Source organism: Marinitoga lauensis, from assembly GCF_004135675.1.
GTDB lineage: Bacteria > Thermotogota > Thermotogae > Petrotogales > Petrotogaceae > Marinitoga > Marinitoga lauensis.
The window spans coordinates 1-57671 of record NZ_QHLX01000005.1 but is presented as its reverse complement, the minus strand read 5'-3'; the positions used below and the strand labels follow the sequence as shown (position 1 = coordinate 57671).

Genomic DNA, 57671 nt, shown 5'->3' with positions numbered 1-57671 from the left:
TTTAAACATTGAAGTATATATGGTAAAAACAAGTTTTGAACAGAAACCAATGAGAAAGCACCTTATAAATCTTTTTGGAGGAAAGGTTACACCAAGTCCCAGTTTAGAAACTAACTTTGGCAAAAAAATGTTAAATTTAGATAAAGAAAATCCTGGTAGCCTTGGAATAGCTATAAGTGAAGCTTTAGAAGTTGTGTTTAGTAAAAACAATGCCAAATACGCACTTGGAAGTGTTTTAAATCATGTATTATTACACCAGACTATAATTGGATTAGAGATAAAAAAACAATTTGAAAAAATAAATGAAAAACCAGATATTATAATTGGATGCCATGGAGGTGGCTCAAACCTTGGAGGAACAATTTTGCCTTTTATTCCAGAAAAATTATCAGGAAAAAATATAAAGTTTTTAGCCTGTGAACCAAAATCATGTCCAACATTAACAGAGGGAGAGTATAAATATGATAATGGGGATACTGCAGGATTAACTCCTTTAATGAAGATGTATACGCTTGGAAAAGACTTTATTCCACCAAAAATACATGCAGGAGGATTAAGATATCACGGTTCAGCACCAATTATTGCCAGATTAAAACGTGAAAATATGTTAAATGCTGTAGCCTTCACTCAAGAAGAAACATTTAAAGCTGCTAAACTTTTTGCTAAATTAGAAGGAATAATACCTGCTCCTGAATCATCGCATGCAATTGCTGGTGCAATTAAAGAAGCTCTTCTAGCAAGAGAAAATAAAGAAAAAAAGTTATAGTATTTACGCTATCCGGACACGGTTTGCTCGATTTAACAGCATATTCATAATAAAAAAGCGTCTACAAAAATTGTAGGCGCTTTTTTGTCATCAATTGAATATTTATGATATAATATAGTATAAATTATAGTGTTGAAGGGAGGATTCTAATGTACATTCTTAATTTAAGTGGCATTATTTTTGGTTTAATCGGTATTATATTCACAGTATTCCTTACTTTTAAAGTACTGGAAAACTCTCCAGGTAATGAAAAAATGCAAAAAATATCTGGAGCAATACAAATGGGAGCGAAGGCATTTTTAATATCAGAATATAAAATATTATATGTTATAGTTCTCATTATTTTCCTCCTACTTGGTTTAATTAATGGGTGGGAAATGGCTTTATCTTTTTTTCTTGGTGCAACATTATCTGTTTCAGCTGGTTTTTTTGGTATGAGTATTGCCACAAAAACAAATACACGAACTGCTCAAGGAGCCATCGAATCAATAAGTAAAGGATTAAAGATAGCTTTCAATGGAGGAGCTGTCATGGGAATGACTGTGGCTTCACTCGGACTATTTGGATTGGGACTGATTTTTTATTTAACCAATGGCGACACTATATCAATGAGTGGATATGCTATGGGAGCTTCTTTGGTAGCATTATTTGCAAGAGTTGGTGGAGGAATATTTACTAAAGCTGCAGATGTTGGTGCTGATCTGGTTGGAAAGACTGAAGCTGGTATTCCTGAAGATGACCCAAGAAATCCCGCTGTTATTGCCGACAATGTTGGTGATAATGTCGGTGATGTCGCTGGAATGGGAGCTGACTTATATGAATCCTTTGTCGGCTCAATATTTTCTGCTTCTGCTTTAGGTGTATTAGCCTATAACAAAGAAGGTGCTGTATTCCCATTTTTAGTTGTATCTATTGGAATTCTCTCTGCAATAATTGGTATTGTTTTTTTTAATTTGAGTTTAAAAAATAAAGACAATGTGGATCCTTCAAAAGCTTTGCATTTTGGAACGTATATCGCAAATGGTTTAACGTTAGTAGGAGTTTTATTTTTATCTTTAATAATATTAAAAACTATTAACCCATTTTTCGTCATTTTACTTGGTATGATTGTCGGTATGATTATCGGGAGTATTACAGAATACTATACTGCAAAAAAACCTGTGAAACATCTTGCTAATAGTGCTGTAAGTGGCGCAGCTCCATTATTAATTAACGGTATGGCAATAGGAATGGAATCAACAGCTATACCAGTTATTTTAATTTCTATTGCTACAATAATCTCATACAATTTGCTTGGATTATTCGGTATTGCATTAGCAGGAGTAGGTATGTTAGCCACATTAGGTATAACTCTTGCAATAGATGCTTATGGACCTATAGCCGATAATGCAGGTGGAATTGCACAAATGGCAGAACTTGAACCATATGTAAGGGAAAGAACAGATCAATTAGATGCTGTTGGAAATACTACAGCTGCAATAGGAAAAGGTTTTGCTATAGGTTCTGCGGCTTTAACTGCTTTAGCATTATTTGCTTCTTATACTAAAGTTACAGGTTTAAATATTATAGACCTTTCAAAATCACAGGTATTCATAGGTGCCTTAATTGGTGGAATGCTTCCTTTCTTATTTTCTTCAATGGCTATGAAAGCCGTTGGGGATGCAGCAGAAATAATGGTAAAAGAAGTCAGAAGGCAATTTAAGGAAATAGTCGGTTTAATGGAAGGAAAAGCAGATCCAGACTATTCTTCATGTGTTTCAATTGCCACAAAAGGAGCTTTAAGAAAAATGGTTTTTCCATCATTATTGGCGGTATTTATGCCTATTATCATGTTTTTTATACTTGGAAAAGAATCTGTAGCTGGAATGCTTGTGGGAACAACTGTTTCAGGAGTTATGCTTGCTATATTTATGGCCAATGCTGGCGGTGCCTGGGATAATGCAAAAAAATATATTGAAGAAGGTAATTTTGGTGGAAAAGGCGGATTTGCCCATAAAGCTTCTGTAATTGGAGACACCGTAGGAGATCCTTTTAAAGATACAGCTGGACCTGCAATAAATATATTAATAAAGCTTATGTCTATTGTTTCTATCGTTGTAATTCCTATATTAATGAAGATTTTTAAATAAAGGGGGCGAATTATGAAAAGAATTGCTGTTATGAATGTCGGTGGTGATTGTCCTGGTCTTAATAGCGCAATTAGAGCATTAGTCAGGAAGTCTGCCATTGAAGATATCGAAGTTTTAGGTGTTTATGATGGTTTTAAGGGTTTTTTAGAAGATAGAGTTTTTGTTATGACAAAAGAACATGTATCAGGAATTTTAGAACGTGGTGGAACTATTTTGGGTTCTTCAAAATTTGATCCAACAAAAAATCCTGATGATTTTATTAAATTAAAAGAAAATTTTGAAAAATATCAAATAACTGCATTTATAATAATGAGCGGTCATACAGGAACAGAAATTGCTCTAAAAATTTCTGATGAGGGAATGCCATCAATTGTAATTCCTGCAACAATAGATAATGATTTACCATGGACTGATTTTAGCATAGGATTTTTTACTGCATTAGAAACTGTAACAAAAACATTAGATGCATTACATTCAACTGCTAGTGCTGGTCATAGAGTTATCGTTGTAGAAGTTGGCGGAGACGAAGCAGGATGGTTGGCTACTCTTGGTGGATTAACTGGTGGTGCAGATTATATTTTAATTCCTGAAATAAAATTTAATCCTGATAAATTAATAGAAAATATCAAAAAAAGATATGATGAAGGAAAGAAATTTTCTATTGTTGTAGTTCAAGAAAAATGCCCTTTATCAGAACGGTTAAAGATCATTAAAGACAAAATTCCTGAAAGTACCCCTTCAGATGTTATTTCAAAATTTATTAAAGATAATATTGAAGGGGTGGAGTGTAGAAATGTTAATCTTGGTTATATGCAAAGAGGTGGAACTCCAGTATCTTTTGATAGATTAATTGCCACCATGTTTTCAACAAAGGCTATTGAATATATAAAAAAAGGAAAAGTTAATATAGCTCTTTCTTTAAAAGGTTTTGAAATTTTTGATGTACCATTTTCTAACGAACTTTTAAAAAATAAAGAAATTGATTCTAGAATTTATGAAATGGCAAAAATATTCTTTTAAAATAAGGGACTCATACATAATGAGTCCCTTATTTTTTATCAAAAATCCTTAAACTCTTCGCTTCGCGAAGGGTTTAGGAAAAATATTATAATAATAAAATTTTTTAAATCTTAGACCTTTCGCTACTCTTCACTTCGTGAAGGGTTTTAGGAAAAATATTTTTATTATAAAATAAAAAACAACCTTAAAACTTTCGCTCCGCGAAATGTTTAGGATTCGCTCATATTATTTTTTTTATTTTATTTTAACAACAGCCTGAGGGACTCATACATAATGAGTCCCTTATTTTTTATCAAAAAATTCTTAAATCTTCCACTTCGCGGAAGCTCTTCACTTCGTGAAGAAAATTGGTAATAATTTTTAATTATAAATATTTATTATCCTTAAACCTTCCGCAAAGCGGAAGATTTTGTTAATAAATTACGACAATTTTTAATATATTATGAAATATTTTTCATACTTGACAACTATATTAAAATATAGTAAAATATAAACAAGTTTTTACATTACTTAAAATTAGAATAGGGAGGGATTCTATGAAAAAGTTGTTTCTAGCAGTAGTTTTAATTCTTTCGTTGGTTTTATTCGCAAATATTAAAATTGGTGTTGTTTTACCAATGACTGGAGGTATTGCTGCTTTTGGTGAAATGTCATGGCAGGGAATTGAATTAGCTCATGAAATGTATCCAGAGGTATTGGGTGAAAAAATTGATTTAGTATTAGTAGACAATAGATCAGAAAAAACAGAAGCTGCTAATGCTGTAAGTAGAGTTATTGATAAGGAAAAAGTTGTTGCAATAATCGGAGAAGTTGCCAGTGCTCATTCATTAGCTGGTGGTGCTGTTGCAGAAAGAAAACATATTCCAATGTTAACTTCTTCATCAACAAATCCATTGGTTACAAACAGAAAAAAATACGTATCTCGTGTTTGTTTTATAGATCCTTATCAAGGTGCTGCTGCTGCTATATTTGCATATAAAAATTTAAATGCGAAAAAAGCTGCTGTATTTATCGATGTTGAGCAAGATTATAGTGTTGGTTTAGCCAATTTCTTTAAAAAGAAATTCCAAGAATTAGGAGGAAATTATTTCATCGAATTCTTTAAAACTGGTGACCAGGAATTTAGTGCTCAATTAACAGATGCTATTAATAAAAATCCTGATGTATTATATATTACAGGATACTATCCAGAAATTTCTTTATTCGCAAGACAGGCAAGAATGTTAGGATTTAAAGGTCCTATTTTAGCTGGAGATGGTGCAGAAGCTCCTGAATTAATTAAGATAGGCGGAGATGCAGTTGAGGGATTATATTATACAACACATTTCCATCCAAAAGGTGCTGCAACAGAGATGACAAAAGTATTTGTTGAAAAATTCAAGGAAAAATACGGTTCTGAACCTGGTGCTATGCACGCTTTAGGATTTGATGCATATTTAGTTTTAAGAAAAGCTATAGAAATAGCGGGGAAAGCTGATCCTAAAGCAATAGCAAAAGCAATTAGGCAGGTTAAAAACTTCCCAGGTGCTACTGGTATGATTACTATTAATAAGAATGGTGATGCAGAAAAATCTGTTGTTATTGATATGGTTAAAAATGGAGAATTCACATATGTAACAACAATTAACCAGCAGATTATTAATTTTATTAAAAATTCTTTCCCCGGTTCTTCCGGGGTTTTTTATTGAAAATGGAGGTGTCGGCATTGAGTGGAGCTACTTTTCTACAAAACTTATTCAACGGATTAATGTTTGGTGGATTGTATGCACTTCTAGCAGTAGGTTATACAATGGTGTATGGAATCTTGAGACTCATTAACTTTGCACACGGAGATATTATGATGATGGGTGTTTATTTTGCTTTCTATGCTTCTTTAGCAGGAGCACCATTATGGTTATCTGTTCTTATTGGAATTTTTGGTGCTGCTTTTCTGGGTTTCTTAATAGATAGAGTAGCTTATAAACCTTTAAGAAATGCTCCGAGGATTTCTGCTTTAATTACTGCCATTGGTATGAGTTTCTTTTTGGAAAGTATTGCCGTTGTTGTTTTTGGTGCAGTTCCAAAATCCTTTACTGCTGTTTTTAACGAAAATAACAAATGGTTATTGGATAAAACATGGAATATTGGTGGTGCAAGAATACCTGTATTAACCTTCATTGTATTCTTAATTACCGCTTTAATCTTTATGCTTTTGTTCTGGATTGTATACAGAACAAAAATCGGAATGGCCATGCGAGCTATTTCTTCCGATATTCCAACTACTTCATTAATGGGTATCAACGTTGACATGGTTATCGGTTTTACTTTTGCACTTGGTTCTGCAATGGCTGCAGCTGGAGGAATAATGTGGGCCATGAGATATCCAAATGTATTTCCATATATGGGATTTATGCCTGGTTTAAAAGCATTTATCGCTGCTGTTTTAGGAGGTATAGGTTCTATACCAGGAGCTGTAGTAGGAGGATTTTTATTAGGATTACTTGAAATATTCCTTGTTGCTTTAATGCCTAGTGCGGCTGGATATAGGGATGCATTTGCATTTATTATTCTTATAGTTATATTGTTAATAAAACCAGATGGATTATTGGGTAAAAAATCCGTAGTAAAGGTGTGAGAGCATGAAGAAAATAAATTGGACATTAAATTTAATAACAATCGTTTTATTTACCTTATTCCTTTCCTATGCACAGGGAAATTTTGATGATTATACACTAAGAATAATAACTTTAATACCTATTTATGCCATCATGGCTGTTAGTTTAAATTTGATTAACGGTATAACTGGTATATTTTCATTAGGACATGCTGGATTTGTTTTACTGGGTGCATATACATCTGCATTATTGACACTTGAACCATTTCAAAAAGAACTATCATATATTATAGTTCCTATCCAACCATGGTTATTAAACTTACATGCTAACTTTTTAATTGCAACTTTGGCTGGGGTGTAATTGCTGCTATTTTTGCATTTTTAATTGGTTGGCCTACGTTAAAATTATCTGGTGATTATTTAGCTATTGCCAGTTTGGGTTTTGCAGAAATTGCGAGAGTATTAGCAAATAATTTAATCAGTGTAACAAATGGTCCTTTAGGATTAAAAGGATTACCTAATTACACAAATGTTTATTGGGCATGGGGATGGCTTTTAGTAACATTAATTGCTATTATTAGCCTTGTAAAAAGTTCTTATGGACGTGCTCTTATCGCCATCAGAGAAGATTCGATAGCTGCAGAATCAATGGGAATAAACGTATTCAAACATGAACTAATGGCTTTTGTTTTTGGCGCATTTTTTGCGGGTATTGCCGGAGCATTATATGCACATTGGTTAACAACAATTGATCCAAGAATTACTACATTTGGTCCATTATTAACTTTCTATGTATTAATTATGGTTGTTCTTGGTGGTCTTGGAAGCATTACAGGATCTATTATAGGTGCTGGTGTTTTTGCTTTAATGTTTGAATATTTGAGATCTTTAGAAGAGCCTTTTGATATATTTGGAATCCATGTTCCTGGAATTCCAGGTATGAGAATGTTAGTTATTTCTGCAATATTTATTTTTATAATGATATTCTGGCAAAAAGGAATTATGGGTAGAGCAGAATTTTCATGGGAGAAATTATTAAAACTATTTGGAATAAAAATTAAAAAGCCATCATTAGTTGATATATACATGAAAAAAGAAGGTGAAAAATAATGAACAAAATACTAGAAATGAACCATATTACAATGCAATTTGGCGGATTAATCGCTGTTAACAATTTTCATAATCAGCTATATGAAGGAGAACTATTAGGGCTTATTGGTCCAAATGGTGCAGGAAAAACTACTGCTTTTAATGTTATCACCGGTATTTATATACCGACAAAAGGAAAAGTAATATTTGATGGTATAGATATTACACCTTTAAGGCCTCATGAAATAACTCATTTGGGTATATCAAGAACATTCCAGAATATCAGACTTTTCCAGGATATGACTGTTTTGGAAAATGTTATTGTTGCACAACATCATATGCTTGCAAACACTGATGTCGATAAAATATTAAAAAAACACGGCAAAAAAACAAAAGGAAGTTCTCCGTTATGGTTCTTTAAAGCTTTAACAAAACTCGGTTATTTAAATAAAGAAAAAGAAATGATAAAAGAAGGATTGCTCTTATTAGAAAAAGTTGGATTATTGGATCTTGCAGAAGAAAAAGCTTCTGCTTTACCATATGGATTACAAAGAAAATTGGAAATAGCCAGAGCTCTTGCAACACATCCAAAAGTTCTCTTATTAGATGAACCTGCCGCTGGTATGAATCCTCAAGAATCGGAAGAGTTAATGCATTTTATAAAACAAATTAGAGATGATTTTAATCTTTCTATTCTTTTAATAGAGCATGATATGAAAGTTGTTATGGGAGTATGTGAAAGAATACTGGTTTTAGATTACGGAGCTATTATTGCTGAAGGAAAACCGGAAGAAATACAGAAGAACCCAAGAGTTATAGAAGCATATCTTGGAGAGGAGTGGAAGAATGCAAAAGCAGAATGATATTGTTCTTGAAATTAAAAATTTAAATATTTTTTACGGAGCTATACATGCTGTAAAAGGAATTAGCATAAAAGTTCCAAAAGGAAAAATTGTAACTTTAATAGGAGCTAATGGTGCTGGTAAAACTTCCACTCTTTCCGCAATCGCTGGAATGGTTAAGCCAAAAGAAGGAGAAATTATCTATAAAAATAACAATATTGCTGGTAAATCTCCTCATGAAATAAATAGAATGGGTATAGCTTTAGTTCCAGAAGGAAGAAGAATTTTTCCAAATCTTACAGTTTATGAAAATTTAATGATGGGTGCATTTAATAGAAAAGATAAAGAAGAAATAGAAAGAGATTTAAATTGGGTTTATAATTTATTCCCAAGATTAAAAGAAAGATTAAAACAACTTGGAGGTACTTTATCAGGTGGGGAACAACAAATGCTTGCTATTAGCAGGGCATTAATGAGCAGGCCCGATGTAATTATGATGGATGAACCTTCTTTAGGTCTTGCACCTGTTTTGGTTTCTGAAGTATTTGATATTATTAAAGTTATAAATGAAAATGGTGGTACTATTCTTTTAGTAGAACAAAATGCTGCACAGGCATTAAAGATTTCTCATTATGGTTACGTTTTAGAAACAGGAAATATTATACTTGAAAATAATTCTGATTTACTATTAAAAGACGAAAATGTGCAAAAAGCCTACCTAGGTATGGCATAATACGCCGTCATACTCCATTGTATAACGCAACAGCTCCCAAAAATGGGAGCTGTTGTTATTTTTCTATTTTTTGAAAGATACCTCTTTTTTCCAATAAAATCATTAAAGGCAATCCTAAAGCATAACAGGCTATTGCTTCTCCAATACCAATCCATAACACAGTTGGCCAATATGGAACTTTTGCAAGAGGTGCTACATATGCTGAAACACCAAATGCATTAACTATCACTGGTGGAAGTGGAGCTAAATATTTATTGGGCATTTTATATGTCAAATATGCTGCCAATAATGTTAATGCACTACCTAAAAAAATGTCTATTGCTCCAAACCCTCCGAAAACATTGGCCAACATAGCACCTACATACAATGCAGGTATAAAAATAGGATTGAAAAATGGCAATACCGTTAATGCTTCTGAAATACGAACCTGCATAGGACCATAACTAATAGGTTGTAAAACAACAGTTAATGCTACATATAATGCTGCTACTACACCTGCCAATACCAAGTTTTTCGTTTTCACCAAAAAACACCTCCTTGTTTTGTTAAGGCGGGTGCCGCGACCGCCAAATCATATTATATATAAATTTTATTATTGCAGAAATAATTTTATGTTAAAATAACGAGGTTATTATAAAAAATATTATTCCAATTCCGAGAGAAATAAAAGCTCTTTTATCGCTTTTCTTTATTCTTTCTTCATCTTTCATATATCCTTTTCGAGTTTCCTTAACGGATGTATTGAACAAATAAATACTATTTATAGTAAAGATAACTCCTAAAAAGAAAAAAACATTAGCCCACATACTTACCCTCCTACCTTTGAATTTTTACATTAAAGTATTATAATTATACTATGAGTATTAAAAGGAGGTATTAAATTTGAATAAAGAATTGACACCACCCATAACATTGAAGCAGAAGAAGCTTTATTGGGTAGTATTTTTTTAGACCCGCAAATTTTGCCTGATATATTGGAAGAAATTAGATCAAATGATTTCTATAATCAACAACATCAAATAATTTTTAGAATTATCGAAGATTTATTCGATAGAGGATTACCTGTTGATGCTATTTCAGTTATGGAAAACTTAAGAAATGCAAATCTACTTGAAAAAGCGGGAGGAGAAGATAAACTTATATATTTAGCTGAAGTTGTTCCTACACCAGCTAATGCATTATATTACGCCAAAATAATTAAAGACAAATCTCTTTTAAGAAGTTTAGTTTCTGCAAGTACAGAAATCGTTGAAGCAACAAGAACAATAGGTGAAGCTGAAGAAATATTGGATTTTGCCGAAAAAAAGATTTTTGAAATTGCAGAGTCCCGTGCTACACGAACTTATGATTCTGTTCCCAACATTGTTCATGATGTATTTGAAAAATTAGATGAATTAAAAAAACGTGCTTCTATTGAACCAAATGCTCTTGTCACAGGTCTACCTACAGGGTTTATTTCTTTAGATAGATTAACTTCTGGATTTCATAAATCTGATTTGATTATTATAGCAGCCAGACCATCCATGGGAAAAACTGCATTTGCTCTTAATGTTGCAAGTAATTTAGCCATTAAATACAAAACACCTATTGCAATGTTTAACCTTGAAATGTCAAAAGAGCAATTAGTTCAAAGAATTTTATGTGCTGAAGCTCAGGTAGATTTACAAAAAGTTAGAACTGGTATGCTTAATAATGAAGATTGGAATAAGTTGGTTAATGCTGCTCATAAACTTTCGCAATCAAAAATAGTAGTTGACGATGAACCTGGGTTAGATCCAAGAACCTTAAGAGCAAAAGCCCGAAGAATGAAGAGAGAGTATGGAATAGAAGCTATTTTTATAGATTACTTGCAGCTTATGTCCTCAAAAAGCAGAGGATCAGAAAGTAGACAACAGGAAATTTCTGAAATTTCACGTTCATTAAAATTATTAGCCAGAGAATTAAATGTCGTCATTGTAGCCCTTTCACAATTATCAAGAGCTGTTGAGCAAAGAGAAGATAAAAGACCGAGATTAAGTGATTTAAGAGAATCTGGTGCTATTGAACAGGATGCTGATATGGTAATGTTTTTATACAGAGATGCATATTATAAAAGGAAAAAAGAAAGTGAAAACAAAGATAAAAATAATGAAAATCTTATTTTAAATCATCCACATGAATCAGAGCTAATAATCGGGAAACAAAGAAATGGTCCTGTTGGCACTATCAAACTTATGTTTGACCCAAAAGTAACGTTATTTTATGAAAAAGATAGCATACATAAAGAAGTATATTAGGAGGAGAAAGAATGAAGCAAAATACAAAAGAAAAAATATTAAAATTAATTGAAAAAAAACCATTATTACAGAAAGAAATATATGAAAACTAAAAGCTAAATCAAAAGATGAAAAACGAAAAATAAGAGATATATTAAAAGAATTACAGGAAAATGGTGAGGTATATAAAAATTCAAAAAATAAATTTTGCACATTAGGAAAAAACATGAAAATCGGAACTATAGAATTTACACGAAGGGGCAGTATGGCATTTGTTACTACCAAAGATGGAGAAGAAATTGCTGTCACGCTGGAAAATGTAAAAGATGCTATGCATAAAGATCTTGTGTTAATTGAAATAATTGGAACATGGCGCGACATTCCAAAAGGAAAAGTATTACGAGTATTAAGAAGAGGAATAACTAAGATTGTTGGAATTTTTGAACCAAAAAAATTATTTGGTTTTGTGTTACCTATAGATCAAAAAATAAATACTGATTTTTATGTTTCACCAGAAAATTTCAATAAAGCAAAACCCGGACAAATTGTTGAAGCAGAAATTATAAAATACACTCGCAAAAACCCAGAGGTAAAAATAACAAAAATAATAGGTAATGTAAATGACCCAAAAGTTGATTTACCAATAGTCATTATAAAACACGATCTACCAGAACCTGGAATATTCCCAGAAAAAGTTATGAAGGAAGCTTTAGCAATTCCGCAAACTGTTCAAAAAAAAGATTTAAAAGGAAGAAAAGATTTTAGAGACGAAATCATAGTTACTATAGATGGAGATAATGCTAAAGATTTTGACGATGCTGTACAGGTAAAAAAGTTAGAAAATGGAAATTATTTATTAGGTGTTCATATTGCAGATGTTTCACATTATGTAAAAGAAAATTCTAATTTAGACAAAGAAGCCTTTAAACGTGGAACAAGCGTTTATTTAATAGACACTGTAATTCCAATGCTTCCTCACGAATTATCGGATTGGATTTGTTCCCTTGTAGAGGGAGAAGATAGATTAACCATGTCCTTAATAATGGAAATTGATAAAAATGGTGATGTTGTAAATTTTGACGTATATAATGGAGTTATAAAAAGCAAAAAAAGACTTACTTATAACAAAGTAAACAAACTATTAAATAACGAAGCAGATGATGAATTAGAAAAAGAAATAGGTTGGTTACGACCAAACCTCGAATTGATGAAAGAACTCATGGAAGTTATAAGAGAAAATAGAAGAAGACGTGGTGCTATTTTAGATATTGAAGGTGGAGAAGTAAAATTCATATTTGACGAAAATGGAAACGTTGAAGATATCATACCTGTAGAACGCGGAATTTCAGAAGTCATTATAGAGGAGTTTATGATTAAAGCCAATGAAACTGTTGCATCTATCTTTGATTCTCAAGGATTACCATTTATTTATAGAATTCATGAAGAACCTGATCCGGATATGTTATTACAATTAAAAAATTACTTAGATATAATGGGATTAAGATATAAATTCCCTAAAAATATTCATCCAAAATTATTACAGGATATGTTAGAACATTTAAAAGACCATCCTTTAAGAAAAAGTATACAAAAATTGTTAGTACGTTCATTAAAGCGTGCCATTTATTCAGATTTAAATGTTGGACATTTCGGTTTAGCTTCTCAAAATTACACACATTTTACCTCACCAATAAGAAGATATCCTGATTTAATAGTTCATAGATTATTAAAGAAATACTTAAAAAATAAAGGAACCTTAAAAAATAATGAAATTGAAAAATACACAGAACTACTCCCAGAAATTGCCGCTCATAGTTCAAAAAGAGAAAGAGTTGCTAACGAAGCAGAATGGGATTTAACTGATATGAAGAAAGTTGAATATTTAATGGGACACATTGGTCGAACTTTTGATGTGTATATAACCAACATAACCAAATTTGGAATGTTTGTTGAAATTCCCGAAAAATTTATTCAGGGATTAATACATGTTTCAACAATGGATGATTATTATATATATAATGAAAAACAGAATGTTTTAATCGGAGAAAGAACAAAGAAAGTTTATAAATTAGGAGATAAATTAAAAGCTAAAGTTATAAATGCAAATAAATTAACAGCAGAAATAGATTTTGAAATTGTTAATAAAAACGATGATGAATTAGAAAAAGAATTAAAAAAGAATTATCCCAATGCTAAAATAAAAATTAAAAAGACCAAAAAAATAAACGAAAAAATAAATAAAAAAGAGCCGCACGGCACTCGTTACCGATGCGGCGGCCCTATACCCCCTAGGTATTTTTATCTTTCATTACATATTATACCATAAAAATACAAAAAAGTAACACTTCATACTACAAAATCAAAAATTTGTAACAAAAATAGCCCTGCATAGCAGAGCTATTATTTTTCCATCTTTTCAAGACATTCTTTACAATATCCTCTAATATATAATTGTTGATCAATAATTTTATTTTCTTTTTCAAGATTTGAATCAATTTTTATTTCTTTAATATCAAAATCAAAAATCTTTCCACAATTGATACATTTAAAATGACCATGAAGATGTGTATTAATATCAAATCTTGCTTCATTTTCCTCAATTGTTATAACAGAAATTAAACCCTTTGATTGAAATAGTTTCAAAGTATTATAAACTGTTGTTTTTGATAATGTTGGTATTCTTTTTACTAATTCTTTATAAATCATATCAACATTTGGGTGATTTTGATTATCCATTAAATATTTATAAATTTGAATCCTTTGTAAAGATGGAGAAATATTTTGTTCCTTTAATATTTCGCTGATATATTCTATTTTTTCCAGATCACTCATATAATCACATCCTTTCATTTCTAAATTGATTATAATTCTATTTTAATTTTATACCATTTTCATTCAAAAATCAAGTTTTGATACAATAATTTAATTTTTGTGATATAATTGTATTAATTAAATATTATTCTGGAGGGAAAATATGAAAAAAACATTCATCTTTATTTTACTATTTATCTTTATTTTTTCAATAGCCTATTCTCAATCTTTTACAGAACTTTATTCCAAATTTAAAGTAATAAACAGTTATCACAAAATTAATGAAATGAAAAGTTTATTATCTGAACTAGAAAAATATACTGATAATGCTTCTTTATTGGCTGTATACTGCAATGCGCTTACTGAATATGCCAATTGGGGTGTTCCTGAAGAAAAAAGAGAACAAATATACACTAAAGCTGTAGAAGTTGGCAAAAAAGCTGTTAAATTAGACGAAAAAAATGGGTATGCACATTATGCTTTAGGTGCAGCAATCGGAAGACTCGCACAATATAAAGGAATTGTCTCCAGCCTTTTTATGCTTGGTGATTTTGATGAGCATATTAAAAAAGCCATAGAATTAGATCCTTCATTATATACCGCCTTTATTGCAATGGGAATGAGGTATAGAGATGTTCCATGGCCTCTAAATAACTACAAAAAATCAGAACAATATCTGCTTAAAGCTGCTGAAATTGAACCAGGATATGTTAATGCTTATTACGAATTAGGAGTTCTTTATAAAGTCTGGAAAAAATATGATAAGTCAAAAGAGATGTTTAAGAAAGTAATAGATATGCCTTTACATCCAGATTGGATAGAGCAGGGAAAAGAAGCCAAAGAAGACTCAAAAAAAGCCCTTGAAGAACTAAAATAGGAAGGTTTAAAAACCTTCCTATTTTTTATTTCCACACCTCTGGTTCAACTTCTAAATCTTCATCATAATTTTCTTTAACTATCTTTTTTATATATTCTATTATACTCATTACATCAGAAAAGGTTGCATCACCTTTATTAATAATAAATCCTGCATGTTTTTGAGAAATTTCAGCATCTCCAATAGAAAAACCTTTTAACCCTAATTTTTCAATAGTTGTGCCAACATAAAAATCTGGTTTTGGCCTTTTAAAAATACTTCCTGCACTTGGGTATTCCAATGGTTGTTTTTCCCATCTTTTAATAGATAATTCCTTTATTCTTTTTTCTATATTACTTTTTTCATCCCTATATAATTTCAATTTAGCTTCTAAAGGATAAACCTTCTTTCTTGAAAAATGCTTTTTCTATAATCAAACTTAATATCTTCCTTTTTTAAAGTAATTATTTGCCTTTTTTCTATATCGTAAACTTCTACTTCTTTTACAATATTCTTCATCTCTCCTCCATAAGCACCTGCATTCATAAACAAAGCCCCACCAAGACTACCAGGAATTCCTGAAGCAAATTCTAAACCTGCTAAACCATTTTCCATAGCTAAATAAGACAACCTTGAAATGGGAATTCCAACTTCTGAACATATATATTCCTCTTTAAAAATAACATCTGTCAAATATTCTGTACTAACAACAACAAAATCTAAATTTTCATCTTTAATTATTAAATTGGCGCCACCGCCAATTATTTTAAATTTTATATTTTTTTCAATTAAATAATTTAGAGTTTTTACAAAGACATTTTTCGTTTTAGGAATAACAAAAAGTGGAACCTTTCCTCCTATTTTAAATGTAGTGTGTAATTTCAAAGGTTCATTTTTTAAAATATTACAACCTAACAAATATAACTCTTTAGCTATATCTATCACTTCAACATCCACTCCAACATCTCATATATTTCTTCCCCTGCAGGATGTTTTTTTACCTCTTCTAACAGTTTATTATCTTTAAAAGTCATTTTTTGTATAGAATCTAATATTAATGCCTTTTCCGATTTTGAAATATTTTCCAGATATTTGTTTAGCAAATAATTTATACCCTTTTTTGTAGGCATTTCTGCCATCGCCATTATGGCCAATTCCTGAATATCTCCTGTATCATCTAAAAATGTAGCTAAAATATCTATATATTTTTCATCCTTAGTAATTCTTAACAAGGCTTCCAAAATAATGGGAAATGCTCTTTCATCAGAATACAAATTCATCATTCTTTCAAGATAGGGTTTTAATTCTTGACATTCCATCTCTGAAAGAACATCTATTAAATACAGCATTACCACATCATCAAAAGAATTCTTCTCAAATCTTTTTAAAAATTCATCAAACAGATATTTTTTAGCTTCAGGCCCTAAAACGTCTATGATATCAGTAATAAGTGAATATGTCTCCGCATCACTTTCTTCCATCATATTTATTAAAACCGGTATAGCTTCTACACCCTTTTCTTCTATAACGCGTTGAATTACATCTTCTCTTTTCATTTTATTCCACCTCTTTAAATACTATTTCTCCATACATTTCCTTTATTTCTTTTATTCTCTCCTTTTCATCCAATTCCACTATTTTAGAATGCATCTCATTATTTTCTTCCACTTTAAATATTTTAAAATGTTTATCTGCAAAATTAGCAACCTGAGGCATATGAGTTATAACAATTAATTGCTTTAATTCTGAAAATTCCTTTAATTTCTTTCCGATAACATCTGCGATTCTTTGACCCACACCTGAATCTATTTCATCAAATAGCATAGTTTCCACCAAATGCAGTTCTCCCAAAGTTTTTTCTATAGACAAAATAATTCTCGATAACTCCCCTCCAGAAGCTACTTTTTCCAGAGGTAAAAAAGATGATTGAGGTGTAGTTTTAGCTAAAATACGAACATTATACGTACCATACCTACCAGGTTCATCAAGTTTTTTAAAATCAAATTTTATTTCTGCATGTTCCATATTTAAAGACATCAATTCTTCTTTTATCTTCTTCTCAAAGACTTGTAATATTTTCTCACCCTTTTTCTTTATCTTCTCTCCTAATTCAAATAATTCTTTTGTTTTTTTATCTATTAACGGATTTATCTCATTCATTATTTTTTCTAAGTCATTCAATTCTGACAATTCCATCTTAAATTTATCTAATTTTTCAAAAACATCATTAAGTGAAGGACCGTATTTTCTCTTTAAGTTCATAATTTCATTTAAGCGATTAGATACTTCTTCCAATCTTTGCGGATCTAAATCAAGTTCATATAACTTTGATTCAAGACTACCATATAATTCATTTAGCATATCCTGGATGGAAGAAGCTATTTCCAATTCACCATTAAAACCATAATCTGAAATATGTGATAAATCTTCCACTATTTCTCCTATTAAAATATCCACATTTTCATCATTATCTTTTAAAATAGCCATAGATTTTTCCAATTTAGTCTTTATTTCTTCAACATGACTGAGCATTTGATATTCAGTTCTTAATTCTTCATCTTCGTTTTCTTTTGGATTAATTCTTTCAATTTCTTCAATTTGAAAATTCAAAATATCAATTTTTCTATAAATCTCTGATGGGTCAGAAGGAATATTGCTCAATTTTCCCTTTAATTCTATATATTCATTATAACTTTTTTCATATTTATCTATTAATTCTCTAAAATTCTCCTCAAATATCCTGTAAGCCATTTGATTATGATACTTTGGATTCCTCAATAGAACCTGAGAATCCTGAGTATGGACTTCCATTATATATGAACCTATTTTTTCCAAAAATGCCCGAGGAATAATTGTACCATTAGCTCTAAAAACTGCTCTTTTCTCATTAAAATTAACATTTAAGACAATCTCATTACTATCTATAATCTCACCTAATTTTTCTCTTATATCATCATTAATGGTAATATAAGCAGAAATAGAACCATCTTTATTTCTCAAATTTTTCGGAATATTACCACTCAACAATGAAATCAAAGCCTTAATAAGCATGGATTTTCCAGCACCAGATTCTCCTGTAATAACGTTTATACCTTCAGAAAAATCAATATTAACTTCCTTAAACAATCCAAAATTCTTGATAGCCAATGAATGAATCATATGGCACCTCCAATTTTTTCTCTTTATATATATTTTACCTCATTTAAGTTAAAAATAAAAACTTCAAGGAACATTTTTTTGTTTGACCACATGTTAGATTTATGTTATAATATCTTTAACAAACAAATAAAGGAGATAAAAATGAAACACTATAAATTTGATTTAGATAAAAAAAATGAATATTTAATTTCACCATCAAGAGAAGTAAAAGCCTCTATTAATAACATATACAAATTCAACAATTCTTTCGGTATCGAAAGAAATTGGAAACATTTAGATAAACATAATTCAATAAAAAAGATAAAAAGGCTTATTATTCCAGAACATGTCATTATGCTTACATCTTTTCTTACAGAAACTAACTCTCACCTTAAAAATTACCTTATTTATATAGATTTTGGAAAATATTTAAAAAACGGTAATACAATTGAATTCGAAGATTTAGAATTAGATATTATTATAAAAAGAGATAGCTCCTTTGAAGTCGATGACATGGATGAATTAATTGATGAATTTGAAAAAAACCATATCGATAAAAGAGATTTCTATAGAATATTATTAGAAAGCATAAAAATAATAAATAATTTCGAAGAAATTGGTCCTGTAAAATATCTAAAAAAAGAGTTAGGAAAAGATGTTATTGATTGGCTCATAAATTTAGGATAACTATATACTTTCATAAAAACATATAACGAGAAATCTTTCAAGGTGAGAGAATGATAAAATATTTGGTAATTGGGAAAAAAGAAGAATTTGAAGAAATAACAACAGAAATAGAGAAAAAAACAAAAGGAAATATATCTTTTGGGACTTTTTAAATCCAAGTCCTGAAGTTTTTTTAGAAAAAATAAAATATCATGATAGGGTTTTAATTGCTGATCCAAATTTAGAATATTATGTAAAAGAAGAATTAGAAAACGTTAAAAAACAGGGAATCGTTATTGAGATATTACCTGATCTTGTAGAAAAACATCTTAAAAGAATTCCTTTAAGTGTTTTTAAAAATTCGAATACTACTATTCTGAATTCTTTTTAAATAAAGATGAAAATCGTTTTTTTGATATATTTTTGGCTTTAATCTCGTTAATATTAACTGCTCCTTTATTTTTAATAATATCTATATTAAATTATATTATCATAGGAAAACCTATTATCTTTAAACAAATACGGGTTGGAAAAAATAAAAAGAAATTTTTGATGTATAAATTCAGAACTATTCATAATGATAACATTCATTCATTTGGAAAATTCTTAAGAAAAACAAGATTAGATGAAATTCCACAATTTATAAACGTATTAATTGGTAATATGAATTTTATAGGTCCAAGACCAGAAATGATTTCTTTTCATGAAATGTGTGAAGAAAATATTGATTACTATAATTATAGATTATATGTAAATCCTGGAATTACGGGTTGGGCACAGGTGAAGTTTAAATATACAACTTCATTAGAAGATTATAAAACAAAAACAGAATATGACCTTTATTATGTGAAAAATAAAAGTTTTTTACTTGATTTAAAAATATTATTATTAACTTTTTTAGCAATTTTTAAAGATAACGGTTCATTATGATATTTACAAAAAGTATTTTTTATGATATAATATATATGCTTTTGGCCCCATAGGATAACGGCTAGTCCATCGGATTCTCAGTCCGAGAGTCGGGGTTCGATTCCCGTGGGGCTGCCATTCAATATAAGTGGAAGCACTTATAAAAAGGGCTGCTCAAGTAAATCGAGCAGCCCTTTTTGTATATATTACATTATATAATGTATACTAAAAATTATTCTTTTATTTTTTCTTTTATACTCTCTTCAACAATATTACTTTTGAGAACTCCATTTATTATTTTCTGAAAAACATCTTTCGAAATTGGTTCAACTGGTATTATATTTAATCTAAATATATCTTCTGGTGTATAATTTATTATGCTCCAACATTGAAAAGCTGTTTCTTGTTTTAACCATTTATAAGAATTTTCTGGCATTATTACTAAACTTTCTTCTGGCTCCCCTAAAATTTCTCTTCTTTTTTTTGCTTTTTTGATTCTCGATGTAGCTACAACTGTTAATACATTATCTAAAATAGGATTATTTAATACGACATGATAATGTCTCTCTCCATTTGCAATATTATCATCTTTTATCCATAAGACTGATCCTTTTCTTATGTTTAATCTTTGGTATAATTCTTGGATCATTTTAAAAGAATTAAAATCTGTCATATCTTATGGAGCCCCATTTCTTCAGCATAATCTTTTGTTACTTCCAGAATTTCATCACTTAGTTCAAATGGATCTTTAGCAAAACCATATTTTTTTAACTTTTTTAATTCTTCTTCAGATGGATCTTCAAAAAAATCTATCAAATTCATTTTTCTAGATTTTATAATTTCTTGTTTGAATAGTTCTTCGTATTTATTCCATTCTGGATAGACATGAGAAATTTCAGCTAACTCAAATTCATTAAATTTTCCAAAAGTATTCCAGGAAAATTCTAAGGCTTCAATATCTGTTTTTGAAAATACTTTAATATTAATTTTATCTTTGTTTTTTAAAATAATATTATATACTTTTTCTCTTTTATTTTTTTCTATGTTCAAAATATTATGAAAATAAGCTATATTCTCTTCATCATCAAAAGGATAATCTTGGGTTTTTATTAAATCATAAACGTTTGATTGTACTGGACCAAATTTCATAGCAATATAATTATCCCAAAATATTGGACGTCCATATCTTCTAATATGGTATCTTTCCGCAAAGTATAATAATTTAATTGCTTTCATATAGTTTAATTTATTTTTATTCTTTTGAGCAAACCAAGCTATGGATTGAACGGCTTTTTTATAATCAAATCTCACCTTTTCACCCCTCAGTACACTTATCGGGTATTAATAACATTATCATTATACTACTTTTTTATAAAAATGAGAAGTATTTTTTCTTATAAATATGGAGTAAAAAATCACAAAAAGTTTTTTTCGAATATAAGAAAGCTCCACTTTTCAAGATTATTTGACAGTTGTCTTACTCCCTATTATCCTCCTTAAAAAGAAATTAAGGTTCTTTTTTTGATAAATCTATTAATAAATTTAATAGTAATTCTTTAAATTCCAACAATTTTGTTTTATCTAAATCAATTGTAATTCTTTTCTTTTCATATTTCTCTTCTTTTTTCTGCTTTGTTTTATTATTATTGACTTTTATATATATTTCTGTTTGATATTTATCATCAAATAAATTCCCTAAAAAAACATTGGTATCATCATTTATTGCCTTTTTACCATATGGCCCTTTATTTTGTATTCTATCCTCATAATGTGCAATAGAATTTCTAACTTCTCTTAAATTAGGAAATAAAATTTCCATTTTATCCAAAAAGATTTCAAAAAGTTTTTTCCATCTGATGTATTTTTTGATTTCGTCTTTTCTTTTCATTTTATCTTTTATTTCGTTTTTTATATTATCCAACATTTCATTTGCAATATTTTTTACTAAATTAAGTCTAAATATATATGCTTCAGCATAATAACTAAAAACATTAACTTTAGAAGATATTCTAATAATCCCTCTCTTTCTTCTTTTAGTGACCAATATTTTTCCAATGAATAAGCTGCATAATTATATTGATTGATTAAACTTAAAACGAGATTGTCTAATTTAAAATCAAAATCAAAAGCCAATAAATAAATATATACATCATCATTTATATACAATTCTTCCATAAAATCCCCCTTGAGGTAATTATAGCTCAAAAAACTAAAAAAAATTACAAGTCTGTCCATACAAGGGCTAAAAACGGCAGTGGTTATCACTGCCATTTTTGTTATTCTTTTATATTTTTCTCAAAAGTTTCTACAATTAATTTCCACAATTCAGCTGTTTTTGGAAAATAAAATCCTCCACCACCAAGCAACACAACAGGAAATCTATTCTTTTTAGCACACCTCGACAATACAACTGAGATTGATTCATAAAATCTTTCGCTTAAATCAATTGAAGACATTGGATCATATTTATAACCATCTACTCCCATTTGTATAATCAATATATCAGGCTTAAAAAATCTTATTTCGTTAGGTATTGTAGACAATACTTTAGTCATTATCTCTTGTTCTGTTTCATCTGGAGAAATTGGAATATTTAGATTTGTTTTTGTGTTTTCTCTTGTATATCCAGTTAAATATGGGTATTGTGTTGAAGGATCCTGGTGTATAGAAATAGTATAAACAGAATCATCATTTAAAAAGGCTCTTTGTGTTCCATCACCATGATGAACATCCCAATCTATAATCATGACCTTCTTATAACCTTTCTTCTGGGAATATTTTGCCCCTATTACTACATCATTAAAGATACAAAATCCTCTTGCTTGGTTTTCAAAAGCATGATGCCAGCCACCACATAAATTCACAGAAATTCTATTATTTTCATCTATTGACTCTACAACTGTTAATGTTGCTCCAACAGATAATCTTGCAGGATTATACATATCTTTTATTGGAGTCTCTGAACTACCACCTATATTATTTTTTATACTTTTTATATAGTCTTTTGTATGAAATAATAACAATTCTTCTTCTGTAGCGTATCTTGGATTTATTAAATTATAATCCGTATCTGATTTTAGAATTTCATCAACTCCTTTTTTACATCTGATACTTCTCAATGGATGCCCTTCACCAAAATCGTATTCAATAAGTTTTTCGCCCCAAACAATGTTTACCATTTTTCTCCCTCCTTCAACAAAATTATACCATTTTTTAAAGGAGTTATATAAAAACAAATAATTAATTACTATTTTTTATATTTTACTTGAATTTATGCAAATAATATGATACAATCTTATTGTTAGTATAACGAACTTTTTTTATTGATAAAAAGGGGGATTTTATGGAGTTTTTAACTGCTAACTTACCAGAAGACATTTCCCAAGAAATTATTTTAGGAAACTTCGGAAAAGCTATTAATATGATCAACAAAAAGTTACAATCAAAATTACCTGATTTACTAAAAGAAAGATTATTATATGAAAAAGAAAGAATGAATAGAATTTTGATTAACTACCCCTATTCCATTGATGATGCAAAAAAATTGCTAAAGAAATTATTAAAGGTTTTACCGATACTGAATTTGAATTATTATTAAATAATGGTGATATCGACTACATAATTATTAACGGAAAACAATATTTCGAAAAAAGATTTGCATACAATATCGGTTTTAAATATAAAAAATACAGAGAAAGAACAAAAAATGAAGAGAAGGTTATAAAAGGAAGAGAATTATTGCATAATAGATTAAAAGATATTATAAATAATAATAGAATAAAAAATATAAAATAAGAGCTAAAATAACTGTAATTCCTGATTATGATAATATTTTGGGAAAAATATTAAAGTTTGGCTTCCTGTTCCTTTTGAAAAGTTTCAGGTTATAAATGTCAAAATAATAGATACAAGTCATAAGACATATACTATTTCAGAAAAAGATGTCAGACAAAAAACTATATTCTTTGAAGATAAAACCAAAAATAGAAAAAATTTTTATGTTGAATTTGAATACGAAATATCTGAATGGATTAATAAAATTGACATTACTAAAGTTAAAAATGATTTTCCTCAGAAATTATCGGAATTTTTAGAAGAAAAAGCTCCTCATATACTTTTTACATATTATCTAAAACAACTAACTAAAGAAATTATCGGAAATGAAAAAAATCCATATTTAAAAGCTAAATTAATATATAATTGGATTACTTTAAATGTTAATTATTCATATGTAAATCCTTATAGTATATATGAAAATATACCTCAATTTGTGGCCACTAATTTAAAAGGTGATTGCGGATTTCAAGCTCTTCTGTTTATCACTATGTGTAGAATAGCTGGAATACCATCTCGCTGGCAATCAGGATGGTATATAAACAAATATTTTGCATCACCACATGATTGGGCATTATTCTATATTGAACCATATGGATGGATACCAGCAGATTTATCTTTTGGTGGTGCAAGAAGAGAAATACCTGAATTCAGAAGTTTTTATTTTGGAAATTTAGATGGGTTTAGAATGCCTGCAAATATTGATTTTATGATTCCATTCAAGAATAAAAAATATTACAGAAGCGATCCATATGATAACCAGGTAGGTGAATTAGAAACAGAAATTGAAAATATTTATTCCGATAAATTTGAATACAAAATCGAAATTGTAAATTTTGAGGAGGCGGAAATATGAGTAAAATAAAAAACATTTCTTTTAAAAAAAGAAAATATGAATACTATAAACCATTTCATATCACTGGAAGTATTTCAAACGAAACAAATAATATAGAAGTAATTATAGAACTTGAAAACGGATTAAAAGGTTATGGTGAAGCTTCTCCATCATTTAGAGTTAACGGAGAAAAAATAGATGCTTTAATTAATCTTGAGTCAAGCATTCGAGAAGCATTAATAGGAAAAGATGTTAGAAATTACAGGCAAATTTTTAGCATCATGGACAAATACTTTTCTTCTCCAAGTATCAAAGCTGCTGTTCAATATGCTGTTCTTGATGCTTTTTCTGAAGAAATAAATACACCTGTTTATCAAATCCTTGGCAGTGCTAAAACGCAAATTGAAATCGACAAAACTGTTGGAATAGATAGCATTGAAAATATGATTAATGATGCCATAGAGATTTTTAACTCTGGATTTAAAGTTATAAAAATCAAAGTTGGGGAAGATTTAAAAAAGATATCGAAGTTATCGAAGAAATTTACAAACATACAAAAGGTGCAAAATATATTGTTGATGCAAATATGGGGTATACTCCTAAGCAGGCAATAGAATTCGCAAAAGTTTTATATTCAAAAGGCGTTAATATAGATTTATTTGAACAACCTGTTGTTGCAACTGATTTTGAAGGATTAAAATTTGTAAGATTTAATTCACCTTTTCCGGTAGGAGCAGATGAAAGTGCAAAAACAAAATATGACGTATTACGATTAATCAAGTTAGAAGCTGTGGATTTTATAAACATAAAGTTAATGAAGTCTGGTATATCTGATGCTCTTGCCATTGTGGAAATGGTAAAAGCTGCGAATTTACAGTTAATGATAGGATGCATGGGAGAATCGAGCATAGGAATAAATCAAAGTGTTAATTTTGCTTTAGGAACAGGTGCTTTTGTTTTTCATGATCTCGATTCAGCAATAATGCTAAAAGAAGAAAAATTTAGGGGAAAATATAGTGTCGATCTTCCTTATTACAAATATCAGTGAAGGAGTTAACTCCTTCACTGATATTTTTGTATTGCAACCTCAATAGTTTTTTCTAAAGTTTTTACAATATTATCCAGAGACATGCTTGGCATGTTTTTCTTTTCTACAACCTGTTCTGGTAAATATGGAACATGTATAAAACCACCTAAAGTTTTCTTAAAATCCCTTTGAATATAATACAATAAACCATATAATAAATGATTACAAACAAAAGTGCCTGCAGAATTCGAAATTTCTCCAGGAATACCAACCTCTTTTATTCCTTTCACTATTTCTTTTATTGGTAAATTAGAAAAATATGCATTTTCTCCATCAAAAAATATTGGTTTATCTGTAGGCTTATTTCCCTCATTATCTGCAATTCTCGCATCATCGATATTTATTGCTACTCTCTCTACAGAAATATGCGATCTACCCCAGCCTGACCCACACAAATAACTATTTCCGGTTGAATTTCACACATCTTACTTCTTAACGTCTCTATTGATTTATAAAACACTGTTGGAATTTCTAATTTTACTATTTTTGCATCTAAAATTTTATCTGGCAATTGTTTTACCGCCTCATATGATGGATTTATTTTTTCTCCATCAAAAGGTTCAAACCCTGTAACCAAAACTTTCATAAACTCACCTCACAAAATTATATTGTTTGTCACATATATATACAATAATTATATCACTAAAAATAAAACATTTTTAAATAAAATTTGTACTATTTTTCACTATAAACTGTTATTAAATTCACATAAAAACGTAAACTAAATATTATATACTTAAATTGGATAAAAAATATCCACTTTTCATAGGAGGTGAAATTATGGCATTTATGAATTTCAAAATCACATCAGAAAGTGCTAATCCAACAAAAACAATAGTAAAGGCTAGGAACTTTGAAATGATAATAGATGAACCAGAAAGCTTAGGCGGAAAAGATGAAGGAGCTAATCCAGTTGAATTTTTATTAGGAGCATTTGCAGGATGTTTAAATGTTGTAGGACACTTAGTAGCAAAGGAAATGGGATTTAAACTTAGAAAAATGAACATTGATATTGATGGTGATTTAAATCCTGCAAAGTTTTTAGGAAAACCATCTGATGACAGAACAGGTTATGTACAAATTAATGTTTCTTTTAATTTAGAAACTGATGCAGATGAAGATACTTTAAAAGAGTGGTTACGTCTTGTAGAAGAAAGATGCCCTATTTCTGATAATTTGCGCAATCCAACCCCTATAAAATTCAATATTTCAAAATTCTAAAAAATGAAGGAGCGCATTGCTCCTTCATTTTACTCAAATATCAATGTATAAATTTTAAATGGTTCATATGTAAAATAATTTTCTAAAATTAATTCCTTATTATCAAGCAAAATGTCAGATAAATATACTTTATTATAATTCAACTTCGTGTTTATTTTGCATTTACCTCTTTTACCTTCAACTTCTACCAATCTTACTATTAATCTTTTTCCTTTTTTGAATACTGAAATCACTTTTAATGGGTTAAAATCAAAAATTTTCTCATTTATATTTATTTCTTTTTTTAATATCCTTAATGGTTTATTTATTTTCTCTGCTTCTTTCATAATTTCTCTAATATTATTTGAATGACTCATTATAGAATACATTAATGTATGTTTCCCTCATCTGCATATAAATCTGGATAAATTGGACCGTGAATTAAAGATAATCCAAATATGTTATTATCAATTGATGTACTGTATATACCATTATTTAATATCGCAATTCCAAAATCTGGTTCTGATATTTCACACCATCTATGCATATACACTTCAAACATTGCCTGTTCATATGATGTATTTTTATGAACCGGCCTCGTTATGTAGCCTCCTGATATATCAAATCTTGCATATCTTGATAAGATATCCATTGGAAATATTGCCTTTAATAATTTTTTTCTTAAATGCCAATCTATTTCTGTTTTAACATCAATCCTCTTTGATTTTTGCACCAGCATAACATATTGAATTATTTTTGTTGTTTCATATTCATACTCTAATTTGATTACTTTTCTTAAATCTCCATTTTCTACCGCTGATACCTTTTTTGCTTTTAAAATTTCTCCGAATTCTTTGTAATTATAATCAATATCCCAAGCACCCCAGGCTAAAGGAACATCATCATATAATACTAAAGTATTTCCCTTTCCTTTAAATAAATCTCTTTCATTTTTCTTATCATACACCTTTATTACATCTTCGAAACATTCCACTAAATAATTATCGTTTTCTAAAATATAATTATTTTTCAACGGTTTATTCAAAATTACAGGCTCTCCAACTTTTATTTTTCTATTAGAAAACATCGGTAATACATTATTTATTTCGTAAAAATATTTTCCATCATATGTTTTTTGTGCTTTTAATTCAAATTTTTCTTCTGATTCAAAATATTTATCGCTTTCATAATTTCCATAATTCAATAGTATCGTATTCTCAGAATTTTTCAATTTTTCATTGACTAAGTTTTTACATTTTTCAATTTCTTCTTTTAAAGTCTTTTCAGCTTCTTCATACACTTCTTTTATAGAAGAACCTGGAATAATATCATGAAATTCTCTTGTTAGAAGTTTTTTCCAGCTTTCAGAAAGATCGAATTTGATATTATTAAGAGATAAAATGTATTCCGTAAAAAATAATTCATCTTCTAAAAGCTTATGATATTTCTTCATATTTAATTGTGTAAAATGTGTTGCTCTATGAAATTCAAAATACAATTCATTATCCCATACAGGTAATTTTTTACCTTTAATTTCATCATTTAATATTTCAAAAAATTTTCTAGCAGTTACCGGAATTAATTTTGGTGTATATGGTAATTTATTTGTAACTTCAAAATCTATCATATGTGCTTCTGAAGGGCCTCCACCACCATCTCCATATCCATATGTTAATAACGTACCGTCAAAAATATCCCTATTCCTGAAGTTTTTAAACGTTTTCAAAGTACATTCCACATCTAAATACCCATTATATCCTTCCTTTGGATTATTGAAACTATGATATAATATTTCACTTCCATCTATACCACGCCAATAACAAATATCATAAGGAAAAGGATTTTTTTCATTCCATGTAAGCTTTGTTGTAAAAAAATAATCTATTTTTGCCTGTTTTGCAATTTGAGGTAATACCCACGAAAAACCAAATACATCTGGAAGCCAACAAACATTAGAATATTCACCAAATTTCTCTTTAAAATATTTTTGAGCATAATAAAATTGTTTGATTAATGACTCCAATGATGGAATTTTTGTATCAGCTTCTACCCACATTCCACCATTTGGATCCCATTTTCCTTCTTTAAAAAGCTTTTTTATTTTTTCAAATAGCTCTGTTCCTTCAATATCTTCATACATTTGAGCAGTAGACTGTGTAAAAGTAAAATGCTTATACTTATCAGCTAAACGAATGGCATTTGAAAATGTCCTCAAAACTTTTCTTTTAGTTTCTTCAATAGGCCATAGCCATGCATAATCAATATGAGCATGTCCCGTTACATACACCTTCCCTACTTTGGGATATTTATTTCTTAAAATATTTAAATTCTCTTCTATAACTTCAAGTGCTTTAGAAACATTTATATTTCCTCCAGAAAATCCTTTAAATTCTGGTCTTGACCAGATATTAGAAACTTCTTTAAAAGTCTCTGGCATTCTTTCTACAGATGATAAATAATTATTTGTTTCTTTTGGAATATCGAGTTGTTTATACATCTCATTTATCAGATTTGACAACTCATTTATTAATGAATTATCTTCTACATTTTCCATTAATTGAGATATGCCTGCTATATATCTTATTAACTTTTTAACCTTAAAATCTATTTTTATTAAATTTGCTTTTTCAAATATTGCCTTACCTGGTCTACCAAACAAATTATATGGCACAGTTTCTGCTTCAATTATATACTTCCCAGCAGGTAATTCTATTTCTTTATGATGCTCGTTTATTTCTCCATATATTTTCCCATCTATTCTTATTAATGTTTCTCCACCAAACCAAAACTCACCATAATACCCATAGGGCACATTAATTTCTTTTATAAATTTAACAGGAAAAATACTATATTCCCATTTATATCCAGTATTCACATCCTCAATTTTTTCTCCCTGAATAAATTTCCAGTTTTCATTAACAGGTATAATATCTACAACTTGATATGGAAATATTTCTTCTATAATATTATTTATTCTTTTCAATTCCTTATCCAGCTTATGATACATATTAGCCCCCCTGAACTCAAGTGCTGTTAACGCACCTTTCTGAGTGCAAACCAATCCCCAATCTCATTTGCAAACTCTGCTATTTTAAAATAATCCTTTTCCCCTCCGAAATCTTATACAAAAATGCCCCACAAATGCATCACCTGCTCCTGTAGAATCTACAACTTCTACATCTATACTATCTATTTGCTTTACATTATTTCCATCACTTAAAATCGATCCTTTTTTACCCAAAGTTACTGCCACTACTTTTGCTCCTATTTCGTGTATATAATTAATGGATTCTTCTAAATCTCTATTTCCTGAAAACAAAAATAATTCTTCCTCACTAAATTTTGCAAAATCTGTATGTTCAATTATTTTTTTACTCAAACTAATTAATTTTTTCGGATCTTTCCATAAGTCACTTCTATAATTTACATCAAAAGATATAAACTTATTATTCTCCTTTGCAAATTCAAAAATTTCAAAATAAGTTTTTTCCAGTTTTCCACCTAAAAATGCAGTTGCTGAACCAAAATGAAATATCTCAAAATTCCTTAAAGCATTTTTATCTGGTATTTTTAAATTAACATCTGCTCCTCTAAAAAATACAAAATCTCTTTCTCCATCATCCATTAAAGAAACAAAAGCTAATGTTGTATTAAATTTATTATCAAGGGTTATTAATGATGTGCCCACATTATATTTTTTAATTCTTCTACCAAAAATTTTCCAAACGGATCATTCCCAACATTACCAAGAAATGCACTTTTTCCTCCTAAAACAGAAATTACAGCTGCAACATTAGCTGGTGCTCCCCAGCTTTTTTTTCAAAAGTATTTCCTTCGGAAATATTCTTATTTCTATCCAGGCATATAAAATCAATAAGTAATTCTCCTACCGTTAAAACCTTTTTCATTATCTCGCCTCTTCCAACACCTTAAAAAAATTCTTTATATAATCTCATAAAATTTTCTCCTAAAATCATTTTAATTTCTTTTTCATTATATCCATGTTCAATCAATTTTTCAATAAATAAATTCATTTCATGATGTCCAGATAATGAATCTTTCGGACTTTCTCTAAACATGTCACAAAAATCAAAACCTACTCCTACATGTTCTACTCCCACCAAATTAGATATATAGTCTACATGTTTAATCAAACCTTCTGCATTATTTTCATCTGGATTATCAGAAACAAATGAACCATTTGCATTTATACCTATAACTCCACCTGTTTTTGCAATAGCTTTTATTTGTTCATCAGTTAAATTTCTCGGAGAACTGAATATTTTTCTCACATTTGAATGTGAGGCTATTATAGGTTTTGTAGAAAATTTTATAACATCCCAAAAGCCTTCATCATTTAAATGACTAATATCAATTATCATTCCCAATCTTTCTGCTTCTTTTAAAACCTTTACTCCAAAGTCTGTTAAACCACCTTTAGTCCCTTCTATTCTTGGTTTAAAAAAACAACCATCTGCTACATAATTTCTTCTACTCCATACTAATCCTGCAAGCCTTACACCTAATTCATAAAAAATACGTAATAAATATAAATCATTTCCAATGGGTTCTAAACCTTCAAAAGATAGAATTATTCCTAACTTATTATTTTCAATTACATAATTTATATCTTCCAAAGTTTTGCATAACATTATCTTTCCTTCAGACTCTTCTATCTCATATTGCAAAGAGCTAATCTGGTCTAATGCATTTCTCAACGCCATTTCTGGAATATATATATCTTCTATAAACAAAGATGATACAATAATATTTACCCCACCCTTTTTAAATTGAGGATAATGATCTTCTAAAATTACTTTCTTCCTACCTTTTTTTCTTTCATGATAAACATAATCTAATAGGTCAAAATGTCCGTCAATAACTATACTTTCTTTTAATAAATCCATCCCTTCCACCACCTTAAATTAATTAAAAATTTCAAAATTTTTGCTTAATATTATTTTATCATATTTAATAAAAATCATATTCATGAAAAATGTTTTATGATATAATCTTATACAGAAAAATATAAAAGGTGGAATACCTTTATTATTTTATGGCTTAAAACATAAAAAAGATTAAAATCTCTTAAAAAGAAAATGAGATTATAAAATTTAATAATTTGTATTATATAATTTTTTCGAATACATTCCAGAAAGGGGGAAAAGTGTGGAGTTTTATGATTCAAAAGAAAAAAGAGATTTAGCAAACTTTTTTATCATTTTCTCAATGGTTTTATATTCAAATATTGCGTTATATATGCATCTACCTTATGGAAACAGCATTTTAAACTTTGTTATAATATATATGCTATTTGTAGTTTTAGGATCTATTATCAAAGATAATAATTTATATTTTCTCAGAATTGATATTAATAAAGTTATAGAAGACTTCAAAGATACCAAGTTGCTATTATTAATCTTAACTTTAACCTCAATCCACGTTTATCATAACATTCGATACAATATACATATTTTCTATAATAAAACTTCAATCATGTTTATAATAGCTTTAATTTATTATTTATGTATAAAATTACAGGATGTTTTGGAACAGTTGTTCCCGGATAGTTTTATAGCTCCTTTTTTAATAGGTTCATTCGGTTCATTATTTGTAAATGGATTGCAACTTAGTAATTCTGAATTTTATTTAACTCTAAATAGTTATTTGCTTATAGGATATATATATTCCTTTATATTTTTTCTTCTAATGTACTATATTGTAAAAAAATCTGATCATATTTATTGGGCACTCATTATTTATCTTTTATAATAAATAAAATGGAGGAATAATATGGGGAAAACAAAATTTGTTTTAAATATTCTTATTGTAGCAGTAATATTTTATCTCATCTGGATAAATACAGAATACAAACTAAAAATAAATAAAATTAATATATTCGGCAAGATGTATAATTATATAAAAAATAATTATTATAAAGATCTAACAGATGAAGAAATTGATGATATGATATACAATGCAATAACCGGTCTTCATACAAAATATAGTGATTTTATAAATTCAAATGAAAATTATGTAGAGCTTTCATCAGAGCATATATACAAATTGGGATTCACAGGAAAATACAATTTCAAAAAACAAGCAATAGAGATAAAAGAAGTATTTTTCGGTTCAAAAGTATATAAAGAAGGGCTACGTTCAGGAGATTATATAATAGCAATTAATGGTAAAGATGTTAGAAGAGATGATTTACCAGAATTTGAAAATACAGAGAATTTCACAATAACTGTTTTAAATAAAAATAGAGAAACCTTTGAAATTTCTTTTTCAAAAAGGCCTGGTTTTTATAAAATGATAGATACAAAAGTTATCAAAGAAAACGACAAAAAATTATGATAATAAAAATTAATTATTTTGGCGATGGTCTATTCGAAAAATTTAATAATTACATCAATCTTGTAATCAAAAGAAAAATAGATAATCTAATTATCGATTTAAGAAATAATCACGGTGGTTCTCTAGAAGAAGCTCAAAAAATACTTTCACTTTTCTCCAAACAAAATGTATTTTACAACATACAATTTAAAGAGTCAAAGTATATGCTCAGCAGGATAGATACAATAAAATACAGGAAAGAATTAAAAAATAAAAAATAGTTGTAATAGTAAATAGATTCAGTGCTTCCGCTTCTGAATTAGTTTCGTTATATTTTAAAGATAATAACATTGCAACAGTTATAGGAGAAAGAACATATGGGAAATCCGAAATTCTAGGAACATTTTTTCTTGATGAATATAGAAAAATAATAATACCTGTAGGACAATATATATCCTTAAAAGGTGAAAATATTTCAGGAAAAGGTATTGAACCAAATATAAAAATAAATGATCCAGATTATGGAATAATATATGAAAATATCAGAGATCCTGAAAAGGATATCTTGCTAAAAAAAGCTATTGATATTTTAATAAAATGATTATATGAATTTTATTATGTTTTAATGGTTCTATGTAAAATCCTGAATTTCACCTTTTATTCTTTTTATCGTACTTTCTTCATTTGAAAGTACGATTTTTATTTTTCTAAATCTTTATCCTGCTTATTCGTTTTGCTCTTTATTTTTAATTTTTCTTCATATTTGTACATTATTATTTTCCCTTTTTTAACATTCTTATGTTGACTTTTACACTTTGTATTTTATAATTTTTTACTACAATTAAATTTAATATTTTTTATCCGCTGAATTGATTCAAATTCTGTCTATTTCTTTTTATTTTTTTATCCCATTTTCCTGAGTTTGACACTATTATTATCAACAAAATTCTAAAAAGTAGAATTATTCAAAAAATAGCTATTGTTAACTTTTTATAAAAAGAGAAATTAGCCACACACCTCCTCCTTTTTGGCTTTTCATGCGTGTTTTAGGAGATTATTTTTTTAAATTCATCTAATTCCATCATTTTTTTCGGTTTTTCTATTTTTAATGTTTTTAATATGGCTTTTTGAAAATCGTTTAAATTGGCTCTTAATGCAAATAATTTGTCTTTTAATCTTATTTCAGAGTATTCCATTTTTTTTATAGCTTCTCTTATTTTTTCATGAGAGTATTCAATATTATTTTTTTCCAGTTCTAATTCTAATGTTCTTTGAATTATGTAAGATATGAAACTCATTACAATATGTCCTTTTATTCTTTTCGGTGTCCAATGAAATACCGGTCTTGTTTCAAGATAATTTTTTAATGTTCTGAATGTTTCTTCTACTTTCCATAATGTATGATATTGTTCTAATATTTCTTTTGGCGATAGTTTTGTGTTTGTTATTATTCCATAGTATCCATCGTATTTTTCATCATTTTCTATTTTTTCTATGTCCAGTATATAATTTTGTTTGTTCTGTTCTTTTAAATATTTTTTCGCTCCTCTTTTACTTTTGGAATCTATATTTCCTTCTTCTAACATTTTTTTCGCTTTTTCTATTAATCGTAGTCTATCTGCTCTGTCTTTTTTGGCTCTTTCTTCTGAATATATTATGAGTAATCTTTTATTTTCATATTCTACTTCTCTATATTTTATTCCTTTTGCTAGTTCTATGAATTCTCCTTCAAATATATTTACTTTTTTTATTTGTTTTATTGATTTTCCTACTATGAATTCATAATTAGAATTTTCTACTACTTCTATATTTTTTTTACTCATCATTCCTCTATCTGCTACTACTATTACTTTTCCTAATTGATATTCTTTTTTCATTTTTTCTATTGAATCTTTAAATGTATGCCCTTCAAATGTATTTCCTGCATATATATCAAAACTAACTGGCATTCTATCCTGATCTATTGACATCCCTAATACTATTTGTGATTCATTAAATTTCTTATCTTTTGAATATCCCATTTGTAATATTTCATTTGTTTGTTGTGTTTCAAACGCTAATGTCGTTACATCGTAAAATACTAAATCTACCGTTGTATTAAACAAACTTATCCTTTGATTATACATATGTTTTTCTATCGACTCTTTATTATCTGCCAATATATCCAATGTTCTGTATAACCAGTGCAGCATTACATCTTTTTCTTCCAGGTCTTTTTCTTTTTTAACTTCCACTTTGTTATATCCAAAATACTCTAAATTATTAAATATTCCCAATTTACTCTTCGGTTCTACTATTCTATTCATCACCATTATTTTTAACATTTCTTCTGCATTGTATTTTATTTCTTTATCCAGTCTTTCAAAATATCTTTTCATCTCATATCTTTCAAATATCTTATTTACTATTACTTTGGCTCCGTAATTTCTTCTTGCTATTTCTTCCATTAAATCATCTTCTATTTTTTCATATTCATCTATTTCAAATATTTTAAAAAGACTATCTACAAGTTTTGTTATATCTTTTTTACTATACTTATCTATATTTCCAAAATTTATTACTGTATGCTGTTTCACTTTTCCATTTTCTCTTTTGCTTTCCATTATCCTTAAATATCTTTTTCCTTTCACTTTTGATATTTTAGGATACATTTTAAAACATCTCCTTTCAGTGGTTGTCATATATATTATACCACCAAAAGGACTAATATATTACTAATTATAGTTAATTCTCTGTAACAAAAGTTAGCCACACAATTTTTCGACTTCCTGAAAAATACACGCCTCAAACCCGCATTCTACCGTTCCATTTCCCTTAAAATCGCCAAATTGCTGTCAAAGGCAGGAGCTATTGATATTTTAATAAAATGATTATATGAATTTTATTATGTTTTAATGGTTCTATGTAAAATCCTGAATTTCACCTTTTATTCTTTTTATCGTACTTTCTTCATTTGAAAGTACGATTTTTATTTTTCTAAATCTTTATCCTGCTTATTCGTTTTGCTCTTTATTTTAATTTTTCTTCATATTTGTACATTATTATTTTCCCTTTTTAACATTCTTATGTTGACTTTTACACTTTGTATTTTATAATTTTTACTACAATTAAATTTAATATTTTTTATCCGCTGAATTGATTCAAATTCTGTCTATTTCTTTTTATTTTTTATCCATTTTTCTTACATTTCCTTCTTTTATTTTGTTATTTCTCCAGGATTTTTGTATTATTCCCATCTCATTCCTTTGTGTAATACATTATTAATATCTTTCATCTCTCATTTATTTCTTGCTGGATGTTATTTTTGAAGAGTCTATTATTAAATTCTACCATATTATTATCATTTTTAATCCGATAAAAAGAGTCGTAATAAAAAAACAAACATAGTGAAAACAATATTTATTATAATATAAGTATATTCAATTTTATTATTTTTTATTAAAAGGGAGAGGATATTATGAAAATTGCATTTTTTAGTACAAAAAATATGATATTGATTTTTTTGATTTTGCAAATAAAAAATATAACTTTGATATTAAATATTTTGAAGCTAAATTAAATGAAAAAACAGCTATTTTAGCTAAAGATTATGAAGTTGTTTGTGCGTTTGTAAATGATAATTTAAATAGAGATGTGTTAAAAACATTAAAAGAAAATGGTACAAAATTAATTGCTTTAAGATCCGCAGGCTTTAATCATGTTGACTTAGATGCAGCTAAAGAATTTTCTTTAAAAGTTGTTCGTGTACCATCATATTCTCCATATGCTGTAGCAGAACATACAATTGCATTAATTTTATCATTAAATAGAAAAATACATAAGACATATTTTAGAGTTAAAGAAAATAATTTTTCTTTAGATGGATTGCTTGGATTTGATTTACATGGTAAAACTGTGGGTTTAATAGGCACAGGTAAAATCGGAAGAATTGTTGCAAATATATTAAACGGATTTGGAATGAACGTTATTGGATATGATAAATTCCCCATCCAGAATTTTCTGGCAATTATGTTGATTTAAAAACATTATTTAAAAATTCTGATATAGTTTCATTACATTGTCCATTAACCAAAGATACTCATCATATTATTAATGATAATTCCATAGAATTAATGAAACCTGGTGTTATGATTATAAATACTAGCAGAGGTGGATTAATTGATACAAAATCTGTAATTAAAGGTTTGAAAACAAGAAAAATAGGCTATTTAGGGCTTGATGTATATGAAGAGGAAAAAGAATTATTCTTTGAGAATTTATCAAATGAAATTATAGATGACGACACTTTTGTTAGATTAACAACATTTCATAATGTATTAATTACTGGACATCAAGGATTTTTTACCTATGAAGCTTTAACAAATATTGCTGAAACTACTTTAGAAAATATATACAATTTCAAAAACAATACATTAGAAAAAAATATTGTAGTATAGAGGAAAAGAAAATGAGAGAATATAAATGTAATTTTCAAGAGGCAAGCTGCATATACTCCTTTTATTGTACTTTCTCCATTTGAAAGTACGATTTTTATTTTTCTAAATCTTTATCCTGTTTATTTATTTTGTGTTTTGTTTTTGGTTTTTGGTTCCTTCTTCATACTCGTCCCAATATTTTTTTATTGTTCTTCTATCAAATCCATATATTCTACTTAATTCCGAAAAATTAGGTTTCAACCCTATCTTTCTTATTATTTCCAAATGTTTTTTCATCTTCTCCTTTTTCTCTTTCCTTATTTTCTTCTTCTCTTCATTTTTCATTTTAAAACATCCTTTCCAGTAAAAATATTATTTTACTTTTTTGTTCTTGTACATTTTTATTTTCCTCTTTTATTCATTTATATTTTAACATTTACAATATTCCAATATGGATGATTAAAAACTAAGTTGTTAATGATATCTTCTAAAAATTCATTAAACTTTACATTCCAATATGGATGATTAAAGACCAAATAGAGGTTTGGTTACAACACCACAACCACAAACATTTACATTCCAATATGGATGATTAAAGACGGTATCAAATGCTTTTAGACGTTACAAAGGATAGTAATTTACATTCCAATATGGATGATTAAAAACACAACTACACCTGCGGGCATGGAAAGATATTATCAAATTTACATTCCAATATGGATGATTAAAAACAGAAATTTCACCTTCAAAGAATGTAACTAATCCAACATTTACATTCCAATATGGATGATTAAAAACTATATGCACCATCATAATAAACTCTCAATTCTTTTGATTTACATTCCAATATGGATGATTAAAAACTCAAATGCAGAAGGTCTTATATCCAACCTTTACATATTTACATTCCAATATGGATGATTAAAAACAGTAACAACAAAAAGATTTGTAAGAAATTCGCTGACATTTACATTCCAATATGGATGATTAAAAACACTGGGGAAAAGTAGCTCAAAAAATACAAGCAATTTCATTTACATTCCAATATGGATGATTAAAAACCAAGTGCAATTGCCTTTTTATCTACACCAATTGGAAATTTACATTCCAATATGGATGATTAAAAACTTCATCTGTTTTTATTTGTTTTGCATTCTTTGTGAGATTTACATTCCAATATGGATGATTAAAAACGCGTGAATTTTGCATCTTTGTCAAGTTTGAAGTTACCATTTACATTCCAATATGGATGATTAAAAACATCGTTAATTTCAAGCCTAATTAATTGTATATCTTATTTACATTCCAATATGGATGATTAAAGACCATAAAATCACCTCAATATTATTTTTAAAAAAGGGGATTTACATTCCAATATGGATGATTAAAGACGACAGGTAGAACAGGAAATAAGGCAATTCTATAACTATTTACATTCCAATATGGATGATTAAAGACCGGAGAATCCGCAGAATCCACGAACGAGGTTGCGAATTTACATTCCAATATGGATGATTAAAGACATGCTGGTATAAAAACAAGTCATTGGCAACATCTTTATTTACATTCCAATATGGATGATTAAAGACTATTTATTTCTATTGTCATATTTGGAGTTCATTACAGATTTACATTCCAATATGGATGATTAAAGACGTTAATGGAGTAAAAGATATTGATTATAATACACAATTTACATTCCAATATGGATGATTAAAGACCAGAGGGTAAAATATCTTTTATATAATCTTATATCAATTTACATTCCAATATGGATGATTAAAGACAATTTTAATAAAGAAATAAAACAAAGGTGGTTTGATATTTACATTCCAATATGGATGATTAAAGACAGTATTGGAAGCAACTATTTAAAATCGGCAACAGAATTTACATTCCAATATGGATGATTAAAGACCCTTTTATATATCAGATTTATGACATGGCGGCTGAAATTTACATTCCAATATGGATGATTAAAGACAATTTATATTTTAAAATCTTTAATTGACGCAGAAATATTTACATTCCAATATGGATGATTAAAGACTCAAATTGTTTGGTTTTTCTGTTTGGTTTCTTTGGATTTACATTCCAATATGGATGATTAAAGACGGAAATAATAAAATTACATTAACAACACCTTTAACATTTACATTCCAATATGGATGATTAAAGACGGAAATAATAAAATTACATTAACAACACCTTTAACATTTACATTCCAATATGGATGATTAAAGACATTATATAAAGTTTCGTCAGCCACAAGCCCCAAAACAATTTACATTCCAATATGGATGATTAAAGACGAATTACATTTCTAATTTCTTCAACACCTGAAAATATTTACATTCCAATATGGATGATTAAAGACTTTATATTTTAAAATCTTTAATTGACGCAGAAATATTTACATTCCAATATGGATGATTAAAGACTAAGCGGTCCCGGAACTGGAACATCAGACTCAATTTATTTACATTCCAATATGGATGATTAAAGACTGTCTTAATTTTTGATGGATACTTAGCCTCGATTGAATTTACATTCCAATATGGATGATTAAAGACATTTGTAACTTTTAACTCAATTTCACGAGCTTTTAATTTACATTCCAATATGGATGATTAAAGACCTTCATCAATTTTTCTATTCTTTCATACATTGTTTTATTTACATTCCAATATGGATGATTAAAGACTTAGAACGAGCAGGGACGTATTGTCAAAAAAAATTATTTACATTCCAATATGGATGATTAAAGACTTTAGAACGAGCAGGGACGTATTGTCAAAAAAAATTATTTACATTCCAATATGGATGATTAAAGACAAAAATAATACACATTTTATTGTATTTTATTTATAAATTTACATTCCAATATGGATGATTAAAGACATTTTCCACCCTCCCGTCCGCTTGTTCCCAATGCAGATTTACATTCCAATATGGATGATTAAAGACTATAACTCTTGATAAGTTTAAAGTATATAATTCAATTTACATTCCAATATGGATGATTAAAGACTTAATTCAGACAACCCATTTGCATATGATAATAACATTTACATTCCAATATGGATGATTAAAGACAGATATCAAATGCTTTTGGAAGTTACGAAAGATAGTAATTTACATTCCAATATGGATGATTAAAGACTATTTTACTATACCAAATCTAATATAAGCCGATTTAAATTTACATTCCAATATGGATGATTAAAGACCTGTTGTAACATCCATGCTTGAACAGCCGTCTGTGAAATTTACATTCCAATATGGATGATTAAAGACTCCTTAAATCTTGGTATATAACCGGTTGCATGATTATTTACATTCCAATATGGATGATTAAAGACTTAGAAACTTAACTTATTAAAAAAAGGGGAATGAATTTACATTCCAATATGGATGATTAAAGACTAAATAGTAAAGTAGTTAAAAAAATTTTGATGAAATAATTTACATTCCAATATGGATGATTAAAGACTGGTGTCTCGATTGCACATTTTTCTGTAGTTAGCCTATTTACATTCCAATATGGATGATTAAAGACTACCTACAAGTTAGGGTTCTCTTCAGGTGAACCCTACATTTACATTCCAATATGGATGATTAAAGACGAGTTTTAAAATTCTTTTTAATGACTTTTGAATTGTATTTACATTCCAATATGGATGATTAAAGACCAGATACAAGTGATAATATTTTAGCTTGGTTAAGTCATTTACATTCCAATATGGATGATTAAAGACGCTTCTGGAATTTGAACGTCGTCGTCGTCCTCTTCAATTTACATTCCAATATGGATGATTAAAGACTTAAAACTAAAATTTGCAGTAGAACAATTTGCTAAATTTACATTCCAATATGGATGATTAAAGACCAGGTCTTATCTTTTTCCTGAGTTTGACACTATTATTATCAACAAAATTCTAAAAAGTAGAATTATTCAAAAAATAGCTATTGTTAACTTTTTATAAAAAGAGAAATTAGCCACACACCTCCTCCTTTTTGGCTTTTCATGCGTGTTTTAGGAGATTATTTTTTTAAATTCATCTAATTCCATCATTTTTTTCGGTTTTTCTATTTTTAATGTTTTTAATATGGCTTTTTGAAAATCGTTTAAATTGGCTCTTAATGCAAATAATTTGTCTTTTAATCTTATTTCAGAGTATTCCATTTTTTTTATAGCTTCTCTTATTTTTCATGAGAGTATTCAATATTATTTTTTTCCAGTTCTAATTCTAATGTTCTTTGAATTATGTAAGATATGAAACTCATTACAATATGTCCTTTTATTCTTTTCGGTGTCCAATGAAATACCGGTCTTGTTTCAAGATAATTTTTTAATGTTCTGAATGTTTCTTCTACTTTCCATAATGTATGATATTGTTCTAATATTTCTTTTGGAGATAGTTTTGTGTTTGTTATTATTCCATAGTATCCATCGTATTTTTCATCATTTTCTATTTTTTCTATGTCCAATATATAATTTTGTTTGTTCTGTTCTTTTAAATATTTTTCGCTCCTCTTTTACTTTTTGAATCTATATTTCCTTCTTCTAACATTTTTTTCGCTTTTTCTATTAATCGTAGTCTATCTGCTCTGTCTTTTTTGGCTCTTTCTTCTGAATATATTATGAGTAATCTTTTATTTTCATATTCTACTTCTCTATATTTTATTCCTTTTGCTATTTCTATGAATTCTCCTTCAAATATATTTACTTTTTTTAACTGTTTTATTGATTTTCCTACTATGAATTCATAATTAGAATTTTCTACTACTTCTATATTTTTTTTACTCATCATTCCTCTATCTGCTACTACTATTACTTTTCCTAATTGATATTCTTTTTTCATTTTTTCTATTGAATCTTTAAATGTATGCCCTTCAAATGTATTTCCTGCATATATATCAAAACTAACTGGCATTCTATCCTGATCTATTGACATCCCTAATACTACTTGCGACTCATTAAATTTCTTATCCTTTGAATATCCCATTTGTAATATTTCATTTGTTTGTTGTGTTTCAAACGCTAATGTTGTTACATCGTAAAATACTAAATCTACCGTTGTATTAAACAAACTTATCCTTTGATTATACATATGTTTTTCTATCGACTCTTTATTATCTGCTAATATATCCAATGTTCTGTATAACCAGTGCAACATTACATCTTTTTCTTCCAGGTCTTTTTCTTTTTTAACTTCCACTTTGTTATATCCAAAATACTCTAAATTATTAAATATTCCCAATTTACTCTTCGGTTCTACTATTCTATTCATCACCATTATTTTTAACATTTCTTCTGCATTGTATTTTATTTCTTTATCCAGTCTTTCAAAATATCTTTTCATCTCATATCTTTCAAATATCTTATTTACTATTACTTTGGCTCCGTAATTTCTTCTTGCTATTTCTTCCATTAAATCATCTTCTATTTTTTCATATTCATCTATTTCAAATATTTTAAAAAGACTATCTACAAGTTTTGTTATATCTTTTTTACTATACTTATCTATATTTCCAAAATTTATTACTGTATGCTGTTTCACTTTTCCATTTTCTCTTTTGCTTTCCATTATCCTTAAATATCTTTTTCCTTTCACTTTTGATATTTTAGGATACATTTTAAAACATCTCCTTTCAGTGGTTGTCATATATATTATACCACCAAAAGGACTAATATATTACTAATTATAGTTAATTCTCTGTAACAAAAGTTAGCCACACAATTTTTCGACTTCCTGAAAAATACACGCCTCAAACCCGCATTCTACCGTTCCATTTCCCTTAAAATCGCCAAATTGCTGTCAAAGGCAGGAGATACAAGTGATAATATTTTAGCTTGGTTAAGTCATTTACATTCCAATATGGATGATTAAAGACGCTTCTGGAATTTGAACGTCGTCGTCGTCCTCTTCAATTTACATTCCAATATGGATGATTAAAGACTTAAAACTAAAATTTGCAGTAGAACAATTTGCTAAATTTACATTCCAATATGGATGATTAAAGACCAGGTCTTATCTTTTTATCCACGATAACACCGTTTGCATTTACATTCCAATATGGATGATTAAAGACGCAAAATCATAAATATTTGCAAATCCGTATTTGTTATTTACATTCCAATATGGATGATTAAAGACAAAAGCATTGGGCGTTGATGCAAATACATTATTACGATTTACATTCCAATATGGATGATTAAAGACTAGAAAAATCTTTTTTTGATTAATTTATTTATTTTTATTTACATTCCAATATGGATGATTAAAGACAGAATGGAATTATAAATTAATGGTATTGCAAATTAATTTACATTCCAATATGGATGATTAAAGACCAAAATCCAATTAAACACCGAACTTTTCGGATACAAATTTACATTCCAATATGGATGATTAAAGACTAATGATGGAAGTAGATATACAGCATGGGAAGCAATATTTACATTCCAATATGGATGATTAAAGACTCGTTATATATTAAATATAATTTTAGACTATATTTTAAACTTATTTTTGTCTATGCTAATAAAATATATTAAATTTTTAATCTTTTATTATATCAAAATCTCAAAATATGCTTTGTATGCTTATTTTATAAATTGTCGATATATGGATATTTTTTATACTTCCCTTATCGACAACTATAAAAAATTTGAAGTTTTATCTTCTTTATTACCCCAAAATTCTTTATTTAACCATCTTTCATTACGGCTTTGAAAAACTATAATAGAATCTACATCTTTTCTAATTACATTTTCTAATTCTTTTCTTAATTTAAAGATTTCGGATTTTGTTAACTCTCCCTCAAAAACAGAATTTTGTATATGATACAAATATTTTTTACATATTTTAAATACCTTTGGTAATATTTTTTCTCCTTTACCATCATCGTCAAATTTAATATCATATACTAATATAATGTACATATTTACCACCACAACATAAATCCTTCATAATTTTTCTCTCCTAATATATGTTTTATTAACTTATAACACTCTAATCTTATTAAATATTTGTATGAAACCTTCTTATTTAAAGATTTATGCATTATTGTATTTTTTAATTTTTCATCATACATTTTAAGAATTGTTTTTCTGGCATTCTCTTTTAAATATAATCCATTTAACTCTTTTACAAAATCCTTCTCACCAATTATTTTTTTATTCAATAATAAAAAAATAAGTCTATCTCCTATTAATGGTTTAAATATTTCCGAAACATCCAAACTTAAAGAAAATCTTCTTTCTCCTGGTTCGTGTAAATAACTTATTGTAGGGTTTAAATAAGTTTTATATATTTCCGAAAGAGTTGTTGTATATATCAGAGAATTAATAAATGATATTAAGGTGTTTACTATATTATCTGGAGGTCTTTTAATTCTTTTTTCTAAAGGATGATCAATAATATTTTCCCATGACATATAATAAGTTTCTCTAATATTTCCTTCTATTCCCATTAATTGAGAAATATTATTCTGAGCTTCTATTTTTTTCCTTAAATATGTTATTTCATTAATATATGTTTTAAGATTTTCTTTCCTGGAATTATAATATCTTAAATTTCTAAATATATTAAATGATGCAGCTTCAATAATTTTTTTCGCAAGATATAATCTTTTCATATTATCGAGATAATATTCAACTTGTTTGATTAATATCTTTCCCGATATTTGTTTTTCTTTTGGAATATAGCTTCCAGAATAATATCCATAATAGTTAAAAAAATGCACCAATATGTTTTTCTGAGATAAAAAATCTAATAGTTTACTATTTAAAGCTATTTCACTAAAAACATAAATATCGTCAACAACTTCTATAGGAATATATGATTTCCCATTTTTATTAATTAATATTAAACTATTATCTTTTCTTTGCAATTTTCCGCTTGAAAAAATATATATACTTCTTTTCATAATTATATATAGCAAAATTCATAAAAAGCACATTTTTTACATACCTTTATTTGTTGTATTTTACCTGGTATTTTTTCAGAATTCTTTATTGATTTTATTTCATTAATTACATTTTCGATATATTCCTTATCATCCTTTTCAAATGTAACCATAACTCTTTTTCTTAAATTTGGATAGTCTATAATACCTTCTTTTACATCTACCCCATATGAATTTAAATAATATATATAATATTTCAACTGCCAAATATTAGCCTCTTCAAATGACTGTGATTTTTTTATTTCGTGTATAATTTTTTTGTTTCTTATTAGATCTATATTAATTTCATCATTTATCATAATATTTTTTTGAGAATTTTTATAGTAATTCTCTTCTATATATTTTCCTATTTTTACATCTTCATTTTCGTCTTCCATAGAAATTCCATGAGTATAAAACCATAACTTTCTTTTACAAACAAAGTAATAATAAAATTCTATTCCTGATACCATTATTTCACCTAAAAAAAGTTGTTAAAATCTTCATTTTTACTATTATTGTATGTAATCCCCAATTCTTTTGAATAATCACAATTATGAATATGTATTTTTTCATAATTATTAACCTTTATTTCTTTTATACTATCTAATTCTCTATAATGGATAGAGGTTGTATAATTTGATAATTGCTCTTTAATCTTATATTATCCTTCTTAGATATACCTTTTTCGCTATACTTATTTATTAATTCGGTAATATAATCTTTATTTTTATCATATATATTTTTAGGAATAACTGATATAGAATCTATGTTTCTAAATATTTTAGATACATCTTTCTTTTCTAATTCATATAAATTAAATGTATTCACATATTCTAAATTATCTTTCAATTTCTTATAATATTTTGTATTTTTAATGGTGTTATAATCATATATTCTATTTATTAAATCTATTTTCTTTTTTTCACTTAAAGGTCCATCCATATTTGCTATTAAATTCTTCGATAATTCAAAAATATCTTTATAAATGATGTTTCCTACTCCCGAACATTTATCTTTTCCAACAAAAACAAAAACATTATATCCTTTGTTGTTCCAGGTTCTTTTTCTATAAACCCTACCCATTCTTTGAAATAAACCACTCAAATCCGATAATTCCGTAAATAATAAGTCAAAATCAATATCTAAAGATGCTTCTACAATTTGTGTACTTATCCATATTCCCTTGCTTTCATAATTATTTCCCAATTTAAATATTTTTCTTCTTTCTCTGCTCTATCTTGTTTTATAAATTTAGAATGAAGCAAATTTACTTCTCTATTATTAATACCTAAATTAATTAAATCCTTATAAATTTTTTGTGCTTGATTTATTGTATTACATATAACTAAAATTCTATTATTATCATATTTTTCCATTATATATTTAGCTTCAATATCGTTATTAATAACTTTTATGCTATGTCTTATATTACTATTGATAAATGGCTTTTCAGAAATAACAACATCTCTTATACTTATATCTTCAAACTCTTTTATTAGAAATTTTGGAAAAGTTGCAGTTAAAATTGAAAATTTGCCTCCAAATTGAGTAATCGTTTTTAATCCTAAAACTAAATAAGCTAATAAATCTGGTGAATACATCTGAATTTCATCGAGAACTATTTTGGAATAAGACATTGTTGCAACTTTTAATTCAAAGCCTTTATAACCATATACTATATCAAATAATTGATCCAGAGTTGTAATTGTTAAAGGCAAAGATAATTGTTTGGTTTTGGCAAAGTAATAATTAATATCTTCTATAGTTCCCTCTCTTTTTAAATATTCGGAGTAAGTGTCAGAATGTAAAATGCCAACTTTTTCAGTATTTTTATCTCTTAATATTTTTTTAGTAACTCTATCATATATTGCATTTATTGCAACTTTCAAAGGTAACGTATAAAATCCCTTATTATCACCTATCCATAATAAACCTGCTTCTGTTTTTCCCATTCCAGTTTGAGCAATTGCAATAACATTATTATTTCGTTTTTTTATCATATATTTTTGTAAATCATTCCATTGATATCCAAGTTTTCCCATACTGTTTAGTAAAAAATCATTTGGAATTTCTATAGGTATATGAGCACTGGCAGCATAATCAATTCTATTTAACAACCCTTTTAATAAAACATAATCTTTAAAATATTTATTGTCTTTATATATTCTTTCATTTGGATAAAAATATCTTGCACTAACTTTGTTCAATTTTATTTCTTTAATTTTAGAATAATTAAAGAATTTTATCAAAGATTCAATTCCTTCTTTTTTGTTATTAATCATTTTTAAATCATAATCATTAAAATCCCTTTCATGATGATACGCAATAATTTGATATAATAATTTAATTTCATCTTCTGTATATATTTTTTTCAATTCTTTTGGATTTAAAAATAATAAACTTAAAAGGGAATGAGGAATTTCATTTTTATTCCTCTTTCCCTTTTTTAGTTTTTCTTGAAAATCATTATTTATTTTCCCAAAATCATGATATATACATGCATATTCTAATAAATTCCAATTAACATGTATTTTTTTACCATATAATTTTTTTAAAATATTTAATTGTTCAAGTAAATTATCTGTATGTTCCTGTATAGTTTCTAATGGTTCCGACTTTGCTAAAAACATAAATTCACCTCTATGCAAGCAATAATACATCTCCTTCTTCATCTATAATATATTTTTCATACATATAAAAAATCAAATTTGATGCATATAACGCTTCTATTTTATTCCATTTTCTTATGATTTTTTTATTTTTCTTATTACCTATATTTTCTAAAACATAGTTTTTATTTAAAATATATCGTGTACCTGGAGATTTTATACCACTAATGGTTTTTATTTTTATGTTATCATACTTTTGAATAGGTATATAATATGAATATTCTGTTTCTATATCTTCTTCCAATTCCTCTTCTTTACATTCAACAACTTTAACTTCTCTAATTATTGCAATATCTTCTCTTCTTCCTAAGGAAGGATATTCTCTTGGATATCTTAATGATTTTTCTATTACTTCAATTAAACTTTCATCTTCAGGTACTATATGTATCATCAACTCGATGTCTACAAGCATTTCGGTTGTAGCAATTCCCTGAGTTATCCCATAACCGTTTACTGTTAATTGATGTCTGCCTTTCTCAAATTTCATTTCAGGTTTAAATTCATATCTGGTATATAAATCATTAGCTTTTGAATAGTATTTACCTGCAATACTTATTTGCATTTCTTTATACTCTTTAAAATCACATAATTTATGAACCATACCTATAACAGTGGAATATGGTGGAAGAGGATATGTTTCTCTTAATGAAAAGCTTGTCGGTATTTTATAATTAGCAGTTTCCTGCTCAATTCTTAATTTAATTGCTTTCATAATACTCCTTACCCTTTCTTTTAATAATTCAAATAATTTTGGAATAGATACGGCATTTAGTTTTTCTTTAATTTCACTCTCATTATCGAATTTTCCTTCAATAATTCCACATATTGTATTGTCTTTTACTTCCTGATATTCCAACATCGATAATAGTGGTTTAACCTTAATTTTATTATTTTCTACTTCAACTAAATTCTGGAAAAATGGATTTTTTATACTATAAACACCACCAATTGCAAACAACGGCTTTAGATCTTCTCTTCTTCCTTTAATATCTCTATATAAAAATGCTATAGTGTCTAATAATTTTTGAACTCTTTTTGATTTTTCTTCATTTGGTATTTCGATATTTTCTTTTCTATCAATACCAATTTCGTCTAAATCAATATTTATTGTATATCTATAATATGATCTGTGTATTTCTGATTGTGCTATATTCATATTCTCATTTAGTCTATCTGCTAACCCTTTGTTCGTTAAAAAATCCAGATCTCCTTTGAAGTCTTCTAAAGATATTGCATGTGATATTCTAACTTTTGCATCTCTGGTTAAACTTCCTTCACCTTTTTTTGTTTTCATATATCCAAAAAAATCTATTTCAGGATATTCAGCTATTGTTGCCTGAGGATCAAATTGTATTACTTTTTTATCTCCACTACCTTCAGCTACAACTGGAGATAATTCATATCCCAGTTGATTAACAATGTTATATCTGAGAGCTTGTCTTGAAATATATGTTTGTTGTTTCCCATCCCTTGATAATTTTTTTAATGTTGTTACATTTCCCAAACCTTCACCGAAATTTGCACTTTCTGCTTCAAAAATTATTGTTAAAGTTAATCCTTTTTTATCCATTATTTTCATCTCCTTTCTTGTATTCTCCAAATAATCCTGCTACATATGCATATCCCACAGTTTTAAAAATATCTTCATTATCTAAAGCTTCTATAATTATTTTTGGAACAGGTTTATCAACATATAAATAACAGTTCAATAATGTATCCATAAAGCTATCCTTATTATTTACTTTTAACGCATTCAACAATCTGTAAGAAATTCCAGAAAGTTTATGCTCGCTACCTTTAGATAAATAAAATTGCCTCAATAAATATCCATAATAATTTGCTTGCTTAACTTCGCTTTCATTAAACTCTTTCATATTTTTCACCTCTCTTAAATATATTAGATTTATTTTAATTATATTATTTATTGTTTTTAATGAATAATATCCATTAGTTTTATCCGATATTTTTATTCTTAAAAGATCATTTATCAAACTGTATAATTCTGTATTATTGGTTATTCTAAATATAACTTCTTCATATAACATTACTTTATCTTTATAATCTCCTTTTTTAGTTGGGAAATAATAGTTATTTATTAATTCGGTTAGCATTTTTGATGAATTATTTAATACTGATATAGTCTTTTTAGATAATATATTAAAATAATATTTTTCATTTTCCAACTTTACAATTTGAATATCAGAATATTCATATTTTTAGTTTTATTTAAATTTTCATATATACTACTTAATAATGTTTTATACGAAAACATATATTTATCATTTTCATTAATTGATTCATTATACGTTTTCATTATTATTCTTTTATTTATATTATAAATATCTTCAATTGAATGATTCAAATTGACAAAAAGTCCTTTATTGTATACATAGGTAAACCCTGCTGGGACACAGGAATACACCAATTTGCAAACTGGACATATATATGTATCATTAACAAAATTCCATACATTTGATGGTTTTCTTGCATCGTCAAATCCAATATTTCTCAAAAATGCCATATTTGTTTCTAATCTTTTCATCGGCCTATTACATGAAAAACATGTATATTTATATTTTTTCATTTCATCATCTTCTATATTTAAATACTCTAAAAATGGATCCAAAAAGTGATTTTTATAATCATTATATACATTTTTCTCTTTGGTCTGAGGATTTAAGAAACTTACTCCATCCCACGCATTTCTTATTATCATATATATTGCATTCTTTGCAGCTATATATTTTTTTGATATTGGATACTCTAAAAATTCAATTATATTTTTTAATATTAATAAATTACTTCTTACCTCATCAATACTTGAGGATTTACTTATTCTTTTTATTTTTTTATTTCTTCTAAAAAATTAAAATTATCTATTTCCTGATAAATTAAAGTGTATGCACTTTTAAAACTGGCTTTTTTAAGATTATCCTTAAATAATTTTATTATTTTATTTATTATTTCCACATCTTCTTTTGAAAATTCAATTTGTTCTAATTTTTTTTCTATAATTTCTTTGTATGAAATTAATTGATGCCAATTTAAATTCTTATAGGTATTGATAAAATAGTCAAAATATTTTTCTTCAAAGTTTTCAAATGATTCTATTTTAATTTCCAATTCATCATATTCCAGATCAAGGTTATTCTCATCTGTTCTATATCTTACATTATCTTTACCTAATATATTGATTAATCCCACTATACCAGCATTATATAACCAATCTGATAATCTTAAAGTTATTTTTTTTTCTTTTATATTTTCCATTCTCTCACCCCTAAATTATATCTACCATTCCAAAACCAGAACTTCTTTTGCTTCCAATTCCGGACTTATATATAAAATTAAGTATTTCTTTATCTCCAGTAGCCTTAAAAACTCCAAGATTACTTTTGAGTTTTTTATTGTAATTTAAAACTGTAGTCTTTTTTAAATCTAATACTTTGATATCAAAAGATTTACATCCATTTCCGAAAAGCTTATTATATTGATAGATAATGCTATTTTTTAAAATTTCAGTAGCATTTTCATCATCAAAATAATAATAATTATCTTTTTCTTTATTATGTTCTCTAATAAGAATTGGAGATAATGTTTTAATTATAATTTCATTTTTATATATATTTTTTTCTGATAATCTTATAATATTATTCAATTTTAAAATATTATTTTTCGTTGGAAAATCCTTATATTTCATAGCCCTAAAAGCATTATAAAAATGCATCCCTGTTTTATAAGAAGATGTTGAAAAAAACATTGATATATTATCATTTTCAAGCTTTATATTTTCTTCAAATCTACATTTTCCAAAATATACTGAAAAAGTATAATCTTTTAATATAGGATCTTTGTTTTTAAAGTATTCTTCAAATATTTCTTTATCATAATTTTCCAACGATTTTTTTATAAAACTCATAAATATCCTTCTATAATCCTTTGATATTACATTTGACTTTAATCGAAACACTAATTTTAATCTCATATCTTTCACCTCATTATTCGCCATGTGTTAGTGTAAATAATATCACACTATTATCATACTCTGAAAATATGAATTAAATATTTCCAAATAATTACATATTTAATAACACAAAAATATTCTGGTATAATCATATTAGGATTTTTAATAATTCATATTGGAATGTAAAATGTGTTAGTGTTAATTATGTTGAAAAATCTGTTTAATCGTCCATATTGGAATTAATATATCACCTGATATATTAATTAATAAAGACAACGAGACCATTTTAGGCCTCGTTGTCTATTTTTTAGTAATATTAACTTTTTCATCATATACATCTTCAATTTAATATATTGATATAACATAACCCATCCCCAAAAATCATAATCCCTTTTAATTATAATAAAAAAATTATTATTTGTCAAGTTGTTTCTTAATTTTTTTATCATTTAACATTATACATTATGACTCGACTCTCCAATCTTCTTTATTTTCTATTGGTTTATTATATTCATCTGGAAGTGTAAAATAGCCTATTATTTCAAATATTCCTGCTACGAAAAATAATAAAAATCCAACAAGAACTATTGAAAGAATTAAACCCCATTTTAAGAATTTTGCAGCTTTATAAAAATTTTCATTTTGAAAATAGTCACCCAATAAATTATAGGCTTTTATTTCATAAATTATTGGAAGTATTAAGGAAACTATAAAACCTATAAACATTAAAAACATATTTGGAAATTGATGCACATTTTCATTAAAAAATTCATTACTATTAAACATCATATTAGGTGATGAATAGAATAACGAACCTGTAAATGTTAAGAATCCTATTATATAAATAATAAATATTATTATACCTGGCCATAATAAATAATTAAATATTCTTTTGTCTTTCACAGCTTCACTGATTTTATAAACACCTATTAATTCTAATATAAGACCTATAAACCCAAAGTGACCCGCTAATTCTAATATTGCTCCTACCCCCGCCATAATTTTCGCATTTTTAATATTCATCTTCCCATCCTCCTTTATGTTATAAATTTTAACCTTATTAATCATTTTTTATTATAAATAAAGATATAAATAACACATTATATAATATCATAATTTTTTTGGAATTTCAATACTTGTGAAAAAATCATTTTATAAAAATAATCCAGAACCCTCAAGAGAGTTCTGGATTATTTTTATAGTTTTTTTTAGTTATTATTTTTTATTTATTCAAAAAATTCTTTTGAATATTATAGATTTTTAATAACGATAGCAGTACCCATACCGCCGCCTATACATAATGAAGCTAATCCATATTCTAAGTTTCTCTTTTTCATTTCATATAATAATGTTACTGTTATTCTATTTCCTGATGCCCTATTGGATGTCCTAATGCTATTGCTCCTCCATTTACATTTGTTCTTTCCATCATCCATTCTTCTTTTATTCCATATTTTTCTTTTAGTTCTTTTAATACTGCTATTGATTGTGCTGCAAATGCTTCGTTAAGTTCGAATAATTCCATTTGTTCTAATTTTATTCCTTTCTTTTCTACTAGGTTTGTTATTGCTGCTGCTGGCCCTATTCCCATTATACTTGGATCTACTCCACCCTGTTCATAGGCTATTATTTCTGCTAATGGTGTTAATCCATATTTTTTCACTGCACTTTCTGATGCTAGTATTATTGCACTTGCTCCGTCATTTATTCCTGATGAATTCCCTGCTGTTACTGTTCCATCTTTTTTGAATGCTGGTCTGAGTTTTGCTAATGTTTCTTTTGTTGTTCCAAATCTTGGATATTCGTCTGTGTTAAATATTATTGTTTCTTTTCTTGTTTTTACTTCTACTGGTACTATTTCATCTTTGAATTTTCCTTCTTTTATTGCTTTTTCTGCTCTTTGCTGACTTATTGCTGCAAATTCGTCCTGTTCTTCTCTTGTTAATCCATATATTTCTACTAGATTTTCCGCTGTTATTCCCATGTGATATTGATTGAATACATCTGTTAATCCATCATATACCATGTGGTCTATCATTTCTATGTTTCCAAATTTTAGCCCAAATCTTGCTTTTGCAGGCAATAGCATTGGAGCCTGTGACATGCTTTCCATTCCTGCTGTTACTACTATTTCTGAATTTCCTAATTTTATTTCATTTGCACCTAACATTATTGCTTTCATTCCACTTCCACATACCATATGTACTGTGTATGCTGGTTTTTCTACTGGTATTCCTGCATATATTGCTGCCTGTCTTGCTGGTCCCATTCCCTGTCCTGCCATTAATACGTTTCCTACTACTGTTTGATCTACTTGTTCTGGGATATTCCTGCTTGTTCTAATGCTCCTTTTATTGCTATTGCTCCTAATTCTGCTGCTTTTTTATCTTTTAATGTTCCTCCAAAACTTCCTATCGCTGTTCTTTTCGCTCCTACTATATATACTTTTTCCATTTTCTTTTCCCCTTTTGTTTCTTCTTTTTTATTTTAATTTTTATAATACTAATCCTCCATCTACTCCTATTACCTGCCCTGTTATAAAACTACTTTCGTCACTTGCTAAGAATAATGCTGTGTTTGCTATTTCTTCTGGTTCTCCCATTCTTTGTAATACTGTTTTGCTTTTTACTAATTCTATTACTTTTTCTGGTAAGTTTTCTGTCATTGGTGTTTTTATAAATCCTGGAGCTATTGCGTTTACTCTTACCTGAGCTCCTTTTCTTGCAAATTCTTTTGCCCATGTTTTTGTCATTGCTATTACTCCACCTTTTGTTGCTGCATAATTTGTTTGTCCTATATTTCCATATACTCCCACTACTGATGATATGTTTATTATTGAGCCTTTTCCTGCTTTCATCATTTCTGGTCCAAATTGTTGTGTCATGTTAAATACTCCTTTTAAATTTACGTCTATTACCATATCCCAATCTTCTTCTGTCATTTTTTGTATTAATGCATCTCTTGTTATCCCTGCATTGTTTACTAATACATCTACTTTTCCTTCTTCTTCCATTACTTTATTTTTAAATTCTGCTATTGCTTTTCTATCTGTTACACTTAGCTTATATCCTTTTACATTTTCATATTTTTCTTCTAATTCTTTTAATGCTTCTTCATTTAAATCACATGCATATACTTTTTTGGCTCCTTCTTTTGCAAATTTTTCTACCATTGCTCTTCCTAATCCTCTTGCTCCTCCTGTTACTATACATACTTTTCCTTCCATTCTCATTATTCTTTTCCTCCTTTATCTTTTTCTTGTATTCTTCTATACATTTCTTGAGCAATATATGAAGCTACATCATCCGCATATGTATTTGCTCCAAATCCAGCATCATACCCAATTTCTTTTACTAATTCATGAGTAATTCTAGGACCTCCTGCTATTAAAATTACTTTATCTCTTATACCTTCCGCTTCTAATAATTCAACTAATTCTGTTAGATTTTTTATGTGAATATTTTTTTGTGTTACTGTTTGAGATACAAGCAATACATCTGCGTTAAATTCTATTGCCTTAGCTACAAATTCTTCATTTGGCACCTGACTTCCCATGTTTAATGTTTCAAACATTTCATATCTTTCTAAACCATAATGTCCTGCATAACCTTTCATGTTCATAATAGCATCTATACCAACTGTGTGTGCATCTGTTCCTGTACTTGCACCTATTACTCTTATTTTTCTTCCTATATTTTTTTGATAAATTCATCTGTTTCTTCCATTGACCATGTTGTTGATTCAACTTTTGGTACATGGATAGCTGTGTAATCCACTGTATGGGTACAACTGCCATAGGCTATAAAGAAGGTAAAACCTTTGGTTAATTCTTTGTGATAAACTATCATTGGTTCATCAAAACCCATTTTTATCATCAATTGTTTTGCTGCTTCAACTGCTTCATCTCCATCTGGAACTGGTAATGTAAAACTTAATTGTGTTTTTCCATCATTCATTGTATCCCCATATGGTTTTATTGCTTTTAAATTTAATGTTTTATCAAAATCTTTTTTTTCTGTAGAATATAATCCTCCACTCATGGTCTTTCAGCCTCCAACATTTTTTTGATAAATGGATTGAAGTAATTTTTACCTTTTTCGAATACTCCATCTAAACCTTTTCCACCATCAATTGGTCTTTTTATGTTTGCAAATGTTCCTTTTGATAAGGATATAAATAATCCATCATGAACCATTTTTTCTAATAATTTTATTGATTCATCCAATACCTGTTGAGCTCTTTTTTGTATTATTCCATCTTTCTTAAATTCTATTTCATCTCCTATATTTTTTAAATTATTGAATATATATCTTGCATTTTCTATTGATAGATATCTATCTGACATGAATGGTGTGTGAATAGCTTCTGTTAACATACCTAATAACTGTATTCCCTGATGTGTCCATATGGATATGACATTAAATAATGCATCTTGAACATGTCCTCTGAATATGTTACCTGTCATATATTTTGTAGGTGGCATGTATTTTAATGGTGCTTTTGGGAATATTTCTCTTAGCATTTGTGCCTGAGCTAATTCGTATAAGAAACCATTTGTAAGATCCGGATTCATTTCAAAAGCATGTCCTAATCCCATTTGTTCTTCTGGAATACCTGCTATTAATGCAAGTTGTTCATTTATTAAATCTGAGGTTAGAACTGTATGTGCTTCTTCATATGCATCTGCAGTTGTTAAATAATTATCTTCACCTGTATTTATAATAATTCCTGAGAAACCATTTATCACTCTTGAGAAATATTGATCTATTATTGTTCTTTTCATATTTATATCTCTAAATAATATGCCATATAATGCATCATTTAACATTACATCTAACCTTTCCATAGCGCCCATTGCTGCTATTTCTGGCATACATAATCCTGATGCATAGTTAACCAATCTTATATATCTTCCAACTTCTTCTCCAACCTCATCAAGGGCCTTTCTCATTATTCTGAAATTTTCCTGTGTTGCCATTGTTCCACCAAAACCTTCTGTTGTTGGTCCGTATGGAACATAATCCAACAAGCTTTGACCTGTTGTTCTTATAACTGCTATGATGTCCGCACCCTGTCTTGCGGCTGCCTGGGCCTGAACTACATCTTCATATATGTTACCTGTAGCAACTATTACATATAAATATGGTTGTGGACCTTCGCCTAATTTTTCTAAGTATTCATTTCTTTTTTTTCTATTATCCTGAATCCTTTTTATCATTTTATCTACAAATGGAGTTAATGCTTCTTCAACTTTATCCATGGAATAGATCTTTACTTTTGATAAATCTATTTCTTCTTTAGCTACTTTTTCTGCTATTTCCTGAGGTGTTAATCCTGTTTCTATTATTGCATTACCCAATAAAAATGCTGCTCCATGTTCTAATAATCCTTTTTCTTTTATATGATCAACCACTACATTTGGTAATGGAACTTCATTTTCATCGATTCCATCAATACCCAATAATCTACATATTGTTCTTTCTACAGAAACTGTAGATCTTTTTTCAACAAAATCCTGTACATCATCTGCTATTTTTTTTGCTAAACTTCTTGCATATTCTACTTTTT

Annotated in this window: 42 protein-coding genes, 1 tRNA gene, 16 pseudogenes and 2 CRISPR repeat arrays (1 of these 61 running past the window's edge); of the genes and pseudogenes, 22 read left to right on the top strand and 37 right to left on the bottom strand. The window is 27.8% G+C overall.

Annotation, left to right across the window (positions count from 1 at the left end; all coding sequences use genetic code 11):
• The 8 genes and pseudogenes from DJ007_RS09230 to DJ007_RS09195 form a co-directional block, all read left to right on the top strand.
• A pseudogene (locus DJ007_RS09230) lies at positions 1 to 816 on the top strand (TrpB-like pyridoxal phosphate-dependent enzyme) (it extends 457 nt beyond the left edge of the window).
• A gap of 99 nt (positions 817 to 915) precedes the next feature.
• Positions 916 to 2895 carry a sodium-translocating pyrophosphatase gene (locus DJ007_RS09225; protein ID WP_129409325.1) on the top strand — a complete coding sequence of 660 codons (1980 nt, stop codon included), beginning with the start codon at positions 916 to 918 and terminating at the stop codon, positions 2893 to 2895.
• 12 nt (positions 2896 to 2907) lie between these two features.
• The gene (locus tag DJ007_RS09220; RefSeq protein ID WP_129409324.1) at positions 2908 to 3915 is read left to right on the top strand and encodes a 6-phosphofructokinase; all 1008 of its coding nucleotides are present in this window, start codon (positions 2908 to 2910) and stop codon (positions 3913 to 3915) included.
• A 536-nt stretch (positions 3916 to 4451) separates the two neighbouring features.
• A complete protein-coding gene (locus tag DJ007_RS09215) occupies positions 4452 to 5603 on the top strand; it encodes an ABC transporter substrate-binding protein (protein WP_129409323.1) in 1152 nt (383 codons plus the stop codon).
• Between the two features lie 59 nt (positions 5604 to 5662).
• Positions 5663 to 6529 (top strand): branched-chain amino acid ABC transporter permease, encoded by an 867-nt coding sequence (locus DJ007_RS09210; RefSeq protein ID WP_438268389.1) that lies wholly within the window; start codon positions 5663 to 5665, stop codon positions 6527 to 6529.
• 4 nt (positions 6530 to 6533) lie between these two features.
• Positions 6534 to 7618, top strand: a pseudogene (locus DJ007_RS09205) (branched-chain amino acid ABC transporter permease).
• Positions 7618 to 8460, top strand: coding sequence for an ABC transporter ATP-binding protein (locus DJ007_RS09200; RefSeq protein WP_129409322.1), 843 nt, complete (start codon positions 7618 to 7620; stop codon positions 8458 to 8460). The pseudogene DJ007_RS09205 and the gene DJ007_RS09200 overlap by 1 nt, the downstream one beginning before the upstream one ends.
• Positions 8444 to 9172 (top strand): ABC transporter ATP-binding protein, encoded by a 729-nt coding sequence (locus DJ007_RS09195; RefSeq protein WP_129409321.1) that lies wholly within the window; start codon positions 8444 to 8446, stop codon positions 9170 to 9172. The genes DJ007_RS09200 and DJ007_RS09195 overlap by 17 nt, the downstream gene beginning before the upstream one ends.
• A gap of 55 nt (positions 9173 to 9227) precedes the next feature.
• Here the strand turns inward: DJ007_RS09195 and DJ007_RS09190 are convergent, their stop codons facing one another.
• Entirely contained in the window at positions 9228 to 9695 is a 468-nt protein-coding gene (locus DJ007_RS09190) for a QueT transporter family protein (RefSeq protein WP_129409320.1), read from the bottom strand.
• A gap of 91 nt (positions 9696 to 9786) precedes the next feature.
• Positions 9787 to 9978 (bottom strand): hypothetical protein, encoded by a 192-nt coding sequence (locus DJ007_RS09185; protein WP_129409319.1) that lies wholly within the window; start codon positions 9976 to 9978, stop codon positions 9787 to 9789.
• A 126-nt stretch (positions 9979 to 10104) separates the two neighbouring features.
• Between DJ007_RS09185 and dnaB the strand changes: the two genes are divergently transcribed.
• Complete coding sequence (gene dnaB / locus DJ007_RS09180) at positions 10105 to 11448, top strand: replicative DNA helicase (RefSeq protein ID WP_240739455.1); 1344 nt, start codon at positions 10105 to 10107, stop codon at positions 11446 to 11448.
• Between the two features lie 11 nt (positions 11449 to 11459).
• Positions 11460 to 13582 (top strand): annotated as a pseudogene (gene rnr, locus DJ007_RS09175) (ribonuclease R); the annotation flags it as partial.
• Between the two features lie 245 nt (positions 13583 to 13827).
• On the opposite strand, the gene DJ007_RS09170 reads toward rnr, so the two are convergent.
• The gene (locus tag DJ007_RS09170; RefSeq protein ID WP_129409317.1) at positions 13828 to 14259 is read right to left on the bottom strand and encodes a Fur family transcriptional regulator; all 432 of its coding nucleotides are present in this window, start codon (positions 14257 to 14259) and stop codon (positions 13828 to 13830) included.
• A gap of 142 nt (positions 14260 to 14401) precedes the next feature.
• On the opposite strand from DJ007_RS09170, the gene DJ007_RS09165 reads away from it, so the two are divergent.
• Positions 14402 to 15115, top strand: a complete 714-nt coding sequence (locus DJ007_RS09165) for a tetratricopeptide repeat protein (RefSeq protein ID WP_129409316.1) — start codon at positions 14402 to 14404, stop codon at positions 15113 to 15115.
• Between the two features lie 25 nt (positions 15116 to 15140).
• Here DJ007_RS09165 and DJ007_RS17785 read toward each other — a convergent pair whose 3' ends face one another.
• The 4 genes from DJ007_RS17785 to DJ007_RS09150 are packed head-to-tail and all read right to left on the bottom strand — an operon-like array spanning position 15141 to position 18253.
• Positions 15141 to 15476 carry a hypothetical protein gene (locus DJ007_RS17785; protein ID WP_240739454.1) on the bottom strand — a complete coding sequence of 112 codons (336 nt, stop codon included), beginning with the start codon at positions 15474 to 15476 and terminating at the stop codon, positions 15141 to 15143.
• 8 nt (positions 15477 to 15484) lie between these two features.
• Positions 15485 to 16051: an FAD-binding protein gene (locus tag DJ007_RS17780; protein WP_240739453.1), complete on the bottom strand. Its 567-nt coding sequence runs from the start codon at positions 16049 to 16051 to the stop codon at positions 15485 to 15487.
• Positions 16036 to 16650 carry a hypothetical protein gene (locus DJ007_RS09155; RefSeq protein ID WP_129409315.1) on the bottom strand — a complete coding sequence of 205 codons (615 nt, stop codon included), beginning with the start codon at positions 16648 to 16650 and terminating at the stop codon, positions 16036 to 16038. The genes DJ007_RS17780 and DJ007_RS09155 overlap by 16 nt, the downstream gene beginning before the upstream one ends.
• Before the next feature lies 1 nt (position 16651).
• Positions 16652 to 18253 carry a DNA repair protein RecN gene (locus DJ007_RS09150; RefSeq protein WP_129409314.1) on the bottom strand — a complete coding sequence of 534 codons (1602 nt, stop codon included), beginning with the start codon at positions 18251 to 18253 and terminating at the stop codon, positions 16652 to 16654.
• 141 nt (positions 18254 to 18394) lie between these two features.
• Between DJ007_RS09150 and DJ007_RS09145 the strand changes: the two genes are divergently transcribed.
• From DJ007_RS09145 to DJ007_RS09135, 3 genes and pseudogenes are all read left to right on the top strand, one after another.
• The gene (locus tag DJ007_RS09145) at positions 18395 to 18919 is read left to right on the top strand and encodes a DUF402 domain-containing protein (protein ID WP_165974097.1); all 525 of its coding nucleotides are present in this window, start codon (positions 18395 to 18397) and stop codon (positions 18917 to 18919) included.
• Between the two features lie 393 nt (positions 18920 to 19312).
• Positions 19313 to 19828, top strand: a pseudogene (locus tag DJ007_RS09140) (sugar transferase); the annotation flags it as partial.
• 43 nt (positions 19829 to 19871) lie between these two features.
• Positions 19872 to 19945, top strand: a tRNA-Glu gene (locus DJ007_RS09135).
• 94 nt (positions 19946 to 20039) lie between these two features.
• Here the strand turns inward: DJ007_RS09135 and DJ007_RS09130 are convergent.
• The 5 genes from DJ007_RS09130 to DJ007_RS09110 all read right to left on the bottom strand — a co-directional run bounded on the left by DJ007_RS09130 (position 20040) and on the right by DJ007_RS09110 (position 22986).
• Positions 20040 to 20480: a hypothetical protein gene (locus tag DJ007_RS09130; protein WP_129409311.1), complete on the bottom strand. Its 441-nt coding sequence runs from the start codon at positions 20478 to 20480 to the stop codon at positions 20040 to 20042.
• Positions 20477 to 21118, bottom strand: coding sequence for a Panacea domain-containing protein (locus DJ007_RS09125; protein WP_129409310.1), 642 nt, complete (start codon positions 21116 to 21118; stop codon positions 20477 to 20479). The genes DJ007_RS09130 and DJ007_RS09125 overlap by 4 nt, the downstream gene beginning before the upstream one ends.
• Before the next feature lie 196 nt (positions 21119 to 21314).
• Positions 21315 to 21731: a hypothetical protein gene (locus DJ007_RS09120; RefSeq protein WP_129409309.1), complete on the bottom strand. Its 417-nt coding sequence runs from the start codon at positions 21729 to 21731 to the stop codon at positions 21315 to 21317.
• Positions 21732 to 21751: 20 nt separating this feature from the next.
• Positions 21752 to 21982, bottom strand: a complete 231-nt coding sequence (locus DJ007_RS09115) for a hypothetical protein (RefSeq protein WP_129409308.1) — start codon at positions 21980 to 21982, stop codon at positions 21752 to 21754.
• A 101-nt stretch (positions 21983 to 22083) separates the two neighbouring features.
• Entirely contained in the window at positions 22084 to 22986 is a 903-nt protein-coding gene (locus DJ007_RS09110; protein ID WP_129409307.1) for a histone deacetylase family protein, read from the bottom strand.
• 164 nt (positions 22987 to 23150) lie between these two features.
• Between DJ007_RS09110 and DJ007_RS20825 the strand changes: the two are divergent.
• Together DJ007_RS20825 and DJ007_RS20275 are read left to right on the top strand one after the other, a co-directional pair.
• Positions 23151 to 24497: pseudogene (locus DJ007_RS20825) on the top strand (transglutaminase-like domain-containing protein).
• Positions 24494 to 25524 (top strand): annotated as a pseudogene (locus DJ007_RS20275) (L-Ala-D/L-Glu epimerase). The pseudogenes DJ007_RS20825 and DJ007_RS20275 overlap by 4 nt, the downstream one beginning before the upstream one ends.
• A 14-nt stretch (positions 25525 to 25538) precedes the next feature.
• On the opposite strand, the pseudogene pcp reads toward DJ007_RS20275, so the two are convergent.
• Positions 25539 to 26149: pseudogene (pcp, locus tag DJ007_RS09095) on the bottom strand (pyroglutamyl-peptidase I).
• Between the two features lie 194 nt (positions 26150 to 26343).
• On the opposite strand from pcp, the gene DJ007_RS09090 reads away from it, so the two are divergent.
• On the top strand, positions 26344 to 26784 hold the full coding sequence (locus DJ007_RS09090; protein ID WP_129409306.1) for an OsmC family protein: 441 nt from the start codon (positions 26344 to 26346) through the stop codon (positions 26782 to 26784).
• Positions 26785 to 26813: 29 nt separating this feature from the next.
• Here DJ007_RS09090 and DJ007_RS09085 read toward each other — a convergent pair whose 3' ends face one another.
• From DJ007_RS09085 to DJ007_RS09065, 5 genes and pseudogenes are all read right to left on the bottom strand, one after another.
• Positions 26814 to 27152: a glycosyl hydrolase-related protein gene (locus DJ007_RS09085; protein ID WP_129409305.1), complete on the bottom strand. Its 339-nt coding sequence runs from the start codon at positions 27150 to 27152 to the stop codon at positions 26814 to 26816.
• Complete coding sequence (locus DJ007_RS15995; protein ID WP_206076274.1) at positions 27152 to 29770, bottom strand: alpha-mannosidase; 2619 nt, start codon at positions 29768 to 29770, stop codon at positions 27152 to 27154. Before DJ007_RS15995 ends, DJ007_RS09085 begins: the two co-directional genes overlap by 1 nt.
• An 84-nt stretch (positions 29771 to 29854) precedes the next feature.
• Positions 29855 to 30543: pseudogene (locus DJ007_RS09070) on the bottom strand (carbohydrate kinase family protein).
• A complete protein-coding gene (locus DJ007_RS19210; RefSeq protein ID WP_276318729.1) occupies positions 30543 to 30671 on the bottom strand; it encodes a hypothetical protein in 129 nt (42 codons plus the stop codon). The pseudogene DJ007_RS09070 and the gene DJ007_RS19210 overlap by 1 nt, the downstream one beginning before the upstream one ends.
• Positions 30672 to 30692: 21 nt before the next feature.
• Entirely contained in the window at positions 30693 to 31670 is a 978-nt protein-coding gene (locus tag DJ007_RS09065) for a dipeptidase (RefSeq protein WP_129409304.1), read from the bottom strand.
• 262 nt (positions 31671 to 31932) lie between these two features.
• Here DJ007_RS09065 and DJ007_RS09060 point away from each other — a divergent pair, with 262 nt between their 5' ends.
• From DJ007_RS09060 to DJ007_RS20270, 4 genes are read left to right on the top strand one after another with little or no spacing between them, the layout of a single operon-like run.
• Positions 31933 to 32535: a hypothetical protein gene (locus DJ007_RS09060; RefSeq protein WP_129409303.1), complete on the top strand. Its 603-nt coding sequence runs from the start codon at positions 31933 to 31935 to the stop codon at positions 32533 to 32535.
• Between the two features lie 21 nt (positions 32536 to 32556).
• Positions 32557 to 33120 carry a PDZ domain-containing protein gene (locus DJ007_RS09055; protein ID WP_129409302.1) on the top strand — a complete coding sequence of 188 codons (564 nt, stop codon included), beginning with the start codon at positions 32557 to 32559 and terminating at the stop codon, positions 33118 to 33120.
• Positions 33117 to 33380 (top strand): S41 family peptidase, encoded by a 264-nt coding sequence (locus DJ007_RS09050; protein WP_129409301.1) that lies wholly within the window; start codon positions 33117 to 33119, stop codon positions 33378 to 33380. The genes DJ007_RS09055 and DJ007_RS09050 overlap by 4 nt, the downstream gene beginning before the upstream one ends.
• Positions 33377 to 33700, top strand: coding sequence for a S41 family peptidase (locus DJ007_RS20270; RefSeq protein ID WP_129409529.1), 324 nt, complete (start codon positions 33377 to 33379; stop codon positions 33698 to 33700). Before DJ007_RS09050 ends, DJ007_RS20270 begins: the two co-directional genes overlap by 4 nt.
• A 445-nt stretch (positions 33701 to 34145) precedes the next feature.
• Here DJ007_RS20270 and DJ007_RS09040 read toward each other — a convergent pair whose 3' ends face one another.
• Complete coding sequence (locus tag DJ007_RS09040) at positions 34146 to 35780, bottom strand: IS1634 family transposase (RefSeq protein WP_129409300.1); 1635 nt, start codon at positions 35778 to 35780, stop codon at positions 34146 to 34148.
• Positions 35781 to 36556: 776 nt separating this feature from the next.
• Here DJ007_RS09040 and DJ007_RS20265 point away from each other — a divergent pair.
• Positions 36557 to 37535 (top strand): annotated as a pseudogene (locus DJ007_RS20265) (2-hydroxyacid dehydrogenase).
• Positions 37536 to 37658: 123 nt separating this feature from the next.
• On the opposite strand, the gene DJ007_RS09030 reads toward DJ007_RS20265, so the two are convergent.
• The 18 genes and pseudogenes from DJ007_RS09030 to kamD form a co-directional block, all read right to left on the bottom strand.
• Positions 37659 to 37859 carry a hypothetical protein gene (locus tag DJ007_RS09030; RefSeq protein ID WP_129409299.1) on the bottom strand — a complete coding sequence of 67 codons (201 nt, stop codon included), beginning with the start codon at positions 37857 to 37859 and terminating at the stop codon, positions 37659 to 37661.
• A gap of 92 nt (positions 37860 to 37951) precedes the next feature.
• A CRISPR array of direct repeats spans positions 37952 to 41403; the repeat unit is 30 nt; unit sequence ATTTACATTCCAATATGGATGATTAAAGAC.
• A gap of 147 nt (positions 41404 to 41550) precedes the next feature.
• Positions 41551 to 43078: pseudogene (locus tag DJ007_RS09020) on the bottom strand (IS1634 family transposase).
• Positions 43052 to 43153: pseudogene (locus DJ007_RS21065) on the bottom strand (IS1634 family transposase N-terminal domain-related protein); the annotation flags it as partial. The pseudogenes DJ007_RS21065 and DJ007_RS09020, both read right to left, overlap by 27 nt.
• A 229-nt stretch (positions 43154 to 43382) precedes the next feature.
• A CRISPR array of direct repeats spans positions 43383 to 44004; the repeat unit is 30 nt; unit sequence ATTTACATTCCAATATGGATGATTAAAGAC.
• A gap of 174 nt (positions 44005 to 44178) precedes the next feature.
• Positions 44179 to 44463 carry a CRISPR-associated endonuclease Cas2 gene (cas2, locus tag DJ007_RS09015; protein ID WP_129409296.1) on the bottom strand — a complete coding sequence of 95 codons (285 nt, stop codon included), beginning with the start codon at positions 44461 to 44463 and terminating at the stop codon, positions 44179 to 44181.
• Between the two features lie 2 nt (positions 44464 to 44465).
• Complete coding sequence (cas1b, locus tag DJ007_RS09010; protein ID WP_129409295.1) at positions 44466 to 45449, bottom strand: type I-B CRISPR-associated endonuclease Cas1b; 984 nt, start codon at positions 45447 to 45449, stop codon at positions 44466 to 44468.
• Between the two features lie 2 nt (positions 45450 to 45451).
• On the bottom strand, positions 45452 to 45940 hold the full coding sequence (gene cas4 / locus DJ007_RS09005) for a CRISPR-associated protein Cas4 (RefSeq protein WP_129409294.1): 489 nt from the start codon (positions 45938 to 45940) through the stop codon (positions 45452 to 45454).
• Positions 45941 to 46073: 133 nt separating this feature from the next.
• A pseudogene (gene cas3 / locus DJ007_RS09000) lies at positions 46074 to 48100 on the bottom strand (CRISPR-associated helicase Cas3').
• A gap of 10 nt (positions 48101 to 48110) precedes the next feature.
• Positions 48111 to 48791: pseudogene (cas5, locus tag DJ007_RS20820) on the bottom strand (CRISPR-associated protein Cas5); the annotation flags it as partial.
• 46 nt (positions 48792 to 48837) lie between these two features.
• Positions 48838 to 49709, bottom strand: a pseudogene (gene cas7i, locus DJ007_RS20815) (type I-B CRISPR-associated protein Cas7/Cst2/DevR).
• Positions 49702 to 50322 (bottom strand): hypothetical protein, encoded by a 621-nt coding sequence (locus DJ007_RS08990; RefSeq protein WP_129409292.1) that lies wholly within the window; start codon positions 50320 to 50322, stop codon positions 49702 to 49704. Before DJ007_RS08990 ends, cas7i begins: the two are co-directional and overlap by 8 nt.
• A 2-nt stretch (positions 50323 to 50324) precedes the next feature.
• Positions 50325 to 50855 carry a type I-B CRISPR-associated protein Cas8b1/Cst1 gene (gene cas8a1, locus DJ007_RS08985; protein WP_129409291.1) on the bottom strand — a complete coding sequence of 177 codons (531 nt, stop codon included), beginning with the start codon at positions 50853 to 50855 and terminating at the stop codon, positions 50325 to 50327.
• A 125-nt stretch (positions 50856 to 50980) separates the two neighbouring features.
• Positions 50981 to 51409 (bottom strand): hypothetical protein, encoded by a 429-nt coding sequence (locus DJ007_RS08980; protein WP_129409290.1) that lies wholly within the window; start codon positions 51407 to 51409, stop codon positions 50981 to 50983.
• Positions 51410 to 51419: 10 nt separating this feature from the next.
• The gene (gene cas6 / locus DJ007_RS08975) at positions 51420 to 52124 is read right to left on the bottom strand and encodes a CRISPR-associated endoribonuclease Cas6 (RefSeq protein WP_165974094.1); all 705 of its coding nucleotides are present in this window, start codon (positions 52122 to 52124) and stop codon (positions 51420 to 51422) included.
• A 441-nt stretch (positions 52125 to 52565) separates the two neighbouring features.
• Positions 52566 to 53126: a DUF996 domain-containing protein gene (locus tag DJ007_RS08970; RefSeq protein ID WP_165974093.1), complete on the bottom strand. Its 561-nt coding sequence runs from the start codon at positions 53124 to 53126 to the stop codon at positions 52566 to 52568.
• A gap of 227 nt (positions 53127 to 53353) precedes the next feature.
• Positions 53354 to 54557: pseudogene (locus DJ007_RS08965) on the bottom strand (acetyl-CoA C-acetyltransferase).
• Positions 54558 to 54597: 40 nt separating this feature from the next.
• Positions 54598 to 55335 carry a 3-oxoacyl-[acyl-carrier-protein] reductase gene (gene fabG, locus DJ007_RS08960; protein WP_129409287.1) on the bottom strand — a complete coding sequence of 246 codons (738 nt, stop codon included), beginning with the start codon at positions 55333 to 55335 and terminating at the stop codon, positions 54598 to 54600.
• Positions 55335 to 56143: pseudogene (gene kamE / locus DJ007_RS20260) on the bottom strand (lysine 5,6-aminomutase subunit beta). Before kamE ends, fabG begins: the two are co-directional and overlap by 1 nt.
• A partial coding sequence (gene kamD, locus DJ007_RS08950) for a lysine 5,6-aminomutase subunit alpha (protein ID WP_129409286.1) occupies positions 56140 to 57671 on the bottom strand: 1532 nt, incomplete at its 5' end. The pseudogene kamE and the gene kamD, both read right to left, overlap by 4 nt.

Bases quoted from the DNA above. Each gene is read 5' to 3' on its own strand.
- DJ007_RS09225 (WP_129409325.1), top strand. From the start codon at position 916: ATGTACATTCTTAATTTAAGTGGCATTATTTTTGGTTTAATCGGTATT.
- DJ007_RS09220 (WP_129409324.1), top strand. From the start codon at position 2,908: ATGAAAAGAATTGCTGTTATGAATGTCGGTGGTGATTGTCCTGGTCTT.
- DJ007_RS09215 (WP_129409323.1), top strand. From the start codon at position 4,452: ATGAAAAAGTTGTTTCTAGCAGTAGTTTTAATTCTTTCGTTGGTTTTA.
- DJ007_RS09210 (WP_438268389.1), top strand. From the start codon at position 5,663: ATGTTTGGTGGATTGTATGCACTTCTAGCAGTAGGTTATACAATGGTG.
- DJ007_RS09200 (WP_129409322.1), top strand. From the start codon at position 7,618: ATGAACAAAATACTAGAAATGAACCATATTACAATGCAATTTGGCGGA.
- DJ007_RS09195 (WP_129409321.1), top strand. From the start codon at position 8,444: ATGCAAAAGCAGAATGATATTGTTCTTGAAATTAAAAATTTAAATATT.
- DJ007_RS09185 (WP_129409319.1), bottom strand. From the start codon at position 9,978: ATGTGGGCTAATGTTTTTTTCTTTTTAGGAGTTATCTTTACTATAAAT.
- DJ007_RS09170 (WP_129409317.1), bottom strand. From the start codon at position 14,259: ATGAGTGATCTGGAAAAAATAGAATATATCAGCGAAATATTAAAGGAA.
- DJ007_RS09165 (WP_129409316.1), top strand. From the start codon at position 14,402: ATGAAAAAAACATTCATCTTTATTTTACTATTTATCTTTATTTTTTCA.
- DJ007_RS09155 (WP_129409315.1), bottom strand. From the start codon at position 16,650: ATGAAAAGAGAAGATGTAATTCAACGCGTTATAGAAGAAAAGGGTGTA.
- DJ007_RS09150 (WP_129409314.1), bottom strand. From the start codon at position 18,253: ATGATTCATTCATTGGCTATCAAGAATTTTGGATTGTTTAAGGAAGTT.
- DJ007_RS09145 (WP_165974097.1), top strand. From the start codon at position 18,395: ATGAAACACTATAAATTTGATTTAGATAAAAAAAATGAATATTTAATT.
- DJ007_RS09130 (WP_129409311.1), bottom strand. From the start codon at position 20,480: ATGACAGATTTTAATTCTTTTAAAATGATCCAAGAATTATACCAAAGA.
- DJ007_RS09120 (WP_129409309.1), bottom strand. From the start codon at position 21,731: ATGTTGGATAATATAAAAAACGAAATAAAAGATAAAATGAAAAGAAAA.
- DJ007_RS09115 (WP_129409308.1), bottom strand. From the start codon at position 21,982: ATGGAAGAATTGTATATAAATGATGATGTATATATTTATTTATTGGCT.
- DJ007_RS09110 (WP_129409307.1), bottom strand. From the start codon at position 22,986: ATGGTAAACATTGTTTGGGGCGAAAAACTTATTGAATACGATTTTGGT.
- DJ007_RS09090 (WP_129409306.1), top strand. From the start codon at position 26,344: ATGGCATTTATGAATTTCAAAATCACATCAGAAAGTGCTAATCCAACA.
- DJ007_RS09085 (WP_129409305.1), bottom strand. From the start codon at position 27,152: ATGTATTCTATAATGAGTCATTCAAATAATATTAGAGAAATTATGAAA.
- DJ007_RS15995 (WP_206076274.1), bottom strand. From the start codon at position 29,770: ATGTATCATAAGCTGGATAAGGAATTGAAAAGAATAAATAATATTATA.
- DJ007_RS19210 (WP_276318729.1), bottom strand. From the start codon at position 30,671: ATGAAAAAGGTTTTAACGGTAGGAGAATTACTTATTGATTTTATATGC.
- DJ007_RS09065 (WP_129409304.1), bottom strand. From the start codon at position 31,670: ATGGATTTATTAAAAGAAAGTATAGTTATTGACGGACATTTTGACCTA.
- DJ007_RS09055 (WP_129409302.1), top strand. From the start codon at position 32,557: ATGGGGAAAACAAAATTTGTTTTAAATATTCTTATTGTAGCAGTAATA.
- DJ007_RS09050 (WP_129409301.1), top strand. From the start codon at position 33,117: ATGATAATAAAAATTAATTATTTTGGCGATGGTCTATTCGAAAAATTT.
- DJ007_RS09040 (WP_129409300.1), bottom strand. From the start codon at position 35,780: ATGACAACCACTGAAAGGAGATGTTTTAAAATGTATCCTAAAATATCA.
- DJ007_RS09030 (WP_129409299.1), bottom strand. From the start codon at position 37,859: ATGAAAAATGAAGAGAAGAAGAAAATAAGGAAAGAGAAAAAGGAGAAG.
- cas2 (WP_129409296.1), bottom strand. From the start codon at position 44,463: ATGTACATTATATTAGTATATGATATTAAATTTGACGATGATGGTAAA.
- cas1b (WP_129409295.1), bottom strand. From the start codon at position 45,449: ATGAAAAGAAGTATATATATTTTTTCAAGCGGAAAATTGCAAAGAAAA.
- cas4 (WP_129409294.1), bottom strand. From the start codon at position 45,940: ATGGTATCAGGAATAGAATTTTATTATTACTTTGTTTGTAAAAGAAAG.
- cas8a1 (WP_129409291.1), bottom strand. From the start codon at position 50,855: ATGATAATAAGAAATGCGTGGGATGGAGTAAGTTTCTTAAATCCTCAG.
- DJ007_RS08980 (WP_129409290.1), bottom strand. From the start codon at position 51,409: ATGGAAAATATAAAAGAAAAAAAAATAACTTTAAGATTATCAGATTGG.
- cas6 (WP_165974094.1), bottom strand. From the start codon at position 52,124: ATGAGATTAAAATTAGTGTTTCGATTAAAGTCAAATGTAATATCAAAG.
- DJ007_RS08970 (WP_165974093.1), bottom strand. From the start codon at position 53,126: ATGAATATTAAAAATGCGAAAATTATGGCGGGGGTAGGAGCAATATTA.
- fabG (WP_129409287.1), bottom strand. From the start codon at position 55,335: ATGAGAATGGAAGGAAAAGTATGTATAGTAACAGGAGGAGCAAGAGGA.